General features: G+C 63.3%; 54 protein-coding genes, 1 other RNA gene and 2 pseudogenes (1 of these 57 running past the window's edge). 21 read left to right on the top strand and 36 right to left on the bottom strand.

Annotation, left to right across the window (positions count from 1 at the left end):
* From AC0L18_RS06810 to AC0L18_RS06795, 4 genes are all read left to right on the top strand, one after another.
* Positions 1 to 211 carry the 3' portion of an efflux RND transporter periplasmic adaptor subunit gene (locus AC0L18_RS06810; protein ID WP_473491214.1) on the top strand. 1,082 nt of this gene lie to the left of the window's left edge, so only the last 211 of its 1,293 coding nucleotides appear in the window; the start codon falls outside the window, past its left edge; the stop codon is at positions 209 to 211.
* A 4-nt stretch (positions 212 to 215) separates the two neighbouring features.
* Positions 216 to 920 carry an ABC transporter ATP-binding protein gene (locus tag AC0L18_RS06805; protein WP_287138178.1) on the top strand — a complete coding sequence of 235 codons (705 nt, stop codon included), beginning with the start codon at positions 216 to 218 and terminating at the stop codon, positions 918 to 920.
* 2 nt (positions 921 to 922) lie between these two features.
* On the top strand, positions 923 to 2,140 hold the full coding sequence (locus AC0L18_RS06800) for an ABC transporter permease (RefSeq protein WP_473491213.1): 1,218 nt from the start codon (positions 923 to 925) through the stop codon (positions 2,138 to 2,140).
* A gap of 123 nt (positions 2,141 to 2,263) precedes the next feature.
* Positions 2,264 to 2,506: a hypothetical protein gene (locus AC0L18_RS06795; protein WP_473491212.1), complete on the top strand. Its 243-nt coding sequence runs from the start codon at positions 2,264 to 2,266 to the stop codon at positions 2,504 to 2,506.
* Between the two features lie 28 nt (positions 2,507 to 2,534).
* On the opposite strand, the gene AC0L18_RS06790 is transcribed toward AC0L18_RS06795, so the two are convergent.
* Positions 2,535 to 3,251 carry a hypothetical protein gene (locus AC0L18_RS06790; RefSeq protein WP_473491211.1) on the bottom strand — a complete coding sequence of 239 codons (717 nt, stop codon included), beginning with the start codon at positions 3,249 to 3,251 and terminating at the stop codon, positions 2,535 to 2,537.
* A 12-nt stretch (positions 3,252 to 3,263) separates the two neighbouring features.
* On the bottom strand, positions 3,264 to 4,376 hold the full coding sequence (locus AC0L18_RS06785; protein WP_473491210.1) for an endonuclease/exonuclease/phosphatase family protein: 1,113 nt from the start codon (positions 4,374 to 4,376) through the stop codon (positions 3,264 to 3,266).
* 160 nt (positions 4,377 to 4,536) lie between these two features.
* Here AC0L18_RS06785 and AC0L18_RS06780 point away from each other — a divergent pair, with 160 nt between their 5' ends.
* Together AC0L18_RS06780 and AC0L18_RS06775 are read left to right on the top strand one after the other, a co-directional pair.
* A complete protein-coding gene (locus tag AC0L18_RS06780; RefSeq protein WP_473491209.1) occupies positions 4,537 to 5,103 on the top strand; it encodes a BA14K family protein in 567 nt (188 codons plus the stop codon).
* 164 nt (positions 5,104 to 5,267) lie between these two features.
* Complete coding sequence (locus tag AC0L18_RS06775) at positions 5,268 to 5,552, top strand: PilZ domain-containing protein (RefSeq protein ID WP_473491208.1); 285 nt, start codon at positions 5,268 to 5,270, stop codon at positions 5,550 to 5,552.
* Positions 5,553 to 5,750: 198 nt separating this feature from the next.
* Here the strand turns inward: AC0L18_RS06775 and ilvC are convergent, their stop codons facing one another.
* Positions 5,751 to 6,770: a ketol-acid reductoisomerase gene (ilvC, locus tag AC0L18_RS06770; RefSeq protein WP_473491206.1), complete on the bottom strand. Its 1,020-nt coding sequence runs from the start codon at positions 6,768 to 6,770 to the stop codon at positions 5,751 to 5,753.
* 127 nt (positions 6,771 to 6,897) lie between these two features.
* Entirely contained in the window at positions 6,898 to 7,560 is a 663-nt protein-coding gene (locus AC0L18_RS06765) for a TetR/AcrR family transcriptional regulator (protein WP_473491204.1), read from the bottom strand.
* Between the two features lie 132 nt (positions 7,561 to 7,692).
* Here AC0L18_RS06765 and AC0L18_RS06760 point away from each other — a divergent pair, with 132 nt between their 5' ends.
* Positions 7,693 to 8,121: an anthrone oxygenase family protein gene (locus tag AC0L18_RS06760; protein WP_473491203.1), complete on the top strand. Its 429-nt coding sequence runs from the start codon at positions 7,693 to 7,695 to the stop codon at positions 8,119 to 8,121.
* Between the two features lie 36 nt (positions 8,122 to 8,157).
* Here AC0L18_RS06760 and AC0L18_RS06755 read toward each other — a convergent pair whose 3' ends face one another.
* On the bottom strand, positions 8,158 to 8,610 hold the full coding sequence (locus AC0L18_RS06755; RefSeq protein WP_473491202.1) for a MarR family winged helix-turn-helix transcriptional regulator: 453 nt from the start codon (positions 8,608 to 8,610) through the stop codon (positions 8,158 to 8,160).
* Between the two features lie 98 nt (positions 8,611 to 8,708).
* On the opposite strand from AC0L18_RS06755, the gene AC0L18_RS06750 reads away from it, so the two are divergent.
* Positions 8,709 to 9,470: a glutathione S-transferase family protein gene (locus tag AC0L18_RS06750; RefSeq protein WP_473491200.1), complete on the top strand. Its 762-nt coding sequence runs from the start codon at positions 8,709 to 8,711 to the stop codon at positions 9,468 to 9,470.
* On the opposite strand, the pseudogene AC0L18_RS06745 reads toward AC0L18_RS06750, so the two are convergent.
* Both AC0L18_RS06745 and AC0L18_RS06740 read right to left on the bottom strand, forming a co-directional pair.
* Positions 9,433 to 10,661 (bottom strand): annotated as a pseudogene (locus AC0L18_RS06745) (FAD-dependent oxidoreductase). The gene AC0L18_RS06750 and the pseudogene AC0L18_RS06745 overlap by 38 nt on opposite strands.
* A gap of 80 nt (positions 10,662 to 10,741) precedes the next feature.
* Positions 10,742 to 11,152, bottom strand: coding sequence for a winged helix-turn-helix transcriptional regulator (locus AC0L18_RS06740; protein WP_473491198.1), 411 nt, complete (start codon positions 11,150 to 11,152; stop codon positions 10,742 to 10,744).
* 136 nt (positions 11,153 to 11,288) lie between these two features.
* Between AC0L18_RS06740 and AC0L18_RS06735 the strand changes: the two genes are divergently transcribed.
* Complete coding sequence (locus AC0L18_RS06735) at positions 11,289 to 12,179, top strand: SDR family oxidoreductase (protein ID WP_473491196.1); 891 nt, start codon at positions 11,289 to 11,291, stop codon at positions 12,177 to 12,179.
* A gap of 232 nt (positions 12,180 to 12,411) precedes the next feature.
* On the opposite strand, the gene AC0L18_RS06730 is transcribed toward AC0L18_RS06735, so the two are convergent.
* Entirely contained in the window at positions 12,412 to 14,325 is a 1,914-nt protein-coding gene (locus tag AC0L18_RS06730) for a potassium transporter Kup (protein ID WP_091594259.1), read from the bottom strand.
* A 103-nt stretch (positions 14,326 to 14,428) separates the two neighbouring features.
* A complete protein-coding gene (locus AC0L18_RS06725; protein ID WP_236377034.1) occupies positions 14,429 to 15,169 on the bottom strand; it encodes a pyridoxine 5'-phosphate synthase in 741 nt (246 codons plus the stop codon).
* A 112-nt stretch (positions 15,170 to 15,281) separates the two neighbouring features.
* Between AC0L18_RS06725 and AC0L18_RS06720 the strand changes: the two genes are divergently transcribed.
* Positions 15,282 to 15,686, top strand: a complete 405-nt coding sequence (locus tag AC0L18_RS06720; RefSeq protein ID WP_473491195.1) for a SpoIIAA family protein — start codon at positions 15,282 to 15,284, stop codon at positions 15,684 to 15,686.
* Between the two features lie 58 nt (positions 15,687 to 15,744).
* Here the strand turns inward: AC0L18_RS06720 and AC0L18_RS06715 are convergent, their stop codons facing one another.
* From AC0L18_RS06715 to AC0L18_RS06675, 9 genes are all read right to left on the bottom strand, one after another.
* Positions 15,745 to 16,872 carry an ATP-dependent DNA helicase gene (locus AC0L18_RS06715; protein WP_473491388.1) on the bottom strand — a complete coding sequence of 376 codons (1,128 nt, stop codon included), beginning with the start codon at positions 16,870 to 16,872 and terminating at the stop codon, positions 15,745 to 15,747.
* Between the two features lie 126 nt (positions 16,873 to 16,998).
* Positions 16,999 to 17,400: a nitrile hydratase accessory protein gene (locus AC0L18_RS06710; protein WP_473491194.1), complete on the bottom strand. Its 402-nt coding sequence runs from the start codon at positions 17,398 to 17,400 to the stop codon at positions 16,999 to 17,001.
* Positions 17,387 to 18,046: a nitrile hydratase subunit beta gene (gene nthB, locus AC0L18_RS06705; protein ID WP_473491193.1), complete on the bottom strand. Its 660-nt coding sequence runs from the start codon at positions 18,044 to 18,046 to the stop codon at positions 17,387 to 17,389. The genes AC0L18_RS06710 and nthB overlap by 14 nt, the downstream gene beginning before the upstream one ends.
* Positions 18,043 to 18,648 (bottom strand): nitrile hydratase subunit alpha, encoded by a 606-nt coding sequence (gene nthA, locus AC0L18_RS06700; protein WP_473491191.1) that lies wholly within the window; start codon positions 18,646 to 18,648, stop codon positions 18,043 to 18,045. Before nthA ends, nthB begins: the two co-directional genes overlap by 4 nt.
* A 65-nt stretch (positions 18,649 to 18,713) precedes the next feature.
* Positions 18,714 to 21,875, bottom strand: coding sequence for an efflux RND transporter permease subunit (locus tag AC0L18_RS06695; RefSeq protein WP_473491190.1), 3,162 nt, complete (start codon positions 21,873 to 21,875; stop codon positions 18,714 to 18,716).
* The gene (locus tag AC0L18_RS06690; protein ID WP_473491189.1) at positions 21,872 to 23,104 is read right to left on the bottom strand and encodes an efflux RND transporter periplasmic adaptor subunit; all 1,233 of its coding nucleotides are present in this window, start codon (positions 23,102 to 23,104) and stop codon (positions 21,872 to 21,874) included. Before AC0L18_RS06690 ends, AC0L18_RS06695 begins: the two co-directional genes overlap by 4 nt.
* 166 nt (positions 23,105 to 23,270) lie before the next feature.
* Positions 23,271 to 23,867, bottom strand: a complete 597-nt coding sequence (locus tag AC0L18_RS06685) for a LysE family translocator (protein ID WP_473491188.1) — start codon at positions 23,865 to 23,867, stop codon at positions 23,271 to 23,273.
* 83 nt (positions 23,868 to 23,950) lie between these two features.
* Positions 23,951 to 24,526: an acetolactate synthase small subunit gene (ilvN, locus tag AC0L18_RS06680; RefSeq protein ID WP_091594244.1), complete on the bottom strand. Its 576-nt coding sequence runs from the start codon at positions 24,524 to 24,526 to the stop codon at positions 23,951 to 23,953.
* An 89-nt stretch (positions 24,527 to 24,615) separates the two neighbouring features.
* Positions 24,616 to 26,397, bottom strand: a complete 1,782-nt coding sequence (locus AC0L18_RS06675; protein WP_287290879.1) for an acetolactate synthase 3 large subunit — start codon at positions 26,395 to 26,397, stop codon at positions 24,616 to 24,618.
* 471 nt (positions 26,398 to 26,868) lie between these two features.
* Here AC0L18_RS06675 and AC0L18_RS06670 point away from each other — a divergent pair, with 471 nt between their 5' ends.
* Together AC0L18_RS06670 and AC0L18_RS06665 are read left to right on the top strand one after the other, a co-directional pair.
* Positions 26,869 to 28,671, top strand: coding sequence for an NAD(P)-binding domain-containing protein (locus tag AC0L18_RS06670; protein ID WP_473491187.1), 1,803 nt, complete (start codon positions 26,869 to 26,871; stop codon positions 28,669 to 28,671).
* Between the two features lie 160 nt (positions 28,672 to 28,831).
* Positions 28,832 to 30,670 carry an ATP-binding protein gene (locus AC0L18_RS06665; RefSeq protein WP_473491386.1) on the top strand — a complete coding sequence of 613 codons (1,839 nt, stop codon included), beginning with the start codon at positions 28,832 to 28,834 and terminating at the stop codon, positions 30,668 to 30,670.
* Positions 30,671 to 30,886: 216 nt separating this feature from the next.
* On the opposite strand, the gene AC0L18_RS06660 is transcribed toward AC0L18_RS06665, so the two are convergent.
* Both AC0L18_RS06660 and miaA read right to left on the bottom strand, forming a co-directional pair.
* Positions 30,887 to 31,678 (bottom strand): GGDEF domain-containing protein, encoded by a 792-nt coding sequence (locus AC0L18_RS06660; RefSeq protein WP_027154966.1) that lies wholly within the window; start codon positions 31,676 to 31,678, stop codon positions 30,887 to 30,889.
* A 103-nt stretch (positions 31,679 to 31,781) separates the two neighbouring features.
* Complete coding sequence (miaA, locus tag AC0L18_RS06655) at positions 31,782 to 32,774, bottom strand: tRNA (adenosine(37)-N6)-dimethylallyltransferase MiaA (RefSeq protein WP_473491385.1); 993 nt, start codon at positions 32,772 to 32,774, stop codon at positions 31,782 to 31,784.
* Here miaA and serB point away from each other — a divergent pair.
* Together serB and AC0L18_RS06645 are read left to right on the top strand one after the other, a co-directional pair.
* Positions 32,764 to 33,651, top strand: a complete 888-nt coding sequence (gene serB, locus AC0L18_RS06650; RefSeq protein WP_473491186.1) for a phosphoserine phosphatase SerB — start codon at positions 32,764 to 32,766, stop codon at positions 33,649 to 33,651. The genes miaA and serB overlap by 11 nt on opposite strands.
* Complete coding sequence (locus AC0L18_RS06645; protein WP_473491185.1) at positions 33,648 to 34,211, top strand: GNAT family N-acetyltransferase; 564 nt, start codon at positions 33,648 to 33,650, stop codon at positions 34,209 to 34,211. The genes serB and AC0L18_RS06645 overlap by 4 nt, the downstream gene beginning before the upstream one ends.
* Positions 34,212 to 34,227: 16 nt before the next feature.
* Here the strand turns inward: AC0L18_RS06645 and AC0L18_RS06640 are convergent, their stop codons facing one another.
* The 7 genes from AC0L18_RS06640 to AC0L18_RS06610 all read right to left on the bottom strand — a co-directional run bounded on the left by AC0L18_RS06640 (position 34,228) and on the right by AC0L18_RS06610 (position 40,130).
* Positions 34,228 to 34,404: a hypothetical protein gene (locus tag AC0L18_RS06640; protein ID WP_473491184.1), complete on the bottom strand. Its 177-nt coding sequence runs from the start codon at positions 34,402 to 34,404 to the stop codon at positions 34,228 to 34,230.
* A 24-nt stretch (positions 34,405 to 34,428) separates the two neighbouring features.
* Positions 34,429 to 35,943 carry a DegQ family serine endoprotease gene (locus AC0L18_RS06635; protein WP_473491182.1) on the bottom strand — a complete coding sequence of 505 codons (1,515 nt, stop codon included), beginning with the start codon at positions 35,941 to 35,943 and terminating at the stop codon, positions 34,429 to 34,431.
* Between the two features lie 138 nt (positions 35,944 to 36,081).
* Positions 36,082 to 36,294 carry a DUF2065 domain-containing protein gene (locus tag AC0L18_RS06630; protein WP_287056277.1) on the bottom strand — a complete coding sequence of 71 codons (213 nt, stop codon included), beginning with the start codon at positions 36,292 to 36,294 and terminating at the stop codon, positions 36,082 to 36,084.
* 84 nt (positions 36,295 to 36,378) lie between these two features.
* Entirely contained in the window at positions 36,379 to 37,356 is a 978-nt protein-coding gene (gene hflC / locus AC0L18_RS06625) for a protease modulator HflC (protein ID WP_473491180.1), read from the bottom strand.
* On the bottom strand, positions 37,356 to 38,462 hold the full coding sequence (gene hflK, locus AC0L18_RS06620) for an FtsH protease activity modulator HflK (protein ID WP_473491179.1): 1,107 nt from the start codon (positions 38,460 to 38,462) through the stop codon (positions 37,356 to 37,358). Before hflK ends, hflC begins: the two co-directional genes overlap by 1 nt.
* A gap of 142 nt (positions 38,463 to 38,604) precedes the next feature.
* Positions 38,605 to 39,123, bottom strand: coding sequence for a dihydrofolate reductase (locus AC0L18_RS06615; RefSeq protein WP_473491177.1), 519 nt, complete (start codon positions 39,121 to 39,123; stop codon positions 38,605 to 38,607).
* On the bottom strand, positions 39,123 to 40,130 hold the full coding sequence (locus tag AC0L18_RS06610) for a DUF4424 domain-containing protein (protein ID WP_473491176.1): 1,008 nt from the start codon (positions 40,128 to 40,130) through the stop codon (positions 39,123 to 39,125). Before AC0L18_RS06610 ends, AC0L18_RS06615 begins: the two co-directional genes overlap by 1 nt.
* Positions 40,131 to 40,476: 346 nt before the next feature.
* Here AC0L18_RS06610 and cobF point away from each other — a divergent pair, with 346 nt between their 5' ends.
* A complete protein-coding gene (gene cobF / locus AC0L18_RS06605; RefSeq protein WP_473491174.1) occupies positions 40,477 to 41,250 on the top strand; it encodes a precorrin-6A synthase (deacetylating) in 774 nt (257 codons plus the stop codon).
* Between the two features lie 27 nt (positions 41,251 to 41,277).
* Here cobF and AC0L18_RS06600 read toward each other — a convergent pair whose 3' ends face one another.
* The 6 genes from AC0L18_RS06600 to AC0L18_RS06575 form a co-directional block, all read right to left on the bottom strand.
* Positions 41,278 to 41,619 (bottom strand): winged helix-turn-helix domain-containing protein, encoded by a 342-nt coding sequence (locus tag AC0L18_RS06600; protein ID WP_023798788.1) that lies wholly within the window; start codon positions 41,617 to 41,619, stop codon positions 41,278 to 41,280.
* An 87-nt stretch (positions 41,620 to 41,706) separates the two neighbouring features.
* Complete coding sequence (gene modC / locus AC0L18_RS06595) at positions 41,707 to 42,819, bottom strand: molybdenum ABC transporter ATP-binding protein (RefSeq protein WP_473491173.1); 1,113 nt, start codon at positions 42,817 to 42,819, stop codon at positions 41,707 to 41,709.
* A complete protein-coding gene (gene modB / locus AC0L18_RS06590) occupies positions 42,816 to 43,520 on the bottom strand; it encodes a molybdate ABC transporter permease subunit (RefSeq protein ID WP_027153742.1) in 705 nt (234 codons plus the stop codon). Before modB ends, modC begins: the two co-directional genes overlap by 4 nt.
* Before the next feature lie 13 nt (positions 43,521 to 43,533).
* Positions 43,534 to 44,328: a molybdate ABC transporter substrate-binding protein gene (gene modA / locus AC0L18_RS06585; RefSeq protein WP_287071464.1), complete on the bottom strand. Its 795-nt coding sequence runs from the start codon at positions 44,326 to 44,328 to the stop codon at positions 43,534 to 43,536.
* 203 nt (positions 44,329 to 44,531) lie between these two features.
* A complete protein-coding gene (locus AC0L18_RS06580) occupies positions 44,532 to 45,326 on the bottom strand; it encodes a thymidylate synthase (protein WP_077383273.1) in 795 nt (264 codons plus the stop codon).
* A 199-nt stretch (positions 45,327 to 45,525) separates the two neighbouring features.
* Positions 45,526 to 45,837, bottom strand: a complete 312-nt coding sequence (locus tag AC0L18_RS06575; RefSeq protein WP_473491172.1) for a DUF2853 family protein — start codon at positions 45,835 to 45,837, stop codon at positions 45,526 to 45,528.
* Between the two features lie 171 nt (positions 45,838 to 46,008).
* Here AC0L18_RS06575 and ssrA point away from each other — a divergent pair.
* Positions 46,009 to 46,365: a transfer-messenger RNA gene (ssrA, locus tag AC0L18_RS06570) on the top strand.
* A 148-nt stretch (positions 46,366 to 46,513) separates the two neighbouring features.
* Here ssrA and AC0L18_RS06565 read toward each other — a convergent pair.
* Complete coding sequence (locus AC0L18_RS06565) at positions 46,514 to 47,719, bottom strand: multidrug effflux MFS transporter (protein ID WP_473491171.1); 1,206 nt, start codon at positions 47,717 to 47,719, stop codon at positions 46,514 to 46,516.
* Between the two features lie 153 nt (positions 47,720 to 47,872).
* Between AC0L18_RS06565 and AC0L18_RS06560 the strand changes: the two genes are divergently transcribed.
* From AC0L18_RS06560 to AC0L18_RS06545, 4 genes are all read left to right on the top strand, one after another.
* Positions 47,873 to 48,562, top strand: coding sequence for a TetR/AcrR family transcriptional regulator (locus AC0L18_RS06560; RefSeq protein WP_023798781.1), 690 nt, complete (start codon positions 47,873 to 47,875; stop codon positions 48,560 to 48,562).
* A gap of 118 nt (positions 48,563 to 48,680) precedes the next feature.
* Positions 48,681 to 49,214: an SspB family protein gene (locus AC0L18_RS06555; protein ID WP_023798780.1), complete on the top strand. Its 534-nt coding sequence runs from the start codon at positions 48,681 to 48,683 to the stop codon at positions 49,212 to 49,214.
* Positions 49,215 to 49,232: 18 nt separating this feature from the next.
* Positions 49,233 to 49,478 carry a DUF4169 family protein gene (locus AC0L18_RS06550; RefSeq protein ID WP_473491170.1) on the top strand — a complete coding sequence of 82 codons (246 nt, stop codon included), beginning with the start codon at positions 49,233 to 49,235 and terminating at the stop codon, positions 49,476 to 49,478.
* A 20-nt stretch (positions 49,479 to 49,498) separates the two neighbouring features.
* Positions 49,499 to 49,726, top strand: coding sequence for a ribbon-helix-helix domain-containing protein (locus AC0L18_RS06545; protein ID WP_023798778.1), 228 nt, complete (start codon positions 49,499 to 49,501; stop codon positions 49,724 to 49,726).
* Positions 49,727 to 49,746: 20 nt separating this feature from the next.
* Here AC0L18_RS06545 and AC0L18_RS06540 read toward each other — a convergent pair whose 3' ends face one another.
* The gene (locus tag AC0L18_RS06540; RefSeq protein ID WP_473491169.1) at positions 49,747 to 53,775 is read right to left on the bottom strand and encodes an AsmA family protein; all 4,029 of its coding nucleotides are present in this window, start codon (positions 53,773 to 53,775) and stop codon (positions 49,747 to 49,749) included.
* A gap of 94 nt (positions 53,776 to 53,869) precedes the next feature.
* Positions 53,870 to 55,282, bottom strand: a complete 1,413-nt coding sequence (locus tag AC0L18_RS06535) for an FAD-binding oxidoreductase (protein WP_473491168.1) — start codon at positions 55,280 to 55,282, stop codon at positions 53,870 to 53,872.
* Between the two features lie 98 nt (positions 55,283 to 55,380).
* Here AC0L18_RS06535 and AC0L18_RS06530 point away from each other — a divergent pair.
* Positions 55,381 to 55,828 (top strand): annotated as a pseudogene (locus AC0L18_RS06530) (thioesterase family protein); the annotation flags it as partial.
* Positions 55,829 to 56,081 lie beyond the last annotated feature (253 nt).

Genomic DNA, 56,081 nt, shown 5'->3' with positions numbered 1-56,081 from the left:
CACGGGCCGTATGGGCCGTCCACGCGGCAACCGCCAGCGCCAGGCGACGGCGCAGCCCACCGACGGTTCGCGCACGCTCTACGTGCTGGAGAACGGCCGGCCCCGGCCGGTCAACGTCAAGGTCGGCTCCACCGATGGCGAGCTGACCGAGATCACCTCCGGTCTCGCAGAAGGTGCGCAAGTCATCACCGCAGCGCAGCAGCGGAGCTGAAATCATGTCAGGCTCGCTGCTCATCACCTTCGACAAGGTCTGGAAAAGCTATGGCCAGGGCGAGGCCACGGTGCATGCGCTGGCTGGCGTCGATCTTGCCATCCGCAGCGGTGAATTCGTCGCCATCATGGGTCCGTCCGGCTCGGGCAAGTCGACGGCGATGAACATCATCGGCTGCCTCGACACACCGACGGCCGGAACCTACAGCTTCATGGGCATCGATGCTGGCCGCCTCGACCGCAACCGCCGCGCCATGCTGCGCAATCTCTATGTCGGCTTCGTTTTCCAGGGCTACAATCTCCTGCCGCGCACCACCGCGGTGGAGAATGTCGAACTGCCGCTGATCTATCGCGGCGTCGCCGCCCGCGAGCGTCACGACCTCGCCATGAAGGCGCTGGCCGAGGTCGGGCTTGTCGGCCGCGAGCACCACACGCCGGCCGAGCTCTCCGGCGGCCAGCAGCAGCGCGTGGCGATCGCACGCGCCATCGTCACCAGGCCGACGCTGCTCGTCGCCGACGAGCCGACCGGCAATCTCGACACCGCACGTACGCACGAGATCATGGAGCTGCTGACGCGGCTGAACACCGAGCTTGGCCTGACCATCGCCATGGTCACCCACGAGGCCGATGTCGCTGCTTATGCCGAGCGCACAATTCGCTTCCTCGACGGCCACGTCGCCTCCGATGCCATGAACCTCGAGGTGGTGTAACCATGATCTGGGAAACCGTCCGCCTCTCGCTGCTTTCGGTGCGCCGCAATGTGCTGCGCTCGTTTCTGACGCTGCTCGGCATCGTCATCGGCGTTGCCGCCGTCATCGCCATGCTCACCATCGGCTCGGGCACCACCGAAAAGGTAAAGGCCGACATTTCCAAGCTCGGCAGCAATTTGCTGGTTGTCCGCCCCGGCCGCCCGGCCGGGCCCGGCGGACCGGGAGGGCTCGACCAGGCCACACGTCCGCTCGGCAGCAAGGAACTTGCCGCGCTTGTCGCACATTTGAGCGGCGCCCGCGCCATCTCGCCCGCCTCGCAAAAGCAGGTCCGCGTCATATCAGGCACCGAAAGCCTGACGTCGGGTGTCACCGGCACCGACAGCGCCTATCTCGATGCGCGCGACTGGAAGCTGATCTCGGGCCGACCGTTCAGCGATTCGGAAATCCGCTCGGGCACCGGCGTCTGCCTGATCGGCGAAACCGTGCGCCAGCAGTTCTTCGGCGCCGGCGACCCCGAAGGCGAGATCATTCGCGTCAACCGCACCTCGTGCAAGATCATCGGCCTGCTCGAGCCAAAAGGCTATACCGGCTTCGGCCAGGACCAGGACAATGTCGTGCTGATGCCGCTCGCCGCCTACCAGCGCCGCATCGCCGGCAACCGCGACATCGACTCGATCTACGTCGCCGCCGACGACGGGACGGCGACCACCGAGCTGCTGCCGCGCGTCGAGGACATCTTGCGCGATGCACGCCGCATCCCGCCGGACCGCGAAGACGACTTCTCGATACGCGACATGACCCAGATCGCCGACGCCATGGCGAGCGCCACCACGACGATGACCGGCATGCTGGGAGCGGTCGCCGGCGTCAGCCTGTTGGTCGGCGGCATCGGCATCATGAACATCATGCTGGTGTCGGTGACCGAGCGTACCCGCGAGATCGGCATAAGGCTGGCCATCGGCGCGCATGAAAAGCACATCCTCATCCAGTTCCTGGTCGAGGCCACCGTGCTGTCGCTGCTCGGCGGCATCATCGGCATCCTGATCGGCCTGGCGCTGGCCGGCCTCGCCTCGCTGACGCTGGCGATCCCGTTTGCGCCAAGCCCGGCGGTGATCCTGCTCGCCGTCGGCTTCTCGGCGCTGATCGGCATGGTGTTCGGCTTCTTCCCGGCGCTGCGCGGCGCGCGGCTCGATCCGATCGACGCGCTGAGGCATGAATAGCGCGGCGCAGCGTGCGTCGCCTTCAGATGTCCCCAAAATTTTGGCGCGGCCGTCGCCCTGCCCCTGTCGCGGAACAGCCCGCGGTGCTAGCAATCGCCTTGGGGATATGGGGGGAATAGTGGGATGAGCAAGAAAGAGCGAGTGGCTTTGGTGACGGTGATCATCGAGGCCGCATTGGCGGGGCTTTGGTGGTACTTGGCCAGCTATGGCATGGCCAACCCCGATCATGTCACCGCCGATTTCCAGCAGGTTGTCGGTCAGACGATGGGAACGACGATGGGTGCGCTGCTGGGTATCGGCGTCATCCTGTTTTTCGTCGCCGCCCGCAACGACCGCAAAACCATCGAGAACAAAATGCGTCGTTAACCCCTGTCGGCAAACTCCTGTCGACAAACTATCCCTCGCCGGCAAAATGCCACTCGATCAGTGGCTTCATGTGCGACATCAGCCCGTCCGGCAGGTCATCGGCACTGCGGATGATGACAGGCCCGTCGATCTCCGGCTCTGCCTCGGTGGCGACAAAGGCGCTGATGCGCTGCGCGACCTCGTCGGCGGATGCAATCTCGCGATAGCGGCGAAAGATCACCGTGCCGGTTGCCGTCGACAGGGCATAGTAGCGCCTGCCGCGCGCCGCGCCGGCAAGGTCGAGGCCGGTTTCTTCCCGCACCTCGCGGATCATGTTGAAGTCGACATCGACAAGGCCGTCGCGGAAATCGGTTGGCTCGAACGAGCCGGCGGCGAAGTAGACGCGACCGGCATTGACGGTGTGCGACGCCATGCGGATCGCCACCAGCGCATTGTCGCCGGCGACCAGCATGGCATGGGCATAGGCGTGCTCGGCCCCCGCCACCTGGCGATTGCCGCGCCAAAGCATGAAGGTCGAGTAGCGCACCGCATGACAGCGGCCGACGAGGCTGCTGTCGCGATAGCGGAGCGCCGAAAGCAGCACCACGGTGCCGTCGAACAGCGCCGGGTTGGCTGCGGTCTCGCGCCGCCAATTCTCGGCGATCGCTTGCGCATTGTCGCGTTCGAACGGATGCGGGCCGGGGTCGAGCCTGACGTCGACGGCGTCGACCGGAAGGATGATGTTGCGCGGCAGGTCGAAGCTCAACGAAAACGATCCTCAGGTCATTTCAAGGGTGATCGCCACAGGACAGTGGTCCGACGCCTTCGGCCGGTCCCAGCCGCAACGCGGAAACCGGTCCACCTCCTGGCCTGCCGGAAAGATCGTGCGCCAGGGCTGGCCGTTGCGGATGATGTCGGGAACGGCGGTCGCGTTCCTGGCTGCCAGTGCCTTCGACAACAGGATGTAGTCGAGCTGGCACAGATGCCGCTCCTGCGGCCCGCGCGTATGGTACAAGGTCCAGCGGTCCATTTCCGGGCGCCGCTCGACCGCATTCTCGCAAAAGCCGCCGGCGGTGAGCACGTTGAGGCAGGACTGGCTCTCGTCGATCACCTCGAAGCGGTAGCCGTCAAAGGCGTCGCCGGAGATCTTCACGCGCTGCCGATAGTCGTTCATGTCGCCGCAGATCGCCCAATATTTGTCGGCGGCGTGATCCCCACCGAAACGCTCCTCGATGATCCGGCGCACCGCTTGCGCCTCGGCGATGCGCAGCGGCATTGTCGCCTGGCGCCCATCGAGGCCGTTGCGGGGCGAGCCCATCGACTTGAAATGCACCAGATAGAGCGTCAGCGGCACGCCGCCGACGGTCAGGTCGATTTCCAGGCAGTCGCGCCGGAAGATGCGCTGGTTGGCCTGATGCCCGAACGCTGCCAGTTCCGGCGTGTGCAGGCCGAACTGCTCGAACGTGACATAGGCGTGGCTTGTCATGCGCACGAATTCGATCGGCTGGGCCTGCGCGGTCTCGTTGCGCATCATCACGGCGACGTCGATGCCGCGCGAATCATTGCCGGCGGTGGTGTATTTCTGGCGGTAGCCATGCCCGACCATCCTGAACAGATAGCCGTGTTCGAAAGCCTTCAGCGCCTCGATATTGTCGACCTCCTGCATGCAGATGATGTCGGCGCGGGTGGCGGCGATGGCCAATGCCGTCAGCTGGCGCGTATCGTCGGATTGCGCGATCGCCCGCGCCTGCTCCAGCATCTTGTATTCGGCCTCGCTCTGGATGTCGAAGAGCGCCAGCGTGCGATCCTCGTTGAGCTGGTTGCGGTATCCGGAAAAATCGAACCTGTTCATCAGGTTTTCGACATTGAAGGTGGCGAGGCGCAGCGACATGGCGGTGACCTTTGCCCACAAGCGCGGCCGAAAACAAGGGCCCGCCCCTGCCGGTCATGGTTGACGAAACCTTTCCGTTCATCCTCCGTTCAGGCGCGAAGCTGCATGAATGACATTCTTCATCGCCGGGCGTGGGGCCTGAGATCTCTTGGAGAGTGCAATGAACCCGCTCTTTTCTTTTTCTGTCAGATCCGGGCTGCTGGCTCTGGGTCTGATGGCCGGCCTGTCGGCCCCCGCGTTCGCCGGGCCAATTGCCAAACCCGTGCTGCCGATGCCGGCCAACGCCGTCGCCCCCGAGATTGTGCCTGTCCGCGAAAGCTGGGCCGGCGGCAACGACAGGCGGAGCGAATGGCGCTGGCGCAATCGGCAGGGCGGCCGGGAGTGGCGCGGTGGCAATGATCGGAGATGGCGCGGTCGCGACGAAGCCTGGAGATGGCGTGACCACGACGACCGGCGCTGGCGCCACCGTCGTCATCACCGCCGTCACTTCAATGATTCCGCGATCTATTTCGGCCTGGGTCTCGGGCTGCCCGCCTACAACTATTATAGCGGGCCGAGCTATTATGAGCCGCGCTACTACCCGCCTCGGCGTCAGTATCGCACGGAGCGGCTTTCCAGCGCCCATGTCCGCTGGTGCTACGATCGCTACCGGTCCTATCGCGCCTGGGACAACACGTTCCAGCCCTATGGCGGTCCGCGCCAGCAGTGCTGGTCGCCCTATAGCTGAGTGGTGCGACTGATGAACTCCAACGGCGCCGCTCCCTCGCGGCGCCGTTTTTCATCTGACCCACCTTCTTCTGAAGCCCTTTGCGTCCTTTTCTGCGCGACGATAACGCTATGTTTATCAGGCGGGCCTAATTATCCTGCCGATCGCACCAGGGATTATGCGCGATGGCTGAAGACGAAAACAGGGACAAACGCAGGCAGCGCGTCTTCAAGGGCGCGACGATCCTGACCGGCATCACCAGGTCCGAGGTCACCTGCACGGTGCGCAACATGCATGACGGCGGCGCCGAATTGATGGTCTCGATCGACGCTCGCGTGCCCGACGAGTTCCTGCTCTATGTGCCGACCGACGGCATCGCCTACAAGGCAGTGGTCCGCTGGCGCCGCGAGGACCGCATCGGCGTGATGTTCACCGGCACCGAGCCAAAGCCCTCCTGGCACTACGGCTAAATCCCCTGAACCGCATTCTCCAACCAGCCAACCACACGGCCTTCATGTAAAAAGCCGGCGGAGCGCTCCGCCGGCTTTTTCCTGAATTGCGGATTTCGATCAGTTCTTGGCCTTGTCGACCAGCTTGTTCTTCGAAATCTCCCGCGCGCCCGCAGGGCGAAGCCCGAGGACGCGCAAGGAAACGAACGTGGATTTCGATCAGTTCTTGGCCTTGTCGACCAGCTTGTTCTTCGAAATCCACGGCATCATCGCGCGCAGCTTGGCGCCGACTTCCTCGATCTGATGGCTGTCGTTGTTGCGGCGGATGCCCTTGAAGCGCGACATGCCGGCACGATACTCCTGCATCCATTCCGAGGTGAACTTGCCGGTCTGGATATCCTTCAGCACGCGCTTCATCTCGGCCTTGGTCTCGGCGGTGATGATGCGCGGGCCCGAAACATATTCGCCCCATTCGGCGGTGTTCGAGATCGAGTAGTTCATGTTGGCGATGCCGCCTTCGTAGATCAGGTCGACGATCAGCTTGACCTCGTGCAGGCACTCGAAATAGGCCATTTCCGGCGCGTAGCCGGCTTCCACCAGCGTCTCGAAACCGGCGCGGATCAGCTCGACCAGGCCGCCGCACAGGACAACCTGCTCGCCGAACAGATCGGTTTCGCATTCCTCGCGGAAATTGGTCTCGATGATGCCCGAACGGCCGCCGCCGACGCCGCAGGCATAGGACAGAGCGAGATCAAGTGCATTGCCCGAAGCATCCTGGTTGACCGCGACCAGGCACGGCACGCCGCCGCCCTTCTGGTATTCGCCGCGCACCGTGTGGCCAGGCCCCTTCGGCGCGATCATGACGACGTCGACCGAGGCCTTTGGCTCGATCAGGCCAAAGTGCACGTTGAGGCCGTGGGCAAAGGCGATCGCCGCGCCATCGCGGATGTTCGGCGCGATTTCGGATTTGTAGATGTCGGCCTGCAGCTCGTCCGGCGTCGCCATCATCATCAGGTCGGCCCATTTGGCGGCTTCCGCCACGCTCATCACCTTGAGCCCGTCGGCCTCGACTTTTTGGGCGGTCGCCGAGCCGGCCTTGAGGCCGATGGCGATTTCCCCAACGCCAGAATCCTTGAGATTGAGCGCATGCGCCCGGCCCTGGCTGCCATAGCCGATGATGGCGACCTTTTTGCCCTTGATCAGGTTGAGATCGGCGTCGCGATCGTAATAGACACGCATTTTTCTTCCTTCCCGTTTTTGAATTCAGAGCATGATGCCGAAAAGTGTGAAGCGGTTTCGGACGACATCATGGTCTATCTCTTTGATTTAGAGCCGGATTCAGATTTCAGGTCGACTTGACCTGAAATCATCCGGCTCTAGAGGCCTTGCGGCCCGGTTTTGCTCCGTGAAGAGCGAGAAACTGCTGCGTCGCCCGGACGGCATCGCCGCCAATCGCCGCATCAGTCAATTTTAGCCGGTCGCCGAGCAGCAGGCGGATCTGCACGTCGCGGGCGACCAGCCCGAAAAAGGTGCGGAATGCCGCTTCGGCATCCGAGAACTCGAGAAGCCCGGCCTGCCGGCCGGCCTCCAGCACCGGCTTCAGGCGCCGGGCCAGCGCGAATCGCCCGTTCTCCAGCACGATGGCGCCAAGATCGTCGTTCCCCGACCCGGCACGGCCAATGGCGACGCGGTTCAGCGCGATCGATGTGTCGCTCGAAATCACCTTGAGCCAGTCCGAAGCGAAACGTGCGAGGCTCACCGTCAGCGAAGCAAGGGTAAGCCCCTTGCCGTCGACCGGCACCACCCGCACCTTGGAGGCCTGCCATTGAACAATTGCCGTCAACAGCCCGTCGCGATCGCCGAACCATTTGTAGAGCGTTTCCTTGGAACAGCTTGCCCGCCGCGCCACCGCGGTCATGGTCAACTGATCGCCCTCCTCGACCAGCAGCCGAAGTGCGGCGTCGAGCACGGCTTTCTGCCGCTCGGTCAGCGCTTCGCTGGTGTCGATGTCGACGCTTGCTTGCAACAAACTCTTTTCCTGCTCGATAAAAGCGGCGGCCAGGGCCGTACCGTACGTTACGGTTCGGCGTGTCTATGACGTATTGCCGGACCCGAGGCAAGCCCTATCTCCGCTTTTTGACCGGCTGTCGCGGAGAGAAAAATGCTCGCCGGCCTGCTTGCGTTGACTGTTGCCGCCGCTTTCGCGGGCGCCGCCATCTATATCAGCGTTGCCGAGCAGCCGGCGCGGCTTCGCCTCGACGACCGTGCACTGCTGCAGGAATGGCAGCCTTCCTACAAGCGCGGCGCCGCCATGCAGGCGTCGATTGCCGTCGTCGCCTGTGTTCTTGGTGTCGTTGCCTGGTGGCAGACCGGCAGTCTCGCCTATCTCACGGGGGCGGTGCTGATCATCCTGCCATGGCCATGGACGCTGATCGCAATGATGCCGACAAACCGGTTGCTGGAGGCGATGGACGCGGCCGCCGTCAATCCGCAGGCGCGGGCGCTGATCGTCAAATGGGGCAATCTGCATCTGGTTCGCGTCATGCTTGGCGTGCTGGCGGCACTGGCATTCCTCTGGGGCAGTGCCTGACGGCTGCAAGCGACCTTCAGCGCCAGCCGGACCACATCACTCCGGCATCGCCGGATGACGCAGCCGTCCGAGCAGAGCCGACAAGGTTTCCAGATCATCATTGGAGAGCCTGGCGCCGACCAGCTCGGCGATCGATTGTCCGTAGACGGCCCACATCCGGCGGCGCATCTCGCGCCCCTTGCCGGTGATGCGGACCGTCTGTCCGCGACCGTCATCGGCAACCCTGAGCTTCTCGACCAGCCCGTCCGCTTCGAGCCGCGCCAGCAGCCGCGAGACGTTGTACTGCGCAAACAGGGTGCGCTCGATCAGCTGGAACGGCCGCAAGCCGCCCTCGCCGGCTTCGGCAAGCTCATGCAGCACGTCGTACCAGGCAAGCGGCGGCAAGCCGGCGTCCTTCAGCGCGTCTTCGGCTCGTTCCAGCAGCTGGCGCGAAACGCGCATCAGGCGCGCCCAGGCTTTGATGGCCGCCGGCGAGGGATTCTCCGTCATGATGCAGCATAGGCGATAGATGCAATTGCATCAAGCTTGCCAATGGATGCAAATGCATCTATATAGATGCAACTGCATTTATATCGGAAGGCACTGCCATGAAACATGAAATCTGCGAGATCGTCGACATTCCGGAGACGGGCGGTCTGGTGACCGACAAGCTCGTTCTCGTCAGCCACCACCTTTGTCCCTATGTACAGCGCGCGGCGATCTCGCTCTGCGAAAAGGACGTGCCGTTCGAACGCCTCACCATCGATCTCGCCAAAAAACCGGCCTGGTTCAAGGCGATATCGCCGCTCGGCAAGGTACCGCTGCTGCGCGTGCAGCAGGACGGCGAGGAAACTGTGATATTCGAATCGGCGGTCATCCTCGAATTTCTCGAGGAAACGCTGGCCAACCCACTGCATCCTGCCGACCCGCTGGTCCGCGCCCGGCATCGCGCCTGGATCGAGTTCGGCTCGGCCATTCTCAACGCCATTGGTCGGTTCTATTCCGCTCCGACCGAGGCCGCCTTTCTTGCCGAAAGCGAAGCTCTGTCGGCAATGTTCGATCGTCTCGAAATAGAACTGGCGGCTGGCCGGGCTGGGCCATGGTTTGCCGGCGAGCGCTTTTCACTGGTCGATGCAGTCTATGGGCCAGTCTTCCGCTATTTCGACGCCTTCGATCGGATCGGCGCGTTCGGCATCCTGAGCGGAAAGCCGCGTGTCGAGGCCTGGCGAAAGCGATTGCACGAACGCAAGTCGGTGAAGGACGCCGTCACCCCGGACTATCCACAGCGCCTTCATGCATTCCTGCAAGCGAAGGGTTCGCACCTTTCGAAACTCATCCGCCGCAGCGAGGCGGCCACCGCGCTTCCTTGATACCGATCCGCCTGAACGGATCGACCACGGTTCCAGCCACCATCGAGGCAAGGATGTTTGGCGCCGGCGGGATTTTTGCCACCGACGCCACCAGCCTGTCGCGGACGAACGGCATCACGGTCGAGTCCGACTGGTAGAACGGCGTCAGCATCAGCGACAGCGCCTGAAAGACCCGGACATGCCATCGCCGCGCCCGGACATAGACCTCCAGCGCCGTATCGACACGATCCGTTCCTATGAGCGCATAGTTGAGCGCCGCCGCGTCGAGCAGCGCCATGTTCGCCCCTTGCCCGAGCTGCGGGCTGGTCGAATGCGCCGCGTCGCCGATGATCGCCCATCGCCGTCCGGCCGGCACCTTGAGCGTGTGATGGCCGTAGCGCGCCAGCGAAAGCTGATCGAAACTGTCGATCTGGCGCGTGAACGCCTCGCATTCGGGCCACAGCCGAACCACCCTCGCCTTCCAGGCGTCGAGGCCTGTCGCCCTGACCTGCTCTGCGTCCGCTCCAGAAGAACGCCGCCATCTTCTCGGCGCCCGGTTCCGGCGCGCCGATCGGCAGCACGCCGATCATCACGCTCGCTCCGTCGTAGCGCTGCAGCAGCGCGTGTTCGTCGAAACCGTCGCCGCGCCAGCCGAGCGACGCCCAGAACGCGCCATAGGCGAGCGGCCGCGGCTCCCCCGAATTCCCTACGCGCTGCCGCAATCTGGAGCGCGAACCGCTGGCATCGACGACCAGATCGAACGGCCCTATCCTTCGCCCGTTGCCGCAGATCAGCGTTGCCCGTTCGCCGGTTTCCAGCGTCTCGAGCTCGACGCCGGTTTCGATGGCGATCGCCTCGCGCCGGACGGCGCGGAAAAGCACGCCGAACAAGGCCGCCCCGGTGCACCGCCAGCCCGAAACGACTGCGGCGCTGCGCAGCATAGCGGACGTCGAGCGCGGTGCGGCCGGTTTTCGCGTCGGCGCCATGCAGGCGGTCGATGCGGCTGCCCAGCGCCAGGATGTCGGCGAGCACACCAAGAACGGCAAGCACCGTCAGCCCGGTCGGCTGCAGGATCAGCCCGGACCCGACCGGCTTTGGCTCGTCGAAGCGCTCGAAGATAGTGACCCGATGCCCGGCACGCTTCAGATAGAGCGCCGCGGCCAGCCCGGCCGGGCCGGCGCCGGCAATCGCGATGTCCAGAGAATTGCCCATTGCCGCCGAATCGTCTCGCCCAGGCCGGACAATCCTTCAGCGCTATCGGCAAATCAAGCCATCGCTCCTGGTATCGATAGTTAGGTCTCGGCGGCGTCGAAAGCGTTCCGCGCAGCGCGCACCGCGCCATGATTGAGCTCGGCCCATTGGAGCAGCTGATGCAGGGGCCCGAACATCGAGCGTCCGAGATCGGTCAGACTGTATTCGACGCTCGGCGGCTTGGTCGGGAAGACCTCGCGATGGACATAACCGTCGCGCTGCAAATCGTGCAGCGTCTGGGTGAGCATGCGCTGGGAAATGTCGGGCACCAGCCGCCGCAATTCGCCGAACCGGTACGGCTTTTCGGCCAGCGCCATCATCAGCAGCGAACTCCATTTGTTGCTGATGCCCTGGATCACGTCGCGCACCGGACAGTCGGCAATGTTGCCCCCGCCGCTGCACGCTTTGTAAATCTCGAGCTTCGACTTCAGACTGATGACTTTGCTGTCCATCGCTGGTTCCCTGCGCCTGCCTACCTCCCGCAAAACTGCCTTCTTTACGAGGGTCGGTCAATTCCTATTTTAGTGCTGGTCTCTTTTTGAGACTTATACAAGCACCCGCCGCTCCGGCGCAACGACAGGACTTCCCATGACCGATACCCTTCTCGTCACCGGCGCCTCCGGCCAGCTTGGCCGCGGCGTCGTCGATCATCTGCTGGACACGCTCAAGGTTCCGCCCTCACGGATCATCGCCGCCACCCGCAATCCGGAAAACCTCGCCGAGCTGGCAGCGTGCGGCGTCATCATCAGGCAAGCCGATTTCGATGACACGGCATCGCTTGTCGAAGCATTCAAGGGCGCCGACAGGATCCTGATCGTCTCGACCGGCGAGCTCGACCTTGGGGGCAAGCGCCTCAAGCAGCACGAAAATGCCGTCGCAGCCGCGCGGCAGGCTGGCGTTTCGCATCTGCTCTACACCTCGATGCCCAATCCTGAGCCGGGATCGCCGGTGCTGTTTGCGGGCGATCATTACGGGACCGAGCAGGCGATCAAGGCGAGCGGCATCCCCTACACGATTTTCCGCAACGGCTGGTATCAGGAGAACCTGTTCATGTCGCTGCCGCACGCCATTGCCTCGGGACACTGGTATACATCCGCGGCCGACGGCCGCATCGCCCATGGCGCCCGCGACGACATGGCCGCGGCGATCGCTGCCGGCCTTGCCTCGGGCTCCAGCGAAAGCACGACATACACGCTGACCGGTCCGCAGGCCCATACCGTCGCCGAGATCGCGGCCCTGGTGACCGACGTCACCGGCAAGCCGATCGAGGTCGTCCAGCTTTCGGACGAGGCGTTGACCGAGGGCCTGAAGGCTGCCGGCGTTCCCGAGGGCTTTGCCCCAATCGTCACGTCCTTCGACACCAACACGCGCTCCGGCCGCATCGGCATGGTGACCGACGCGATCGAGACACTGTCGGGCAGGAAGCCGCAATCGCTGAAGCAGTTTCTTGAAGCGAACAAGGCAGCGCTGGCCGGCTGAAGTCGGAATAGAGTGCCGGACTGCCAAGGCCGGCGGGACAGCACCCCCCTCTGTCCTGCCGGACATCTCCCCCACACGGGGGGAGATTGGCCGTCACGAGGTTTTCGCCAATCTTCAGCGTCGCAGGAAGGCTGTAAGGCCGAAGCTGCCGATCTCCCCCCTTGTGGGGGAGATGTCCGGCAGGACAGAGGGGGGCGCGAAGGATCGCAACGGCTCAGTATTCGCGCCGCCCCTAAATCGCCACCTGCGTTCCGATCTCGACCACACGTCCAGTCGGGATCTGGAAATACTCCGTCGCATCGGCTGCCGTGCGCGCCAAGCCGATGAACAGCTTGTCCTGCCACACCGGCATGCCGGAATTGGGTGACGCCTTGAGCGAGCGCCGCGACAGGAAGAAGGAGGTCGTCATGATGTCGAACTTCCAGCCCTGCTTGCGGCAGATCGCCAGCGCACGCGGAATGTTGGGCTGTTCCATGTAGCCGAAGGTCAGTGTCACCCGCATGAACAGATCGTTGATCGTTTCCATCTTGACCCGGTCACTGTCGGGCACGACAGGCTGCTGCGCCGTCACCACCGAGAGGATGACGTTCTGTTCGTGCAGCACCTTGTAGTGCTTCAGACTGTGCATCAGCGCGGTCGGCGCGCTGACCGGATCGCTGGTCAGGAACACGGCCGTACCGGACACCAGCTGCGGTTTCTTCTTCAACAAATTGGCGGCAAGGAAATCGAGCGGAATCTCGTTCCTGCGCGTCTTGTCGAACAGATAGCGGCTGCCGCGTATCCAGGTCCCCATGATCAACCCCATGATGCAGGCCACGGCGATTGAAACCCATCCGCCTTCCAAGAATTTCACGATGTTTGCCAAGAAGAAGCCGGTGTCTATCGTGCCAAACAGCAGCGCCAGCGCCGCAGCCAACGCGGTCTGCCATTTCCATTGCCACCGCATCACCACGAACAGCAAAATCGTCGTCATCAGCATCTCGCCTGTCACCGAAATTCCATAGGCGGAAGCGAGCGAACTCGAACTGCCAAAGCCGACGACCAGCAGCATGACGCCGAGCGCGAGAAGGAGGTTCACGCGCGGCATGTAAATCTGGCCGAGTTGCATCTCGGAAGTATGCTGAACTTCGATTCTGGGCAGAAGATTGAGCTGCACCGCTTGCCGGGTCAGCGAAAACGCCCCGGAGATAACGGCTTGACTGGCGATGACAGTCGCTGCTGTTGCGAGCCCGACCATCGGTATCAGTGCCCAATCCGGCAGCATCTGGAAAAACGGATTGTCGGGCACGCCGCCATGGGCAAGAACGAACGCGCCTTGCCCAAAATAGCTGAGCAGCAGGCAGGGAAAGACGATCCAGAACCACGCCAGCACGATTGGACGGCGACCGAAATGTCCGAGATCGACGTAAAGCGCTTCGGCACCGGTAACCGCCAGAAAAACCGCGCCGACGGTGAGAAACGCGCCCGCTTTGGCCTCGGCAAGGTAGGCGACGGCATAGTAGGGGTTGATTGCCAAAAGCACCGACGGATCGTCGCTAATGTGCACCAATCCGGCAATGCCGATCGCCAGAAACCAGAGCGCTGTCACCGGCCCGAAAACCGAGGCCACTCTGCCGGTCCCGAAGCGCTGCACGGCAAACAGGACGGCAAGAATCACCAATGTAATGGGAACCACATATGGATCGAACGCCGGGGTCACGACGCTCAGCCCTTCCACCGCTGACAGCACCGAAATGGCCGGCGTTATGATCGCGTCGCCGAAAAACAGTGCGGCTCCGCACAGACCGATGACAAGAATGATGCCGGAGCCAGCCGGATAGGCTTTCCGGGCCAGCGCCATAAGCGACAGGGTACCGCCCTCACCCTTGTTATCCGCCCGAAGCACGAAGGCGACATACTTTATGGTCACGATAATCGTCAGTGCCCAGACGATCAGCGACAGAATGCCCAGAACGGCACTGCGCGGATCGGTGCCCGACGAAGCATGCAGTGCTTCGCGAAGCGCATAAATAGGGCTGGTGCCGATATCGCCATAGACCACGCCGAGAGCGCCCAGCATCAGGACCTTGGTGCTGTGCTTTTCGACCTCAGGATGGCTGGATTGTTCGACTGGTTCTGCCTCACTACCACTGTTGGTAAGGGCCATGGACGACACTCCGATAAGCGCGCGGTGCTCTACGCTTGCTGCGATGCAATATCAAGTGCCCCAACGTGATGGCTGCCATGTCCGCAAAGCGAGGCTTCCATCTCTACCACCCACAAGCCTTCAGAAATCTTTTGACCGTACCGGCCATGCCATACTCCAACGCATCGGCTGTCAACCCATGTCCGATCGACACTTCGGCCAATGTCGGGATGCGTTTTGCCAATGCCGGCAGGTTGTTCACCACCAGATCGTGGCCCGCATTGACCTGAAGCCCGGCGGCAAGTGCTGCATCCGCGGTTTTTCCCAATCTTTCCAGCTCATTCGCCGCTTTTGCCGAATCGGAATGAAAGCTGCCATACGGCCCCGTGTAGAGCTCGATCCGGTCGGCGCCGGTGTCGCGCGCGGCGTTCATGCCTGACGGATCCGGGTCGGAAAACAACGACACGCGAAAGCCCCCTTTCTTCAGCCGTTTGACGATCGGTGTCAGGAACGCCGCCTCGGCGGCAAAGTTCCAGCCATGGTCGGAGGTGGCCTGGGCAGGGTCGTCGGGCACCAGCGTCACCTGCTCCGGCTGGTGCTTTTCCACGAGCGCCAGGAAATCCTCGCTCGGGTAGCCCTCGATGTTGAACTCTGCCTTGGGGAATTCGTCGTCGATCAGCGCCCTGATCTCCGGCAGGTCGGAATGCCTGGTGTGCCGCTCGTCGGGCCGCGGATGCACGGTCAGGCCATGCGCGCCCGCGGCCAGCGCCAGGCGCCCGAGCCCGATGAGGCTTGGCCACGGCAGGTCGCGCCGGTTGCGCAGCATGGCGATGGCATTGAGATTGACGGAGAGTTTTGCAGGCATGGCTTCTCGGGTCCGGACATAATCGCGGCCATCTATACCGCCTTTGGCGGGAACAGACAGGGGGTTTTCGGTGTTCCAGAGGGACGTGTAATATCCAGCAAGAGGAAGACCCGTGAATTATCTTGAAGACGTGCCGGCGGTTCGCCGCATCGACACCGACCGCGACGACCTGTTCGCCATCGACGTCGTCGGCCATGTCACGGCGGCCGATGCGGAAAACCTGTTCGGATTGCTGGAGGCGGCCTACGCGCTGCACCCGAAAATCGATGTGCTGGTGCGCCTGATCGACCATGAAGGCGTCGATTGGGCCGATGTGTCGGACGAAACGCTTGAACAGGGCACGGCCCATGCCGTGGAGCATGTCGGCCGCTGCGCTGCGCTCGGCGAGCCTAACTGGGTACCCAGCGCACAGAGCGTGCTGCCTGCTTCCTCAGCCGTCGAGCTCAGGCATTTCGAGGCAAAGGACGAAGCATCCGCCTGGGAATGGCTCAACGCCACACCGCTGGCCCCACGCTGACGCAGGTCGACCCCGTGCCAGTCCCGGATTCCTGGTCCATGGGGGCTGCTCGACCGGGCTATCTGACGATCGTCAGCCGTTCCGCCGCGCGCGTGATTGCCGTGTAGAGCCAGCGCTGGCGGGTTTCCTTGAACGCCCAACTTTCGTCGAACAGCACGATCTCGTTCCACTGCGAGCCTTGCGCCTTGTGCACGGTCAGCGCGTAGCCATAGTCGAAATCGTCGAAGCGTTTTTTCTGCTGCCAGGGAATGTCGGCGTCCGGGTCCTCGAACGCCGCCTTGAGCAGCTTGATCTTGGCGACGCCGCGGTCCGGATCGTCCTCCTCCGGGGAGACCAGCAGATTGATGCCGGGTTTCACCGTCTCGCGCGACGAGGTCATCACCTTCCACAGCGAGCCGTTGAGCAGTCCCTTGGCCGGGTCGTTGCGCAGGCAGACGAGCTTGTCGCCGGCCTGTGGATAGTCGGCATTGAACCCCTTCAGCTCGCGCAACCGCTGATTGTAGCGGCGCCGCGTCCTGTTGGTGCCGACCAGCACCTGGTCCGCCTTCAGCACCAGCTCCTGGGTGACGTCTTCCTTGCCGATCACCTGCGCCGCGCCATAGTCGCCGCGCATGAATTCGCGACCCTCGCGCACGTCGAGCGCCAGCCGGATGATCGGGTTGTCGCGCGCCTGCCGGTGGATCTCGGTGAGCAGAATATCCGGTTCATGCTCGGTGAAGAAGCCGCCGCCCGAGATCGGCGGCAACTGGCCGGGATCGCCGAGAACCAGGATTGGCGTGCCGAAACTCAACAGGTCGCGGCCAAGCTGCTCGTCGACCATCGAGCATTCGTCGATGACGACGAGCTTGGCCCGCGAGATCGGGCTTTGCCGGTTGAGCGAAAAGGTCGGCGACATCGACGTCTTGCCGGTCACCTCGTCCGAAACCGTCTCCTCGCCCTTCGGCCGATAGATCAGCGAATGGATAGTGCGGGCATTGACCGCGCCCTTGGAACGCAGCACCTGCGCCGCCTTGCCGGTGAAGGCAGCGAACTGCACCTGGCCGTCGACATGCTCGGCGAAATAGCGCGCCAGCGTCGTCTTGCCGGTGCCGGCATAGCCGAACAACCGGAACAGCTGCGGCTTTCCGGTCTTGAGCCAGGTGGCGACCGCTTTTAGCGCATCGTCCTGTTGAGGAGAGAATTCCATCAGCGCGAGAGACCGGATTCGCGAGGGAAAGACAAGGCCGCCAACGATCATCGGCGGCCGGCCGCACCGCGCAATTTAACAGGCAAGGATCAGAACGTAAAGAGAACAAGCATGATTCGAGACGGTTTAGCCGGCCGTTCCGCCACGACCTTCGGTCGGGCCGCCACGACCTTCGGCCGGGCTGGGATCGTTCTCGAGCAGGATCGGCTTGCCGTGCGGCGTTGCATGCGCGGCGCGTTCCCAGGCGGCAGCGAGCGCATCGACGTCGCCCTTGCCGGCAACGCCTTTTGCCGACAGCAAATTTTCCAGCGCCGCCAGCCAGTGCTCGTAATAATCGTGGCCATCGCTTGCGGCACCAGGCTGCTTGACCTCGGCGGACAAGGCGTCCGCCCATTCGCTCCAGGAAAACAGGCCCTTGTCGTGCAGCGCAACCGTCATGGCGAAGGCTTCCGCCTGCCACGGCTCGGCGAATACCGGCGCATCCGCCGGCAGCGTGGCGGTGGCTGACTTCGCCTCACGCCGGCTCAAGATAGCTCTCCCAGGCATCGATCGACACGGTCAGCGTCGGGTCGGCGCCCTCGCCCCAAATCTCGGCGCCCTCAAAAACCACCGTATAGACCCATTGCGGGTTTTCGCCTTGGCCATGTGCATTGGTGTCAGGGAAGACAAAACCAGCGCGCACCGCCTCGATCGTTCCCTGCTTGCCGCGTGCGTAGCGTGGCAACCTTGTGTGGCCGGTCGGATGGAAATTCTTCGTCCGCACCATATCGCCTGCCTTGAACCGGGCCGGCGCGGCGATCGGCCGGTCGCATGGGCCGCCCTTGGCCAACACTGCCGGCACGTTTTCGGCCTTCAGCACCCGCTTTGGCGTCGCGGCAGGGTCGACCGCCTTGCCCGCGGCCAGATCGCGGTCGCTGACAAAACCATGTCGCTTCAGCAAGGTTTCGAGCGCCTTGATCCAGATCTCATAATAGCTCGAGCCATAATAGTCGGCGGGATGCAGCAATTCCCGCGCATGCCGGCTCTCGTCGATGGTCCAGGCGCCCATGGCGCCCGCGCACAAGGTCACGCCAAGCGCCCGCCTTTCCCAGGCGGCATGGAAACAGGGCTCGTCCTTTTCGGGTGCGACCGGCCCGAACCCCATCTGCCCGCCGAGATCCTGCGGCCCGTTCATGCCGGCTCCCGCGCCAGTCCGGTGCCGATCATCGCGTCGCGCGTCACCAGATCCGCCAGCCGCTCCTCGCTCCAGCTGTCGGTGCCCTTCGGCCGCATCGGCACGACCAGGTAACGCAGCTCGGCGGTAGAATCCCACACCCGGATCTTTGTCGTTGCCGGCAAGGTCAGCCCGAATTCCTCGAGCACGCCGCGCGGATCGATGACCGCGCGCGAACGATAGGGCGGCGCCTTGTACCAGACCGGCGGCAGGCCGAGCACCGACCACGGGTAGCAGGAGCACAGCGTGCAGACGACGAGGTTGTGCGTGTCCGGCGTGTTGAACACGGCCTGCATGTGCTCGCCCTGCCGGCCGGTGTAGCCGAGCGAGCCGATCGCCGCCGTCGCGTCGCGTTTCAGCAAAACGGCAAAGTCCGGCTCGACCCACGCCTTCGCCACCACCTTGGCGCCGTTGCGCGGACCGATCTTTGTCTCATAGGTGTCGACGATCACGTCGATCGCGGCCGGATCGATCAGCCCCTTCTGGGTGAGGATCGTCTCCAGTGCGCGCACCCGGGCGGCAAAAGGATCAAGCTCGTTGTCGTGATTATGATCGTGGGACATGGCCGTAAATTACGGCTGCAAGCGTTCCACCGCAAGCGCCGCGGTTTGGGCCAGCCCGTCGGCTTCTATTCGGCCGCCGCCTTGTGCGGCTCGCCCTGCAACGCTTCTCCGTTCTCGAACAGCGACGGCTGGTCGACGGCCTCGACAGGTGGCTGCTCGTGCCGGCGCTTCGGCCACAGCCCGACAAGCCAGCCCGAAAAATGCTCCATGTAGACATAGATGACCGGCGTGACGAACAGCGTCAGCGCTTGCGAAGCGACGAGGCCGCCGACCACCGCCACGCCGAGCGGCTGGCGCAGTTCGGCGCTGGCGCCGGTGCCGAGCGCGATCGGGATCGTGCCCATCAGTGCCGCCAGCGTCGTCATCATGATCGGCCGGAAGCGCATCAAGCAGGCCTTGTGAATTGACTCGAGCGGCGACATCCCCTCGCGCCTGAGTTCGAGCGCGACGTCGATCATCATGATGCCGTTCTTCTTGACGATGCCGATCAGCATCAGGATACCGATGACCGCGATCACCGACAGGTCCATCCCCGCAAGCCGCAGTGCAACAAGCGCGCCGAGCACCGCCGACGGCAGTCCGGTCAGGATGGTGAGCGGATGGATAAAACTCTCGTAGAGGATGCCGAGGACGATATAGATGGTCAGGATCGCGCCGGCGATCAGCAGGCCCTGGTTCGCAAGCGAATCCTGAAAAGTTTTCGCCGTGCCCGAAAAATTGGTCGAGATCGTCGCCGGCATGCCGATCTTTTCCTTCAGCGCATCGATACGGGTCACGCTGTCGCCGAGCGCGACGCCCTGCGGCAGGTTGTAGGAGATGGTCACTGCCGGAAGCTGGCCGAGCTGATTGACGGTCAGGGCGCCGGCGGTCCGATCGACGCGGGCAAAGGCGCCGAGCGGCACCAGGCTGCCGCTGGCCGTCCTCACCTTGATCGCCAGCATCCTTTCCGGCGACCACTCGATCCTCGGGTCGAGCTCCATGATCACCTCATAGCTGTCGGCCGAACCGAAGATGGTCGACACCTGCTCGGTGCCGAAACCGCCATAGAGGCTGGAGCGCAACGTATCGGTGTCGACGCCGAGCGTCGCTGCCTTGTCGCGGTCGACCACCAGTGACGCCTGCAGGGCGTTGTTCTGCAAATCATTGGTGACGTCGGTGAAGGCGCTACGGTCCGCGGCCATCGCGTCGGTGAGCTTCTGCGCCCAGCTGTCCGCCGCGCCGATGTCGAGGCTCTGCACGACGAGCTGATAGGCGCTGGCCGAAGCGCGCGCGCCTAGCCGCAGGTTCTGCACTGGCTGCATGAAGGTTTCGATGCCGGGGACATTGGCCAGCTGCCGCCGCAGATCCGAGAGCACCTTGTCGATATCGGGGCGCTGGTCCTTGTCCTTCAACTGCACATAGAGCCGGCCCTGGTTGAGTGCGTTGTCTCCGCTGCCCACCGACCACCCGACATGCGAGACATAGGGTGAATGGGTAAAGACATCAGCCACTTGCCCCTGCAGCTTCACCATGGCGTCGAACGAGATGTCCCGGCGCGCGGTGGTCGTCACCGAAATCTGGCCGATATCCTCCTGCGGGAAGAAGCCCTTCGGCGAGGTCTGGATCAGCCAGGCCGACAGTGCGGCCGTCCCAACGAAGACGAGAAAAACCAGGAAACTGTGCCGCAGGCAAAAGGTCAGCAGCTGGTCATAACCCCGCATGAAGAAATTATGCCTGTGACATTCGCCCTGCGCCGCTTCGCGCTCGGCCTTCACCGACAAAAGCCGCGAGCACAGCATCGGCGTCAGCGTCAGCGACACGAACATCGAGGCCAGGATGGCGACCGTCACCACCACCGCGAATTCGTTGAAGATGCGGCCGATCACTCCGCCCATTAAAAGCACGGGGATGAACACAGCGACCAGCGAGATCGAGATCGAAATAATGGTGAAGCCGATTTCGCGCCCTCCCTTGAGGGCCGCGTCGAAGGCCGAGAGTCCCTCCTCCTCCATGTGGCGAAAAATGTTCTCCAGCATGACGATCGCGTCGTCGACGACAAGGCCGACCGCCAGCGTCAGCCCCATCAGCGAGATGTTGTCGATGGAAAAGCCGAACAGGAACATGGCGCCGAGCGTGGCGATCAGCGAGATCGGCACCGCCACCGCCGGGATGATCGTCGCCGTTACCCGGCGCAGGAACAGGAAGATCACCATCACCACCAGCGCAACGGTCAGCAGCAGCGTGAACTGCACGTCGTCGACCGCCTCGCGGATCAACGTCGAGCGGTCGTTGAGCAACTGGATGCTGGCCGCCGCCGGCATTTGATCCTGGAAGGACGGCAGCATTGCCTTGACGCGGTCGACGACGTCGACGGTGTTGGCATCGGGCTGACGCTGCACCGCCATGATGATCGCGCGGGTGCCGTCGTACCAGCTTGCCGTCGTCGTGGTCTCGACGGAATCGATGACGCGGGTCACCTCGCCGAGCCGCACCGGACGGCCGTTCCTGGTGGCTATGATGATGTTGGAAAATCCCGCCGCGTTGTTCAGCTGCGTATTGGCGGTGATCGTCAGCTGCTGCTTGTCGTTCTGCAGCACGCCGAGCGGCGTGTTGCTGTTGGCCGAGGCGATCGCCGTCTGCAGCTGGTCGATCGAAATACCGCGTGCGGCGAGCGCCGTCGGATCGATCTGGACGCGCACCGCGTATTTCTGCTGGCCGAAGATCGAGACCTGCGCCACGCCTTCGATCGTCGACAGCGACGGCGACATCACATTCTCGGCAAAAGCATCGAGATCGGTTAGCGGAACCGTGTCGCTGACCAGCGACATCAGCAGGATCGGCGCATCGGCCGGATTGACCTTGCGGTAGCTCGGCGGGCTGGTCATCTCGGGCGGCAATTGCCGCTGCGTTCGCGCGATCGCCGCCTGCACGTCGGCGGCGGCCGCATCGATATCGCGGTTAAGCACGAACTGGATGGCGATCGAGGTCGAGCCGAGCGAGTTGGTGGTCGAGATCGAATCGATGCCGGCGATGGTGGTGAAATGCTTGATCAGCGGCGTTGCCACCGAGGTCGCCATGGTTTCCGGCGAGGCGCCGGGCAGCGAGGCCGAGACGTTGACCAACGGAAACTCGGCGCTCGGCAGAGCGGCCACCGGCAGGAACTTGTAAGCGAACAGCCCGCCCAGCACGAGCGCAAACGACATGAGCAGGGTGGCGACAGGCCTGCGGATGCAGAATTCGGAGATCATGGCCGCGTCCCATCCGCCTCGCCAGCCTCGGCAACCTTGGGAGACGCCTGATCTCCGGCCTCGCCTACGCGGACCGGCGCGCCGTCCTTCAGCCTTGCCTGGCCTTCGACGACGACATTTTCGCCGCTTTTCAGCCCCTCGCCGATGGCGCTGTTATCGCCTTCGGTCAGTGCGACCTGGACGGGCCGCACCTCCACCGTGTTGTCGGGCTTGATCACATAGACGAACGGCCCCTTCTGGCTAGGCTGCACCGCTACCGTGGGAACCGACGTCATTTGCGGCATGATGCCGGCGTCGAGCACGACATTGACATATTGGCCCGGCCACAGCGAAAGATCGGGGTTGGGCACGCTGGCCCGCGCTGCGATCGTGCCGGAGGCGGTGTCGACGCTGGAATCGACGAAATCGAGGGTCCCCTTGCCGATCGGGGTCGGGTCGCCGTCCCTGGTCAGCGTGACTGCGGCCTGCCTTGGCGCCGCCAGCGCTGTGTGCAAAAGGGCAAGATCGCTTTCCGGAAGATTGAAGTCCACCCGCAACGGGTCCATCTGGGTGATGGTCACCAGCGGGGCCGACGTGCTGCTGCCGCTGTTGGTGGTGACGAGATCGCCGATCGCGACGCTGATCGTACCCAGCCTGCCGGAAATCGGCGCCGTGATCGTGGCAAAGCTGAGTTGGACCTCGTCCGCATCGATCGTTGCTCTGTCGGCATCGACCGTGGCCGCGGCGGACTTCTGCGCGGCGATCGCCTGGTCATAGGTCTGCTGCGTGCCGGCCTGCCTGGCGACAAGAGCCTTGGCACGCTCAAGATCGGCCGTCGCACTGGCAAGCAGCGCCTGGTCCTTGGCGAGCGTCGCCTGGTCACGGGCCAATTGCGCCTTCAGCGCGCGGTCGTCCAGCGAGAACAGAGGGTCGCCGGCCTTCACCATCTGCCCGTCCTTGACGGCGATCGATGTGATCTGGCTCGAGATCCGCGCATTCACGCTGACCACGGCGGGCGAGGATACAAAGCCGATGGCGTAGCGCCGGATCGGGAAATCGGCCGTCGAAGCGGCGGCGGCAACCACCGCGGTCGCACGTGCGGCATTCGCGGCGGCCGCCGGTTTGTCAGGCGCCGCCTGACCCGCTGACAGTATCTGCCGGACCTTGTCCGTTGCCGCGGGCGAAAGATAGAGCCCAGCCGTGACAAGGCAGGCGACCGCAAGCATCGCAAGCACGATCTTTCCCCGCATCGTCAAAGACCTTCCATCCGACACGCCGTGGTTCGGTGGTCATGTCTGGGTATAACTCGCAGCCTCGTGCCGCGGTTTCACCAATAGATAGAGGGCGCCGAGGGCAAAAAAGAGCCAAAACCCGGGATTACGAAGATTTAATGTGCAGTGCACAATAAAACGGCAGCTACCGCAGCATCGGCCACAGTGTCGCTGCCAGCAGCACGCCCATGGCGATGTTGAACCATTTCAGCCGCACCGGGTCCGACAGAAAACCGCGCAGCGCCGTGCCGAAACCTGCCCACACCGAAACGCTCGGCAGGTTGACGACGGTGAAGGCTATCGAAACCAGCGCCACCGACAGAAATGGATGCTCCGGAACGGCATAGACGGCCATGGCGGTGATCGCCATCACCCACGCCTTGGGGTTGACCCACTGGAACGCTGCCGCATCGATGAAGCGCATCGGTCGCGCCTTGGCCTCGCCCTTGCTGCTGAGCGAACGCGACATGGCGATCTTCCAGGCGAGATAGAGCAGATAGACGCCGCCAGCGATCTTCAATGCAGTGTCGAGAACCGGCAACGCAATCAGAACCGCGCCAAGACCGAAGCCGACGGCAAGCAACAGCACGAGGAAGCCGATGCTGATGCCCAGCATGTGCGGAATGGTTTTGGCAAAACCGAAATTCACGCCGGAAGCCAGAAGCATGAAGTTGTTCGGACCCGGCGTGATCGAAGTCACGAAGGCATAGACCAGCAGGGCAAGGAATGCATCGAAAGACATTGGCTTCCTTCCAGTCGACTCAACACGTTCCGGCATGAGGCTGACGATCAGGATCGCCAGCAACGCGACACGTTTGACGCTGCCTACATCCCTTGCGGGCCGCGATTCATCGCCGCCACGCCGGTGCGGCAGATCTCGACGAGGCCGAGCGGCTTCATGATGGCGATGAACTGGTCGATCTTGGAGCCCTTGCCGGTGATCTCGAAAATGAAATGCTCGGTGTTGGCGTCGATGACGCTGGCGCGGAAGGCATCGGCCAGCCTCAGCGCCTCGACGCGGCCCTCGCCGGTGCCGGCCACTTTCACCAGCGCGAGTTCCCGCTCCAGCGGCCGTTCCTGGCCGAGTTCATGCGAGCGCACGGTGAGGTCGACGACACGGTGCACCGGCACGATGCGCTCGAGCTGGTGCTTGATCTGCTCCAGCACATGCGGCGTGCCGCGCGTCACGATGGTGATGCGCGACAGATGCTTCTCGTGCTCGGTTTCGGACACGGTCAGGCTCTCGATATTGTAGCCGCGGCCGGAAAACAGGCCGATGACCCGGGCAAGCACGCCCGGCTCATTGTCGACCAGCACGGAAAGCGTGTGGATTTCCGGTCTTTCCGTCTCCTTGGCGATGAAGTAGGCGGAACCCGTGGGTTGAAGGTGCTGTGCGTTCATGACATGAATCTCGTTTTCAAACTTTGAGCTGTTTTTCTGTTTCCGCACGGCTTCTTCCGACAGCCCTGCCTCGGCTCGGGCGTTAGGGGTTACACCAGTTCCCTGCCCTTGGCGTCGATGGCGTTGGCCACCGCCTCGTCGGTCGCCTCGTCCGGCAGCAGCATCTCGTTATGCGCCTTGCCCGACGGGATCATCGGGAAGCAGTTGGCAAGCGTGGCGACCCGGCAGTCGAAGATCACCGGCTTCTTCACCGAGATCATCTCCTTGATGGCGTCGTCCAGCTCGTCCGGCTTCTCGCAGCGGATGCCGTGGCCGCCATAGGCTTCGGCAAGCTTGACGAAATCCGGCATCGCCTCGGTGTAGGAATGCGACAGCCGGTTGCCGTGCAGAAGCTGCTGCCACTGCCGCACCATGCCCATATACTGATTGTTGAGGATGAAGATCTTGATCGGCGCCTCGTGCTGCACCGCGGCGCTCATCTCCTGCATCGTCATCTGCACCGAGGCGTCGCCGGCAATGTCGATGACCAGCGCATCCGGGTGCGCAATCTGCACGCCGAGCGCCGCCGGCAGGCCGTAGCCCATCGTGCCGAGCCCGCCGGAGGTCATCCAGCGGTTCGGCTTCTCGAAATGATAGTGTTGCGCCGCCCACATCTGGTGCTGGCCGACCTCGGTGGTGATGTAGGTGTCCATGTCCTTGGTCAGCGCATAGAGCCGCTGCACGGCATATTGCGGCATGATGACGTCGTGGTTCATCTTGTAGGCAAGCGAATCCCGCGCCCGCCATTTCGCGATCTGCTCCCACCATGGGTGCAGCGCCTTCTTGTCGGCCCTGGCGGTGGCCCGCCACAGCCGCACCAGATCCTCCAGAACCCGGCCGACATCGCCGATAATGGGCACATCGGTGTGGACGTTCTTGTTGATCGACGACGGATCGATGTCGATATGGATCTTTTTCGAATTCGGCGAGAACGCGCTGAGCCGGCCGGTGATGCGGTCGTCGAAGCGCGCGCCGATGCAGACCATGACGTCGCAATCATGCATCGCCATGTTGGCTTCATAGGTGCCGTGCATGCCGAGCATGCCCATCCAGTTCTTGCCCGAAGCCGGATAGGCGCCAAGCCCCATCAGCGTCGAGGTTATCGGGAAGCCGGTCAGGTCGACCAGTTCGCGCAGCAAATGGCTGGCTTCCGGGCCGGAATTGATGACACCGCCGCCGGTATAGAGGATCGGCCTTTTCGCGTTGGCCATCAGCTCGACCGCCGCCTTGATCTTGTCCAGATCGCCCTGGACCTTGGGCTGATAGCTGGTGCGCGGCGCCGTCTGCGGCGGCACATAGGTGCCCTTGGCGAACTGCACGTCCTTCGGGATATCGACGACGACCGGACCGGGGCGTCCTGTCGTCGCGACGTGAAAGGCCTCATGGATGATCGCCGCGAGCTCGTTGACATCCTTCACCAGCCAATTGTGCTTGGTGCAGGGCCGCGTGATGCCGATCGTGTCGCACTCCTGGAACGCATCCGAGCCGATCAGCGAGGTCGGCACCTGACCGGTCAGGCAGACCAGCGGGATCGAATCCATCAGCGCATCCTGCAGCGGCGTGACCGCGTTGGTGGCGCCCGGCCCCGATGTCACCAGCATGACGCCGGCCTTGCCGGTCGACCGCGCATAGCCCTCCGCCGCATGACCGGCACCCTGCTCGTGACGGACGAGGATGTGCTCGACCTCGTCCTGTTGGAAGATTTCATCATAGATCGGGAGAACTGCGCCGCCCGGATAGCCGAAGACATGCTTGACGCCATTGTCCTTCAGCGCCTGCACCACCATTTCGGCTCCGGTCATTTCGCGCCGTTCGTTCTGTCCACTGCTCATCGGTCTGGTCCCGTATTGTCCGCCATCGGGCGATTGCTGGTCGTTTAGTCGTGTTTCGGGCAATAAAAAAGGCCCCCGAGGGAGCCTGTGTCTGCGCATGGGGGGGTTCGCCCGGCGGTTACACCGCCTTGCCCATACGCTTTCCTACTACGAGAATGAGTGCCGTTTTCATGGTGGCGGACAATAGAATTGGTTTTGCGCCGCTGTCAACGGCGAATATGCACGATGCCGGGCGGTTCGAGCCAATTGACCGTATCCGGCAGGCCCGGTTGCACCCATCGCCTCGAACCACCGTTCCGTACGACCACCGGCAGGATCAGTGTCCGCGATCATCGCGATAAGCCATTGAAACCGCGCCAAACTATTTGACGACGTGACGCGGCACGCAGTTTGCCGCGATACTCCGGTCGACCGGCCTGGGAGGGTCCGGCACGCCGCGACGACGACCAGCACTTCACGGGAGGAAATTCGATGCTCGACAAGGCCCCAGCCAAGAAACTATCCGACCTGCTCGACCAATTCACCGCAGCGCTCGCCGCCGGCGACATCGACGGAGCGGTCGGGTGCTTTCAGGAAGACTGCTACTGGCGCGACCTGGTGACCTTCACCTGGAACATCAAGACCATGGAAGGTCGCGACCAGGTGCGCGATATGCTGATGAGCCAGTTGGCGACGATAAAGCCATCGAACTGGGCGCTTGCGAAAGGCGAAGACGCCACGGAGAGCGACGGGCTGCTCGAAGGCTGGATCAGTTTCGAAACGGAGGTTGCGCGCGGCTTCGGCCATATCCGGCTGAGGAACGGCAAGATCTGGACGCTGCTCACCACTATGGTCGAGCTGAAGGGCCATGAGGAACCCGCGGGCTTCGCCCGGCCGATGGGTGCCAAGCACGGTCACGGCAAAAACCGGCCGACCTGGAAGGAAGAGCGCGAAAAGGAGGCGACCGAACTCGGCTTTGTCAATCAACCCAACACGCTGATCATCGGCGGCGGCCAGGGCGGCATCGCGCTCGGTGCCCGGTTGAGGCAGCTCGGCGTGCCGACCATCATCGTCGAGAAGAACGAGCGTGCCGGCGATTCATGGCGCAAGCGTTACAAGTCGCTCTGCCTGCACGATCCGGTCTGGTACGACCATCTGCCCTATATCGACTTTCCTCGGAACTGGCCGGTCTTCTCGCCCAAGGACAAGATCGGCGACTGGCTGGAAATGTACACCAAGGTCATGGAGCTGAACTATTGGTCCTCCACGCCGGCCAAGAGCGCCACCTATGACGATCAGAAGAAGGAATGGACGGTCGTCGTCCATCGCGACGGCAAGGACATCACGCTGAAGCCGAAGCAGCTGGTGCTGGCCACCGGCATGTCGGGCCGGCCCAACATCCCGCAGTTCAAAGGCATGGAGAATTTCAAGGGCGATCAGCACCATTCCTCGAAACATCCCGGTCCAGACAGCTGCTTTGGCAAGAAAGTCGTCGTCATCGGGTCGAACAATTCCGCGCATGATATCTGCGCCGCACTCTGGGAAGCCGGCGTCGACGTCACCATGGTGCAGCGATCGACCACGCACATCGTCAGATCCGACACGCTGATGGATATCGGGCTCGGAGCCCTTTATTCGGAGCAGGCCGTGCAAAACGGCATGACCACCGCCAAGGCCGATCTCATCTTCGCCTCGCTGCCCTACAAGATCCTGCACGAATTCCAGATCCCGCTCTACGAGAAGATGAAGGAGCGTGATGCCGCCTTCTACGAGGGCCTGGAAAGAGCTGGCTTCATGCTCGACTGGGGCGACGACGGTTCGGGCCTGTTCATGAAATATCTCAGGCGCGGTTCCGGCTACTATATTGATATCGGCGCCTCCCAGCTGATCATCGACGGCGCCATCAAGCTGAAGAGCGGCGTCGACGTGACCGAGATCAAGCAACATTCGGTCCTGCTCAGCGACGGCACCGAGCTGCCGGCCGATGTCGTCGTCTATGCCACCGGCTACGGTTCGATGAACGGCTGGGCGGCGGAGCTGATCTCGAAAGAGGTCGCCGACAAAGTCGGGAAATGCTGGGGGCTCGGCTCGAACACCACCAAGGATCCCGGTCCCTGGGAGGGCGAGCAGCGCAACATGTGGAAGCCGACGCAACAGGAAGCGCTGTGGTTCCACGGCGGCAATCTGCACCAGTCACGCCACTACTCGCAGTTCCTGTCGCTGCAGTTGAAAGCACGGCACGAGGGCATCGCGACGCCGGTCTACGGCCTGCAGCAGGTCCATCACGCGGGATAGAAGTTCAAGGCTGTCGCCGGGACTCGCCGCCGGTCGGTTCAATTTTCGCGACCGGCTTAATCGTCCCTACACCATCCGACCTCACCCCCCCTTAACCGCGTCGGCGTAAGGTCGATCGCCTTGGGGAAAATTGGGAAGGGAAATGGGGAACAGCCTGTCCATGTTCGTCGACCGCGACGCCTCCGTTGGAGAGCCGACATTGCAGGAGCGCCGCAAGGCGGAGCAGAGCGACAAGCGCGTTCTGGGCAATGTCGTCCAGTGCGACGGCGCGCGCGCCACCATCAGCGCCCATGCCGCCGATATCGTAGGCACGGTCACCGGCCATTGGAGCGTCGGCAAGATGATCTCCATCAACCTTGGCAACACGCGGACCGTCGGGCTGGTCTACGCGGTCGGCAAGTCGGATCGCGCCTGGCACGATGAGGGCCAGAACCCGATCGAGGTCAGTATCGAGCTCATCGGCGAGGTGCGCGACGGCGCCGAGCCCGGCGCCAAACCGGTTTTCGACCGCGGTATCACCACCTATCCGCATATCGGCGCCATTGCCCACCGCATCCGCAGCCGCGACCTGCAGGCGGTCTATGACCTGGCCGGGCGTCACTCGATCACCATCGGCACGCTGTCACAGGATGAGGCGATCGACGCCAACATCGCTATCGACGACACGCTGGCGCGCCATTTCGCCATTGTCGGCACCACCGGCGTCGGCAAATCCACCGCCGTCTCGCTGCTTTTGCGCAAGTCGATCGCCGCTCGACCCGACCTGCGCGTTCTCATCCTCGATCCGCACAACGAGTTCGCCGCGTCCTTGCCAGAGCACTGCGTCAGGGTCGATTCGGCGACGCTGGACCTGCCCTTCTGGATGTTCAAGCTCGAGGAGTTTGCCGAAGTGCTGTTTCGCGGTCGAGAGATCGTGCCGGAAGAGGTGGACGCCTTGCGCGATCTTATTCCCGCGGCCAAAAACCTTTATCGCAACCCGAATTCGGGCACGTATCTCAGGCGCGGCAGCGATGCGCTGACCGCGGACACGCCGGTGCCCTATCGCATTGTCGATCTCATCAAGCAGGTCGACGAGCGCATGGGACTGCTGGAAAGCAAGAACGACCGCCCCACCCTCAAATCGCTGAAGACGCGCATCGAATCGGCAGCCTCCGATCCGCGCTACCGCTTCATGTTCAACTCGCGGCTGATCGAGGACACCATCCACGAGACGATCGGCAACATCTTCCGCGTGCCGCATCACGGCCGCCCGGTGACCTGCTTCGAGATGGCAGGCATGCCGTCGGAAGTGGTCAATTCCGTCTGCTCGGTGCTGGCGCGTCTGGCCTTCGACCTGGCGCTGTGGAGCGAAGGCCGGCTGCGGCTGCTTTTGCTGTGCGAGGAAGCGCACCGCTACATGCCGGCCGATCCGCGCCTTGGTTTCGCGCCGACCCGGCACGCGCTGTCGCGCATCGCCAAGGAAGGCCGCAAATATGGTTGTTATCTCGGCATCGTCACCCAGCGCCCGGGCGAACTCGATCCCACCATCCTGTCGCAGTGCTCGACCTTTTTTGCGATGCGGCTCGCCAACGAGCAGGACCAGGCGATCATCCGCTCGGCGATCGCCGATTCCTCGGCCTCGACACTGGCATTCCTGTCTTCGATGGGCCAGCGCGAAGCTATCGCCTTTGGTGAAGGCGTGGCGACGACCATGCGAATGAAATTCGAAAAACTGTCCGAGGGCCTGATCCCGGGCACGGCCAAGCGCGAGGAAGCCTTGCCGTCCAAGCTTGGCAATGATGTCGATCTGGTGGCGATCGTCGAAAGGCTTCGCAACGTGCCAAAACCGCAGCAGGCGATGGCCTTCGCCGAAGTCGTGGATTCAAGCCGGCAGGCCGGCGATCCCGACTATCGCAAGCCGCCCGCCCCGACTGTCGCACGCGCCCAGCCGGACGACGATTTCGACATGCGTTATGGCCTGAAACCCGCAACCTTCGGCCTGCGCTCGCAGAACGATTGAGCCGGGCGGCTTTAGCCTGTGAGACTAAGGCGCTTCCAAAGTTAAAACTATGTCACCCTAGGAAACCAGTGCAAATCCCGGAAGGGAATTCATCAGGCCGGATCGAATGACGTGGCTTTCGAGAACCCGGCGCGGAGTGGACATTTGAGTCCATGAGCACCGGAAGTCGAGAAAGCTGCGTCAGTCGGCCGGCCTCATGAATTCTTCTCCGGGATTTCAGGCGCAGACGCGGTTGCGGCCTTGCCTCTTGGCCTCATACAGTTGACGGTCGGCGCGGCGATAGAACTCTTCGGCGGTTTCCTTGCGATCCCAGATGGCAAGACCGACGCTGGTGGTGATCTTCAGCCGGACATTGCCCGATAGTATCGACATGTTGGCGATCGCCTTGCGGATGCGTTCGGCGAACCTGGACAGCAGTTCGGCGTCCATGTTGGGCGTGACCACCGCGAACTCCTCGCCACCCAGGCGCGCCACCACGTCGTGATAGCGCGTCATGTCCTTGAGACAATTGGCGACCGCCCGCAACACCTGGTCGCCGACGTCATGACCGTGGGTATCGTTGACCTGCTTGAAATGGTCGAGATCAAGGATCATCAGCCCGACCGGCTTGTCGATGCGACGGAATTCCTCGAGATATTCCTTCAGTGCATCGTCGAAATAACGCCGGTTCTGCATGCCGGTCAGGCCGTCGGTCAGCGCCGCATGCTCCAGCGTTTCCGAACGGGCGCTGAGCGAAACCGTCATGGCGCGCAGCTTGCCTTCTTCCGTCGCCTGCTTGCGGATCAGCGGGTAGATGAAGAAAATGCCAAAGAACAGGGCAGTCGCCAAAAGGACGCCGGTCCCAAACAACAGCTTGTTGAGATAAGTGGTCTTCTCGATCGCGGCAGGCGTAGTGATCTCCGCCGCGAGCGCCTGCAGAAGCCCATAGGCGTGAAGCGTCACCAGGCCGGCGGCCAGGATCACGAAGATGAAGACGAAAAAGGCTGATTCCGCCTTGTGAAAACGCATCTGCTCCCCGTTGCAAAACCCCAAAGACGTTATGGCATTGACGGCCTTACGGAGGGTTAATTGGGACAACTTCAACGGGAGGTCCTCCCTTAAAGTCAACTTTTCAGGTTGCACTCGAAAAGGTATCCAAGATCGTGGATTCCACACGATCACCAGGGCGCAATCTCAGCCATTCCGGACCCAACTGATGCCTGAACCAGGTCGCCTGGCGCTTGGCATACTGTCGCGTCGCGATCTTCGCGCGCTCGATCGCTTCGGGAAAACTCAGCTCGCCGGCCATTGCGGCCTGGAGTTCGCGAACGCCGATGGCTTTCATCGCAGGCAAGTCAGGATCGAGACCAAGATCGGTGATCTGCCTGACCTCGTCGAGGGCGCCCTTCTCCAGCATGCGGTCGAACCGCGCCTCGATCCGCTCCACCAGCTCCGCTCGGTCCGGCTCGATCACAAGGAAGCGCGTGCCGGCCCTGTCGATCAGTGGACGGCCGCGCGCCGCCTGCCATTCCAGGATGGAACGGCCCGATGCGTCGAGCACCTCCAGCGCCCGCACGATGCGCTGGCCGTCGGTCGGCTTCAGCATCATGCCGGCTGCAGAATCCCTGCGCAGCAGGATACGGTGCAGTTTGGCTGCGCCCTGCTCCTGGAGTTCGTAGCGCCAGCGATCACGGATCGACTGCGGAATGTCGGGCATTTCCGAAATGCCCTCCGCAAGCGCCCGGAAATAAAGCCCGGTGCCGCCGACGAAAATCACCGGCCGTTCGAAGAACGTGCCGACCGGCCGTTCGACGAACGCGCCGTCGTCGATGAGCTTCATCACGTCGCGCAGCCAGGCGCCAGTGGAATAGGCGGTGGAGGGATGGACATGTCCGTAGAGGAAATGCGGGACGCGAGCGAGTTCGGCAGCAGTCGGCCGCGCCGTCAGCACGTCGAGCACCGAATAGACCTGCATCGAATCGGTGTTGACGATGACGCCGCCGTTGCGCTCGGCGAGAGCGAGCGCAAGGGCGGACTTGCCGCTGGCGGTCGGCCCGGCTATCAGGATCGCGTTCTTAACGCGGCTCTCGCCCGCCTGCCCGCCGGAATTTTTTATGCCGCTGATCGCCACGCTTGTATCCCATCCCGCCGGTCTCGCATTGTCGCCGGCGCTTGCGAATATGGCGTCGCGGTCGGTCGGCGCAAGCACTGTTCACTGGCTGGCCGAAGGCATCGCCTGTGAATTCGCCCTGCCCGAGACGGCCGAAGCCGCTGAAACGACCGCCAGCCTGCTCGCCGTGCTTGCACCCGAACCGGTTGACGTGATCGTTCAGCGGCCCGAGGGCAGGCGAAAGAAAATCCTTATCGCCGATATGGATTCGACTGTTATCGACCAGGAGTGCATCGACGAACTCGCCGACGAGATCGGCGTCAAGGATTACGTCGCCGCCATCACGGCGCGATCGATGAATGGCGAGATCGCTTTCGAGCCGGCCTTGCGCGAGCGGGTGGCGCTGCTGAAAGGCCTCGACACTGCCGTGGTCGACCGCATCATCGCCAATCGCCTGACGCTGGCTTCCGGTGGCCGCGCGCTTGTCCAGACCATGCGGGCCAACGGCGCTTGGACTGCACTCGTGTCGGGTGGCTTCAACGTCTTCACCTCACGCATCGGCGCCATGCTTGGCTTTCAGGAGAATCGCGCCAACCGCCTGATCGAGCAGGATGGCCGCTTCACCGGGCTGGTCGCCGAGCCGATCCTGGGGCGCGCCGCCAAGGCCGATGCGCTGCTCGAGATTTCGGCGCGCCTCGGGCTGACGACCGCCGACGCCATTGCTGTCGGCGATGGCGCCAACGACCTCGACATGATCCGCCTTGCCGGCACCGGTGTGGCGCTTCATGCCAAGCATGTCGTGGCGGCGGAGGCAAAATTCCGCATCGACCATGGCGACCTCACCGCGCTTCTCTATCTGCAGGGCTACCGGCGGGAGGAATTTGCAGAGTGACGCCAATCCGCACCGAGCGCCTGATCCTGCGCAACTGGGAGGATCGCGACCGCGACCTCTTCCACCGCATCAACTCCGATGAGCGCGTCATGGAGTTCTTTCCGTTTCGCCGCGACCGCGCGCAGGCCGACGCCAAGATGGACGAGTTCCGCGCCTGGATTGCCGAGGATGGCTACGGTTTCGCTGCCGCCGAGATAGTTGAAACGCGCCAATGCATCGGCTTCGTCGGCCTCCTCGACACCGATGATTTGCCGTTCCTGCCGGCCGGCACCGTCGAGATCGGCTGGCGGCTGGCGCCCGAATTCTGGGGCCATGGCTATGTCACCGAGGCAGCCGAAGCCTGGCTCGCCTATGGCTTCGAAACGCTTGGCCTCGAGGAAATCGTTTCTTTCGCCGTCAGGGATAACAGCCGGTCCACTGCCGTCATGGAACGCCTGGGCATGACCGCCGACCCGACCAGCGATTTCGACCACCCCGGCATTCCGGACAGCCACGCCATGCTCAAGCGGCATGTGTTCTACAGACTGACAGCCACGGATTGGCGAGCAAATCGGCGCTGATCAGCGCCGGCCCTGATCAGCGCTTTTCAAACGGAAGCTCGTCGCCAGGTTGCGGCGGTTTGACGCCGACGCGATCGAGCACTTTCGCGAAATCATCGCCCGATGCGTTACCAGCCCGTCGACGCAGGAAATCGGCCGCTGTCTCCACGGCTCCAACCTTTTGCGCCACCGCGATCCACTGGTTCAGCGACACACCATCAGCACGCGCCTCCGGGACTCAGTCCATTCGGATCGTCACAAACCGCAATTCGCCGCTCTTCGACGCCAGCATCAGCAGCGCATTCTTGCGTCCCTGCTCCTTCAGCGCAGCAATCCGGTCCATGACATCCTTGGGCGTGGCGACCGATTCCTGCGCGATCTCGGTGATCACCTCGCCGGCCTGGATGCCGCGTTCGGCAGCGGCCGAATCCTTGGCGACTTCAGTGATAACGACGCCGGAGACTTCGGCGGCAATGCCGAATTTCGTCCGCGTCTCGTCGTTGAGGTCGCCAACGGTCATGCCGAGCACGGACGCCGTCGGGACGGCAGGCGCCTCGTCGCCAGTGTCCTTGTCGGTATTGCCGTTCTCGCCGCTGGCAAGCTTTTCGCCATCTTCGAGCCGGCCAAGCGTCACCTTCACGGTCTGCTCGACGCCCTTGCGCACGATGACCACGTCGACAGCCTTGCCGACCGTGCTCTCGGCGACGACGCGCGGCAGGTCGCGCATTTCATTGACGTCCCTGCCGTCGAACTTGATGATGACGTCGCCCGCCAGGATAGTGCCGTTGTCGACAGGCCCGCCCTTGATGACGCCGGCGACCAGTGCGCCCTTGGCGGTCGCCATGCCGAGGCTCTCGGCAATGTCGTCCGTCACCGGCTGGATACGCACACCGAGCCAGCCGCGCCGCGTCTCGCCGAACTGGCGGAGCTGGTCGACGACGCCCAACGCCAGCTGCGAGGGAATGGAAAAGCCGATGCCGATCGAGCCGCCGGACGGCGAGATGATCGCCGTGTTGATGCCGATCACCTCGCCGGCGCTGTTGAACAGCGGCCCGCCGGAATTGCCGCGGTTGATCGCGGCATCGGTCTGGATGAAATCGTCATAGGGGCCGGAATTGATGTCGCGGTTGCGGGCCGAGACGATGCCGACCGTCACGGTGCCGCCGAGCCCGAACGGATTGCCGATCGCCATCACCCAGTCACCGACGCGCATCTTGCTGGAATCGCCGAATCTCACCGCCGTCAGCTTGTGCCCTTTCGGATCGACCTTCAGCACCGCCACGTCGGTCTTGGTGTCGGTACCGACCAGCGTCGCCTTCAGCGTCACGCCGTCGGAGAAATTCACCTCGATGTCGTCGGCATCGGCGATCACGTGGTTATTCGTCACCACGATGCCTTGCTCGGCGTCGACCACGAAGCCTGAGCCCAGCGACTGCACCTTTTGCGAGGGATTGCCCTGTTCGCCGGGACGGTTCTTGAAGAAATCGTCGAAGAAGTCCTGGAAGGGCGAGCCCTCTGGAAGCTGCGGCATCGGCACCGCGCCCGGGCCCTCCGTGCCCTTCACCCTCTGCGAGGTCGATATATTGACCACGGCGCCGAGCAGGCCCTGCGCCAGATCGGCGACCGAAGCCGGGCCGTCGTCGGCGGCCGCGGGCATCACCAGCGACGGGACGGTAGCGGCGCCGATAAAAAGTGCTGCAGCACCCGCGGTGAATGTCCGCCTCGCCGCGCGCAAAAAGCTGTTGGATGTCATCGAGAAGTCTCCCGGTGTCTCTGAGAAGAAAAGCGCTCGCCGAAAACGCTGCGTCGAGCCATGTTGGCAAGAAATACGGCACGTTTGCGGCTATGGCTATCGGCGGAGGATAAATCCTCCGTTATCCCGAAATCATCGTCATCCACCACGCACCAGCCAGACGAGCCCGACACCAACGGCGATTGCAATCAGCCCGGCGACCCGCAGCGTATTTTCCGGCATCGACAGAACCTCGCCGGCAAGTTTCTTGGCGAGACCGGGAAAGCCGCCATAGACCAGGCCCTCGACACTACAGCGCCGCGCGTCCTTTTGGACGCGCAAAGGACGCTGTAGCACTTTGATTTGGCGCATGATCCTTTCCGAAAATCGATTCCGATTTTCGGGGTCATGCGCGAGAACCAGGCCTATTGCCGCCAGAAAGTCCTGCACCGGCCGTTACTGGCCGGTGCCTGGCTGCGCTGTCGGTGCAGCGGGTGCACGGGGCACAGCGGCTGCACCAGGCGCTCCTGGTGCAGCCGGCGCTGCCGGCGTGTCCGCGCCGGCGGGATTGCGGAAGAAACGGAAGAAGTCCGAATTCGGCGACAGCACCATCGTCGTCCCGGTACTGTTCAGCGCCGTGCCGTAGGCATTCATCGACCGGTAAAAGTCGAAGAAGGCCGGATCGCGCTGATAGGCGTTCGCGAAGGTGGCGCTGCGTTGAGCTTCACCTTCACCGCGCAGGATTTCAGACTCTCTGCGTGCCTCGGCGACGATCTCCACCACTTCGCGGTCGGCACGCGCCCTGATGCGCTGCGCCGCCTCGTTGCCGCGCGCCCGCAGCCGCTCGGCTTCGGCCAGACGCTCAGCCTTCATGCGGTCATATGTCTGTTGCGAGACTTCCGCCGTCAAATCGGTCCGGCGAATGCGGACATCCTCGATCTGCAGGCCGAGCGACGTGGCGTCGGGCCTCAGCTGATCGCGCACTTCGCGCATCATCACGGCTCGCTCTTCCGAGAGCGCCGCCTCGAAGTCGCGCAGACCGTAGACACGGCGCAAGGCGGCGTCGAGACGCGTCCTCAAGCGTGCCTCGGCCAGCTCGATCTGGCCGGACACCGCGGAGCGAAACACGCGCGGATCCGAGATCCGATAGGCGATGAAGGCGTCGACCTCATAAAACTTGCCGCCCGAAACCTGGACGCGGATGTTGTCGAGGTCGAAGCGCAGCACCCTGTTTTCGATCAACTGCACGCTATCGGCATCGAAGAAGGCGAACGGCGCCTTGAAATAGATGCCCGGCTGGCTCTTGACGTCGACGATCTCGCCGAACCTGAGCACCAGTGCCTGCTGGCGCGCATTGACAACGAAGACCGACGAATAGAGCAGGAACAGGACGACCGCGGCGATGACGGCGATGATGGGAAGACGGTTGGCCATCACTGGTTTCCTCCCAGCACCGGCGCCGGCGCCGGCGCCTTCTGCTGCAATGCCGGCAGCGGCAGATAGGGAACGACCCCTGGTCCGCTGCCTTGCTCGATAATGACCTTGCTGGAATCCTTCAGAACCCTCTCCATCGTTTCCAGATAAAGCCGCTGGCGCGTCACATCCGGCGCCTTGGCGTATTCGTCATAGACCGAGATGAAGCGCTGCGCCTCGCCTTCGGCCTCCTGCACGACCCGGTTCTTGTAGCCGGCCGCCTCCTCGCGGATCTGTGCGGCCTCGCCGCGCGCCTGGCCGAGCTTCTGGTTGGAATACTGGTTGGCCTGCTCGACGAACTTGTCCTCGTCCTGTTCGGCGCGCTGCACCTCGTCAAAGGCGTCGGCCACTTCGCGCGGCGGTGCGGCATCCTCGATCGAAATCGCGTTGACGTTCAGGCCGGCCTTGTAGCCGTCCAGCGTCGTCTGGATGATTTCGCGCACGGACGCTGCAATGCCCTCGCGATCGTCGCGGAAGATGTCCTGCGCCGGCCGCCGACCGACCGCTTCGCGCATGGCGCTTTCGGCGACCTGGCGCAGCATGCCGTCGGGATCGGACACGTCGAACAGATAGGCCCTCGGATCGGAGACCTGATAGGCCACCGAGAACTGGACGTTGACGATGTTCTGGTCGCCCGAAAGCATCAGCCCTGAACCGTTGCCGGAGGCCGTGCCGCCGCCGATGTTGACGAGTTGTTCGGCAATGACGGCCGTCTCGACCGTCTCGATGGGCCACCAATGGAAATGCAGGCCGGGCTGGGAGAACTCTGCCTTTGGCACGCCGAATCTGAGTTCGACCGCAACCTCGTCGGGCTGCACGGTATAGACCGCCTTGAACGCCCACAGCGCTAAAAGCGCCGCCGCGATCAATCCGAACACGGCTGGGCTGGCGCCAGCGCCACCCGGCAAAGCACGCCGCAACCTGTCCTGGCCGCGCCGGATGATGTCTTCGAGATCGGGAGGCGAGCCCTGCGGACCGCTAGGCCCCTTTGGTCCCTGCCCCCAGGGTCCTGGATTGTTGCCGCCGCCCCATGGGCCGCCGCCGCCGCTTTTGTCATTCCAGGGCATAAATGTCCTTTCGCTCCCTCATGCGCCGGCCTGACGACGCAAAATCCGGTGTTGTTCTTCTATAGGGATGCGACGGCGCGCTTTCAACGCGATCGGTCGTCGTCACCGCCCGTTTTGGACCGTCGCGACCCTTTACCGTCTCTCAATGCACGTCGCGGCGTCGCTCGTAAACCGAATAGCGTGTCGCATGACTATCCTTTTCACCGGCCGGAACGTCCTGCGACCGGCCGATGCGCCACAAATCCGGGTCGATCGGCGGGAAATGCGCGTCGCCGTCGACCGCGGCAAGGACATGGGTGACATGCAAGCGGTCGGCCAGCGGCAGCGCCTGGGCATAGATCTCGCCGCCGCCGATGACGCAGATTTCGTCGGCGCCGGCCATGCGGCGCCCGCGCACCTTCGCCAGGCGGATCGCCTCGTCGAGCGAATGCACGGTTTCGACGCCCTCGGCGCGCCAGGCCTTGTCGCGGGTCACCACGATATTGAGCCTGCCAGGCAGAGGCCGGCCGATGCCTTCATAGGTCTTGCGACCCATGACGACAGGCTTGCCCATCGTGTCGGCCTTGAACCGCTTGAGATCGCTGGAAAGCCGCCACGGCAAACCGCCATCGCGCCCGATCACACCGTTTTCGGCGATGGCGACATAGATCGCGACGTCCATCAGCCGCCGCTCCCGCCCGAAGGTGCCAGCAGCAATATGTCGATGTCGTGCTCAGGGTAGAAATTCTCTGCCGTCATCTCGAAACGCGTCGGCCCGACTTTCCTGACGTTTTCGCCACAGAACGAGACCAGGTTCTTCGGATCGCCCTTGTCGACGGTCAGCTTGAACTTGCCGATCAAGCCCGTCGCCCAGTTGCCGCCAGTGGTCAGGACATAGGCGATGCGGTTTTCGAAATATCTCGGAGTGCCGTCGGGATTGCCCTTCGCCGCCTTGCGAATCGCATTCTCGAACGTGCCGTCCATGCAGTAACGGGTCTTGTAGGCGGCGTATTGGCCCTGGAACTGGCCGTCATAGAAGAAGCTGACCGAGGAGGTGCCGCCGACGCTGGGTTTGTAGCGATGGGCGACGCGAACTGCCTTGTTGGCTGGAAAGGTCGAGCGCCACCAATAGGTCGAGCGCAATTGCCAGAACGGCACATAGACGGTTTTCATGCCCGACCCGTCGTCGGCGGTATCCTCGATGATGAGGCCGCGGTCGACCCAGTCGTCGGCAACCGCTTGCGGCAGCTTCGCCAATGCCGCCCTGGCCGCATCGCCGAACGGGTAGAACGGCACGTTCTGCGACTCGAGATCGGCACTGATGTCGATGCCGAGCGCAAATGCCTTCTGCTCGAGCTGCGGCTTTGCCGCCACGCCGTCGATCGTCACCTCGAAGCCGAGGAAATTGTCGCTCTGGCCGTCGGGAATTGCCGGCATCTCGTTCGGATCGCCTTCGATGTCAGGCATCGGAAAGGCGACGATCGCATCGACATCCTTGTCGGTGTTGTTGCGGAAGACATAGTCGACCGTCACCTTTTCCGGCGAAATGTAGAGGTCCTCGCTTTCCATGGCGACCGCGTCGCTGCGCGACAGGATCAGGCCGCCCGTCCCCAATTCGGCGATCGAATCATTGGCGAACACGGGCGTGGCCGAAAGCGCCAGCGCGGCGGTCAGGACATAACGGATCATGGAAGCTCCCTGGGCGAGATGCCGCTATGACTCTATCGCATCGGCCCGAAAATCGGAATCGATTTTCGGAAAGCACGATGCGACGATTAAAGGTGCTAGAGCGTACTTTGCGCGTCCAAGTGGACGCGCGTCGCTCTATCGCATCGGCGCGAAAATCGGAATCGATTTCGGAAAGCACGATGCGACGACTAAAGGTGCTAGAGCGTACTTTGCGCGTCCAAGTGGACGCGCGTCGCTCTAGACGTTTCAATGTGGAGTTTCAAAGCCCTTCCGCGCTTGCCCACATGCCATGCCGACCTGCCGACCAGTCTGGACAGCGACGCTCCGATCGGGCAGGAGATCGCCCATGCGCAAGCTTCTCGTCATCGGCATCGGCGCCGGCAACCCCGACCACATGACCGTGCAGGCGGTCGACGGCTTGAACCGCGCCGACGTGCTGTTCATTCCCGACAAGGGCACAAAAAAGAACGATCTCGCAGAACTGCGCCGCCAGATCTGCGATCGATTCGTCACCAATCCAAACTCGCGCCGGGTCGAATTCGACATGCCGGTGCGGGCCGAGCCAGCGCCCTCCTATCGCTCGGCCGTCGATGACTGGCACGAGGCGATCGCCGCGATCTATGAAAGCCTGATCCGCGACGAGCTTTCGCAAGATGGCTGCGGTGCGTTCCTAATCTGGGGCGATCCCTCGCTCTACGACAGCGCGCTGCGCATCCTGGAGCGGGTGCGCATGAGAGGCAATGTCGCGTTCGAGCTCGAGGTGATCCCCGGCATCACTGCCGTCCAGGCGCTCGCCGCCAGCCACAAGATGACGCTGAACCGCATCGGCGATGCGGTTCAGATCACCACCGGCCGCCGGCTCACCGAGGAAGGTTTGCCCGACAATGCCGGCAGCACCGTCGTCATGCTGGACGGCAAATGCGCCTTCAACACGCTGGACGACAACGACCTCCTTATCCACTGGGGCGCTTATCTCGGCACGCCCGACGAGATCCTCATTTCCGGCCGCCTTGGCGACGTCGGCGACGAGATCGTCAGGACCCGCGACGAGGCGCGTCGGAAAAAAGGCTGGATCATGGACACTTATCTGCTGCGCAAGCCCGGCGAGCCGGAGGAGTAGGCTCTGCCGATACAGGTTCCACCGACCTCACCCGGCATCGATCTCCGCCTGTAAAGCTTCCAGATGCGCCGCCGCCGCGGAAGCCGCAGCCCGTTCGATGGCGCGAAAGCGGCTGACCACCGCAAGCCCCGCCGGCGTCAACTGGGCGCCGCCGCCCTTTTTCCCACCGGTCTGCGCCGCGACCAGCGGCTTGCCGAACACCCGGTTCATGTCCTCGACCAGATCCCAGGCGTGTTTGTAGGACATTTCCATGCCGCGCGCCGCCGCCGAGATCGAGCCGAAGGCGGCGATCTGCTCCAGAAGCTCGATCTTGCCCGGCCCGATGCGCCCTTCTGGATCGAGGTTTATCCGCAAGCTCAGCGACGGCATTCTCTCCTCCGCAGTCCCGCCATCCATCCTAGAAGCTCTCCGGCGCTACCGCTATTCCAAAATGATATAGCGACGATCATCCGCGGGTCATCCATCCGCCTCGACTGGCAGGCCGACGCTCATATTCGCCGGGTCGAAGCTAACCGTCTTGACCACCGCGTAGACCTCTCGACCAAGCCGGAGTTTCAGCGTCTGTCGCGATTGCTCGGTGATCCGGGCAAGCACGGTTGCGCCATGACAGTCGATGCCGATCTCGACTGCGGGACCCTCGCCCGGCGCCATCGTCACGATCGTGCCCTGCAGGATGTTGAGCGCGCTGAGACCCGTCGGCTGTTCGGTGGCGATCATCACATCGCGGGCACGGATGCGAATGCGCATCGGCACACCGACCGGCACCGCCAGAAGCGGCACGCGGATCTCGCCCGCCACCGAGCCGAGCACGGTCATGCCAAAGACATCGTCGTGGCGCAGCACCGCGGTATCCAGCACGGCGCCGCCCTCGCCGCGCTCCTCCGCCGGCAACAGGTCGAGCCGCTGCATGATCGCCCCGGTCGGGCCGCAAGCAGCGACTTTGCCTTGCGCCAGCACAACGACGTTGCTTGCCAGCCGCGCGACCTCTGAAATCGAATGGCTGACATAGACGATCGGGATTTTCGTCTCGTCGCGCAGCCGCTCGATATAAGGCAGGATTTCTGCCTTGCGGGCCTCGTCGAGCGAAGCCAGCGGCTCGTCCATCAGCAACAGTTTCGGGCTGGCGAGCAGCGCCCGGCCGATCGCCACGCGCTGTTTCTCGCCGCCGGAAAGCTTTGCCGGCCGCCGGTCGAGCAAAGCACCGATGCCGAGAAGGTCGACCACCGCATTGATGTCCGCATAGCGTTCGGCCGTCGGCGTGAACCAGCGGCCGTAGCGCAGATTGCTGGCCACGCTCATATGCGGAAATAGCCGCGCGTCCTGGAACACCATGCCGATGCGGCGCTCGTGCTTCGGCACGAACCGACCCGCATCCGTATCGACCAGCACGCGGCCGTCGGCCTCGATCCGCCCCTTGTCCGGCCGGATCAGGCCGGCAATCATGTTGATCAGCGTCGTCTTGCCGGAGCCCGAGGGCCCGAACAGCGCGGTCAGCCGCCCGGCGCTCTCGAAGCGGGCGTCGACCTCGAAGTCGCCGAGCCGATGGCTGATGTCGACCACGACCGTCATTCGATATCCATCCGCCTGCCGACGCGCCGCGCCAGCACCTCCGATGCGACAAGTGCTGCCATCGAGATGACGATCGAGATCAGCGTCAGCCTGAGCGCGCCGGCATCGCCGCCCGGCACCTGCGTGAACGTGTAGATCGCCGACGGCAGCGTCTGCGTCTGGTTGGGGATGTTGGAAACGAAAGTGATCGTTGCGCCGAATTCGCCCATCGCCTTGGCGAAAGACAAGATCGCGCCGGTAATCAGGCCGGGCAGGATCAGCGGCAGCGTGATCGTTCCGAACACCCACAATGGATTGGCGCCAAGCGTCCCGGCCGCCGCCTCGATTCTGCGGTCGACCGCCTCGATCGACAGCCGGATCGCCCGCACCATCAGGGGAAAGCCCATGACAGCGCAGGCCAATGCGGCACCCGTCCAGCGAAAGGAGAAGACAATGCCGAAATGCTCGGCCAGAAACGCCCCGACCGGGCCGCGCCTGCCGAAGGAGAGCAGCAGCAGATAGCCGATAACCACCGGCGGCAGGATCAACGGCAGATGCACCAGCCCGTTGAGCAGCGTCTTGCCCCAGAATTGGCCACGGGCAAGCACAAGCGCGATCAATATGCCGGGCGGCAGGCTGGCGACCATCGCCACTGTCGCCACCTTGATCGACAGCCGGACCGCGTTCCATTCGTCGGGAGTGAGGTCCAGCAACCAATCCATCTTTTGGCGTGCCTCAGTTGCTCGGCGTGAGGACCGTAAAACCTTGCGCCTTGAAGAGGTCGCCCGCCTTGGCGGATTGCAGGCACTTTAGGAATGCCGACGCATGCTTGTCCTTCGAATCCGCGATCTGGGCAACCGGGTAGACGATCGGCGGGTGCGAATCCTGCGGGAAGGTGCCGATCACCTCGACGCCGGGCTCGGCATGCGCGTCGGTGGCGTAGACGATGCCGAGCGCTGCCTCGCCTGTGGAGACCAGCTTGAGCGCGGCACGCACGTTCTCGGCCTGCGCCAACTTGTCTTCGACCGAGGACCAGACGCCGAGCGATTCAAGCGCCGCCTTGCCATATTTGCCGGCCGGCACCGCCTTGAAATCGCCCATGGCAAGCCTGCCGTCACCGATCAGCCCGGCAAGATCAAAACCCTTTTCGATCCTGGTTTCGACCGTCGAACCCTCCGGCGCCACCAGCACGATCTGGTTGCCGAGCAACTTCACTTCGGTATCCGGCTTGGTCAGCTTCTTGTCGGACAGATAGTTCATCCAGTCGCGATCGGCCGAGATGAAGACATCGGCCGGCGCGCCGCCCTCGATCTGCTTGGCCAATGCGGAGCTTGCCGCATAGGAAATGGTCGCCGCCTCGCCGACATCGGCGGCGCAGGCGGTGTTCACTGCATCCAGTGCGTTCTTCATGCTTGCGGCGGCAAAGACGATCAGCCTGTCATCGGCATGGGCAACCGGCATGGCGGCGATCAATATCGCAAGGCCGCCAATGGCGGCCGCCTTCAATCCAAAACCCTTGCGCACCAGCATGAAACTCTCCCTTGGCTTGAAATCCGATCGGCGCGACCCTGCCAGTCGATATATCCGCCTGAATATAACAAGGGAAGGTTTTTTGCCAGACTTTGGCCCAATGGCCCGCCGACGGCATTGCATGGCACCGCCACCGCTCGCGGGCGGACGACACAGCACCGGCGAGCAATTTGAGACAAAGCAAAAAGCCCGATGTTTGCGGCTCACACCGCGATGGGCGCCTTGATCGTCGCATCGGCGAGGTAGTTTTCCAGCCGGAAATCTTCGAAGCGGAAGGCAAAAAGGTCCTTCACCTCCGGATTGATCCATAGCGTCGGCAGCGCCTTGGGCGTGCGCTGCAACTGTTCGCGCGCCTGCTCGAAATGGTTTGCATAAAGATGCGCATCGCCCAGCGTATGGACGAAATCGCCGGGCTTCAGCCCCGTGACCTGCGCCACCATCAACGTGAGCAGCGCATAGGAAGCGATGTTGAACGGCACGCCGAGGAAGATATCGGCGGAACGCTGGTAGAGCTGGCAGGAGAGCCTGCCTTCCGAGACATAGAACTGGAACAGGCAATGACAGGGCGGCAGCGCCATGGCTTCCACTTCGGCCGGGTTCCACGCCGAAACGATCAGCCGTCGGGAATTAGGATTCTTGCGTATCTCCTTCAAGAGATTGGCAATCTGGTCGATGGTGCCGCCATGGCCGTCCGGCCAGGAGCGCCATTGCTTGCCGTAGACCGGGCCGAGGTCGCCATTCTCGTCGGCCCATTCGTCCCAGATCGAGACGCCGTGGTCGTTGAGATATTTGATATTGGTGTCGCCGGCCAGGAACCACAGAAGTTCATGCACGATCGACTTCAGGTGAAGCTTCTTGGTGGTGGTGACCGGAAAGCCGCGCGCGAGGTCGAAGCGCATCTGGTAGCCGAACACCGAGCGCGTTCCGGTGCCGGTGCGGTCACCACGATCGGCGCCGTTTTCCAGAACGTGCTTCAGGAGGTCGAGATATTGGCGCATCGGCGATTCGGGGGCTCGATTCGGATTAGGCAATCATAGCCGACTGGCTGCCGGCCGAATATGTCAAAACGGCACCAGAGTCGCTTTCTCTTACCGGTCGTTTGCGCCGCCCCTCATTGCCCTGCCGGGCATTTCTCCCCGTATAGTGACGGGGAGAAAGAGCTGCCCGCGTCAGCATCCGCAAATTGACATGCGATGCTCAGAGGCTGGCGAGCTTGCCCAGCTCCTTGGCGACCAGGTAATAAAAGGTCACCCGGCTCTTGGTGTTGTCGGCCTCCATCGCCTTGCAGGTCTTTTCGATGGCGGCGTCCGCCTTGCCGCCGTCGTCGACGCCGAGCTTTTTGGCAACCCAGCTGGCCTTGACGCGACCGAGTTCGTCGGGATCCGTGCAGGAGACCAGCGAGGAATCCCGATTCCTGAGCGCAATGCCCAAATGCTTCACGACCTTGGCGACCGCGTCGGCATCCGCCGCGGCGTCGTACTTCTTCACGTCTACGAGATAATCGGCCATCAAATTCTCCCCTCGTCGGCGCCACGGGATCCAGTCGATGAGGGTTGTGGCGCGCTGCCGCAAAATGTGCGCTAGTCGGTAACTCCTCACCGCCGCAAAGCTTCGGTTGAGAGCGTTGACAAGTCAAGCCTTTGGCGATGCTGTTTGAGACAGCGGACAAAGCATCATTGAGGCCTTTCATTTTTCACGATCGGTCCCTATATCTGTTTCGTCGGCTCGACCGACTATGGCGATAAACAGGCGATGAAATAAGCCGTTCGGACCCGGGGGCGGTACCCGGCGCCTCCACCAAAAACCGCTCTGCGAAGAGCGGCTTTTGCTGGGGGCGAAATAGGATCGACGAAGGTGTAAAGATCGTACTTTTGCCCGGCATTGTACCACCGTTATCGGGCTGAACTTATAGTTGCCAACGACAACTATGCGGAAGCACGTCTCGCCGCGTAAGCGGTGCGATAGCTTCAAATCAAGCCCTAGTGGTTCGCACTTCTAGGCGGGGTTCGGAGGTACCTGGCAACAGAAACCTCCACTTCTCCTGCTTCGATTCCAACTTTCCCTCCGATCCCCATCTCACCTCGATACTGTGACGGCAGCAGGCTTGCTGGCCGCGCCGCCGCGCCCAGACGTGAAAAAGGGCGGGACTGACCCGGCCTTTTTCATTGCTCTCACTGGAAAGCATCTATTCTGCCGGCGCTTCGACAACCTGCCGCCCGCGGCCGAGCGTCACCTTGGCCAGCGTGAACGAGATCACCGCGCAAAGCATGATGCCGGCCATCATAGGCAGCGGCGTGCCGTCGAAGAACACCCCGGCGATGCCCATGGCGACCGCGCCGATGGCGAAGTGCAGGGTGCCCATCAGTGCCGAGGCCGTGCCGGCGATCGCGCCATGCTCCTCCATGGCCAGCACCGAAGTCGCAGGGATCACCAGGCCGAGGAACCCGTAGCCGACGAACAGCAGCGCCGCCATGACGTCGAGCCGATCGACGCCGGATGCCATCACCGCGAACAGCACCACCATCGTCGTCGCATAGCCGACCACCGCGACCCGCACCACCGGCCTCAGCCCGAACCTTTCGGACAGCGTTCCCGTCAATTGCGACATGCCGATGAAGGCGACCGCGTTGATCGAGAAGAACACGCTGTAGACCGACGGCGACAGCCCGTAGTGTTCTATCAGGATGAAGGAGGAGCTCGACAGATAGACGAAGAAGCTCGCCAGCCCGAAGCCGCCGATGGCCGCCAGGCCAAGGAAGTTGCGGTCGCCGATCAGGAAGCGATAGGCCGACAGCGCGGTGCCGAACGAACTGCCTGCACGCGCCTCGACCGGCCGCGTCTCCTTCAGCGAGGTCGCCAGCAGGATGGTGGCGAGCACCGCCCCACCGGTCACCGTCCAGAACACGGCACGCCAGCCGAAATTCTCGATAATGACGCTGCCGGTCAGCGGCGCCAGGATCGGCGACACCGAAAACACCAGCATCAGGAGCGACATCAGCTTGGCAGCTTCGGTGCCGGTGTGCAGGTCACGCACGATGGCGCGCGGCACCGCCATGCCTGCACTGGCGCCGAGCCCTTGCAGGAAACGGAAGGCAATCAGCCATTCGACCGAGGGCGCCAGCGCCGAGCCGATGCCGCCGACCATGAACAGGGCGAGGCCGCCATAGAGCGGCAGCTTGCGCCCGACCATGTCGGAGATCGGTCCGACGACGATCTGGCCAAAACCCATGGACAGAAAGAAGATCAGCAAGCTCATCTGCACGGCAGCGGTGCTGGCCTGCAGATCTGCGCCGATCGAAGGCAGCGCCGGAAGATACATGTCGATGGCGAACGGACCGATGGCCGACAACAGGCCGAGCACAACCGCGATGCGGAGGAATTGGGGATTCATGATAGCGGGCTTCTTTCAATCTGGTTTGCCGACCGGCGTGTAATCCTGGGACGTCCCATCCCGTGGAATTCCTGCAGGGGGAATTCCTCTAAATCTAAGTCCATAAATTTAGACACTCTTGTCTAATTCGTCAATCACCTATATATAGTTTTCATGAAGCACGACGTTTCTCCTGACAGCATCCCGCCACGCGGCCATGAGGCAAAGCGCGCCTCGATCATGGACGCTGCCGGCGAGGTGTTCTGCCGCGAAAGCTTCGCCGGCGCCAATATCGACATGATTGCCGCCGAGGCCGGCGTGTCGCGCCAGACGATCTACAATCACCATGGCGACAAGGAGAAACTCTTCGTCGCCATCGTCCGCGACCTCACCGAGCGCTGCAATGCCGGCATCTTCGCCACCATTTCAACCTTTCCCGACCAGCCGAAGGATCTCGAGGCCGATCTGATCGCCTTCGCCGTGCGCATGACCCGCAACTGTATCTGCAGCCGCGACGGAAAGTTCCTGCGCAAGCTGATCCAGACCGAGGGCGAGCGCTATCCCGAGCTGTTTGCCGAATGGCGCGAACTGGGACCGGGCAGGACATGGCCGGCGATCGCCGCCCGTTTCGCCCGCCTCGCCCATGCCGGTTTCCTCGACATCGAGGACCCCGATGTCGCGGCGCGCCAGTTCCAGGCCCTCGCCAATGCCGAATTGCAGACGACGTTCATGCTCGGCGGCACGCCGACCGATGATGAGGTGCTGCAATCCGCGACACATGGCGTGCGCACCTTCCTGCGCGCCTTCGCCAAGCGGCAGCCGGCCGCCGATGCGCAAAAGCACAGCGCGCTCGCTGGCGCCTGAGCGATAAAATCTGAGGCATGCCCTCTCGCATCTGTGCTGCCGGCATCTATATCCGGTTTACGCCGCGCTCAAGCTTGATTACAGCTATGCGGACGATTCAACGGAACCCGACAGCGACATGGCCGACGACCACATTCGCTACGACATTCTGGCCCAGGAGGCACTGCGCGGGGTCATGCGCAAGGTCCTGGCCGAAGTCGCGCGCACCGGCCTCCCCGGCAACCATCATTTCTTCATCACTTTCCTGACCGGCGCCCCCGGCGTGCGCGTGTCTTCCCGCCTGCGCGAGCGCTATCCCGAACAGATGACCATCGTCATCCAGTTCCAGTATTGGGACCTGAAGGTGACCGACACCGGCTTCGAGGTCGGGCTGTCTTTCTCCGACGTGCCGGAAAAGCTGGAAATCCCGTTCTCGGCCGTGCGCGGCTTTTACGACCCGTCCGTCAATTTCGAGCTCGAATTCGACGTGAAGACGGAAACCTCGGCAGAAGGGGAATTGACCGGCAAGCCCGCTTCCGAACCGCTGGCCGTCGTCGCCGAGAAAAAGCCTGAGAAGAAGAAGACCGCTGAGGCCGAAAAGAAGCCGGCCGCAGCCGACGCCGCCGCCAAGGGCGCCGAAGTGGTGTCGCTCGACGCCTTCCGCAAGAAGTGATCCGACGGGCCGCGCGACATGGCCGACATCGTCAACCTCCGCCAGGCCCGCAAGCAGAAGGCACGAGCCGAGCAGGAGCGCCTGGCCGAACAGAACCGGGCGCTGCACGGCCGCTCCAAGGCCGACCGGGAGCGTGACCATTCGATCGCCGACAAGGCAGAAAAATTTGTCGCCGGCCATCGCCGCGAAACCTCGGGCGATGCGGATTGCCCTGAAGTCAGACCGAAAAATGCGGCGGGGTTTTCGGACAAGTCCGATGCCTGAAGTGAAATGAGTCAGGTCCGGTGAGCCCGGTCGAGAAACGCTCGGTGACCATTCGCGGCCATCGCACCAGCTATTCGCTCGAAAAGCCGTTTTTCGACGATCTCGTCGCCATCGCCGCCGCGCGCAAACTGACTCTCGCCGCCCTCGTCGCCGAAATCGACGAGGCCCGGCCGCGCGATGCCAACCTGTCCTCGGCGCTCAGGCTCTACGTGCTGGATTGGGCGAAGCGAGGGATGAAACCGGTCTAGCCCGGATGGTTAGCTAGGGGCTATCCGCCGCCCAGCGACTTCAGCAGATTGTCGATCGACGAGGGTTCAAGCGTGGGTTTTGGCGCGGGTCCTGATGGCGGCAGGTTGTCATTGGCCGGCGGCTGACGCGCCCGCTCGATTTTCTGCGCCTGCTCGGCGGCGGCCCTGCGCTCGGCGTCGAGCCTTGCCTTTTGTTCCGCAGCGATCCGCCTCGCCTCTTCCGCCCGCCTCGCCTCTTCCGCTTTCCGACGTCGCTGTTCCTCGGCCTTCGCCGCCTCGTCCGCCGCTTTTTGCGCCGCCTTGGCTCTCGCTTCGGCATCCGCCTTAGCCTTGGCCTCGGCTTCAGCCTTGGCTTTAACCTCCTCTTCAGCCTTCGCCTGCGCCTCGGCTTTGGCTTTAGCCTCGGCTTCAGCCCTCGCCTGCGCATCCGCCTTGGCCTTGGCCTTTGCCTCCGCTTCGGCTTTAGCCTTTGCCTCGGCTTCGGCTTTCGCCCTGGCATCTGCCTCGGCTTTCAGCCGCGCCGCCTCCTGCTGCCTGCGCAATTCTTCGGCTGCCCTGTCGCGCTCGGCTTGCAGGGCCGCGTAGTAACGCACCTCGCGCCGCAACCGCTGTTTTTCAAGCAGCGCCGCCTGCATCGCCTCGACCCGCTGCTGCTCCTTTTCCAGCGCGCGCTGGGTCAGGAACTGCGCCAGCGGCTCACTGTCGAACCGCCGCTTCGCGGCGCCGAAGGGCCCGTCGACGCTGAAATTCACGGTCGGATCGGAGCCGACCAGCGCTTCGTCGCCCGGCCGATAAGTGATCGAACCAATGGCAGCGACCATGCTGGCCTTCAGGTCCGCCGTGATGTCGGCCGACAGCGTCGCCGCCGGATTTTCAAGATTGACCGGCGGCGCCCTCAGCGTGCCACCGGCGATTGTGAAGGCGATGTCGGCATCCCCAGCCGGAAAACTGCCATCCGCGGCGATCTGCGGCGCGAAGCCGGCGGTCTTGGCCGCATCGATATCGCGCCCAATGGCGTCGGCCTTGGCGATGACGGCGCCAAAGGCGTCGGGATTGACGCCGGCAATGGTCAGGCCTTTCAGCGCCGCCGTGCCGGAACCGGACAGCGCCGCAACCATCGCATCGACCGATTTGCCACTGGTCGAGAGCGCCGCCGAGAAATCGCCGGTTCCACTGATGCCGGTCTCTGGCAGCACGGTGGCCAGATCGGCGCCGGCAAGTTTCAGCTGGCCGGAGACAAACCCGGTGCCGTCATTGTTCTTCAGCTCGAACAGTCCGGAAAGCGCGCCGCCGGCGAACTTTGCCTTGAGGTCCGAAACGCGGATGCCTTCGTGGTCGAGCTTCAGCGAAAGCGCCGCGTCATAGGCCGTGGCCAACGGGCCGGCGACCAGCGACGCCGTGGTCAGGTCGAGTTCAGCGGTGAACGGCAGGATGGGTTTCTGGCTGAATGGGGCGGCCGGCCAAGCCTTGCCGGAGCCCAGAAAGGCCTGGTCGCCAAACAGTGCCACCGCCATCGGGTCGAGATCCAGATCATCGAGCGCCAGCGCGCCGGCAAGATGCGGCAGCCCGTCGGTGACGCCGACATTGAGGTCACCGGAAACCGCAGCCTCGTTGATGGCGCCGCTGAGGCTGGACAGCACCAGACGGCCGTTGCCGAAGTCGGCGTCGGCCGCAAGCCAAGTCGACATGCCTGTCCCCAGGCCCGGCAGTCCGACGCCTGTCGTCATCAGCCACGGCTCGATGTCGGCGGCTTCCAGGCTGATCTTGCCCTTGGCGGTGGCGCCTTGTGGCGCGCTGACGATCGTCCCGTCGAAACCGGCTTTGAAATCGTCGCCGGTCAGGTTGAAGCTCGTCGCCATGCCGCCGCCAAGCGTGCCTTTCGCCGAAACATCAGTGGTCGCCTCGCCAAGCATGCCGAGCGGCAGCGCCGGCAGGCCGTAAAGCGCCAGAAGCGCGGTGGCGTCGGTATTCCTGGCGTTGAAGGTCACCGACACCGGCGCCTCGAGAAGCCGATCGGCCAGTCCTTTGCCGGACAGCGATGCTGAAAACGCCGAGCCGCCTGCCCTGCCTTGCGCGCTGACCGCCAGTCCCGTCGTGCCGTCGCCATTGGCGGCGGCACTTGTCACCAGATCGATGCGCGCATTCTGCAACAGCTCGGGATAGGCGGCGACACGCCCCGCCAGCCCTTTCAGCACGGCATTGTCGGGATAGTGCTTCGCCGCGACATCGACCAACGGCTTGAGATCGACGGCGACCACAGAGGCATCGAGCTTGCCGGTCGGGCTCGCTGGGAAATCCTTGATCCGGCCGGTGGCGCTGATCGAGGCGCCGGCAAGCCCGCCGACCGAGAGCCGGTCGATTTCAAGCAGCCCGTCGCGCAGCCTGAGCGCCGTATCGACCGTATCGGCGGTCAGTCCGCCGGCGCTGACCGGCCCGGCCTTGATCTGGAAATCGAGGTCGCGGTCCGAAAATCGGTTGGCGCCCTTGTCGCTGATGAAGATCGAGGCGAAGGCGGCGAGCCCGTCGACGTCGAGCTCGCCGCCTTCGAGCCGCATCAGCACCGACGGCCTGGCGTCTTCGCCCTGGCTGGAATCGATGCGGCCGGAAAATTTCGCCTTGCCGAGAACGAGTTCGAGGTCGCTGAAGGCCTGGCGGTTCCCGGACAGGTCGACCCTGGCCTTGAAGCCGGCGGCCGGAAGCCGGCGGATCGCCTCGTCGACATCCTTCGACAGCCAGGCGGCGAAGCCGGAAGGCTGCCCCACGGCCAGAAGCAGCGAACCGCTGAAGCCGAACTGATCCTCGAGACTGAGCATGCCGTTTGCTTCCAGCCTGGCGCGGCCCGGGAGCGTCGCGCCCAGCGACTTCACCGACCAGCCGGCATCGGCCGGCTCGGCCGAAAGGCGCACGTCACGAACCGTCGTGTCGCCGGCCACCACCGCCGGCAGCTTCACCTCGACGGTGCCCGGTATGGTCGGCTTGGGCAGGGCGAGCAGCGCCTGCTCCAACGCCGCGACGCGCTCTGACAGCGTCAGTCCGGTCGCGGCGCCGACGGCTTCATCGAACTGCACCTGAGCGCCATCGGCCTCGATCGAAAAGCGAGGGTTCGGCCCAAGGTCGACGGCAGCCTTGCCGTCGGCGGTGTAGGGATTGTCGAGTGGCCCGGTCTCGAAGCGGAATTCGTCGACGTCAAGCTTCCGGTGGTCGAGCGAGAACTTGCCGTTCAGCCTGAACCCCGGTTCCGGCTTGCCGGCGCTGGCCTTCTCACCGTCGGTGTCGTCAAGCTGTGGCAAACGCTTGTCGGCGCCATTCCTGTCAGAGCTTGTGACCCTGAACTGGCCCGAATAGATTGCGGCCCCGTCGACAATGCCGGCATTGCCATCCGCTTCGATGACCAGCGGATAGGCGTCTGGGTCGGCCTTGAGCCTGAGCCGCAATTGTCCGTCGCCACTGGCCTTGCCGGTGGAGACGACGACCGTGCTGCGCAGGCCGTCGAGCCGCAGCGAACCATCCATCCGCCAGGGTCCGGCCAGCGATCTGGCAGAGATTGTCGAATTGATCTCGGAAAGACGATGGCTGCGGCCGCCGGCGGCATGGCGCAGCGCGATCTCTCCGTCGGTCACCGTCAGCTTCTCGATCGAGATCTGGCTGGGATCGTAGGGCGAGGACGGGCGTATCGCCCAGTCGACCGTGCCGTCGGCGGCAATGTCGATCGTCGCCTTCGGCCGCACCAGCCGCATGTCGAAGATCAGCACCTCGCCGCTCAGGAAGGGCGCCAGTTCGGCATCCATCGAAAAGGTCTCGACGGTCATTGCCGGCCGGCCGCCGGGGCCGCCGGCGACAGTGACATTCGAGAAGGTCACCGAGGGAAACGGCAGCAATTTCGCCGTTGCATCGCCCTGAACGGTGACCTTGCGGCCCAGAATGGCGCTCGCCTCGCGCTCGAAATCGGCCCGGTAGCCCGTCCAGTCGATAAAATACGGCACCACCAGCGCCGCACACAGCACCAGCACGAAAAAGCCACCGAAGATCACGAACAAGCGTGCGAGCATCAACCCCCAAGCAGTTGATTGAAAATCAGCCGCACTCTACCCGCATCAGCGTGTCGATAAAGAGGCAAATCGATCGCCCCAAAAGCAAAAGACTTTAGTCGGCCGGCAGTATCTTCCCAGGGTTCATAATGTTCTGCGGATCGAGCGCCTGCTTGATCGTGCGCATGATATCGACGCTGTGGCCGAGTTCATGGCGCAGGAAGCCGATCTTGCCTTGTCCGATGCCGTGTTCGCCGGTGCAGGTTCCATCCATGCCGATCGCCCGCATGTTCAGCCGCGCGACAAACTCTTCCGTCTGCTTGATTTCCTTCGGATCGTCCGCGTCCATCAGCACCAGCACATGGAAATTGCCGTCACCGGCATGGCCGACGATCGGCGCGATCAGCCCCATGTCGGCGATGTCGGCCTCGGTTTGCGTAACGCATTCGGCAAAGCGCGAGATCGGCACGCAAACGTCGGTCGACAGCCCCTTGGCGCCCGGCCGCAGCGTCAGCGACGACCAATAGGCGTCGTGCCTGGCCTTCCACAGCTTCGTCCGTTCCTCGGCGACGCTGGTCCACAGGAATGGTCCGCCGCCATAGTCTTCGGCGATCGTGCCGAAGGTTTCGGCCTGCTCGTCAACGCCGGCGTCGCTGCCATGGAATTCGACGAACAGGCACGGGCTTTCGGGATAGTCGAGTTTCGAATAGCTCTTCATCGCCCGCATCTGCAGCGCATTGACCAGTTCGATGCGCGCCACCGGAATGCCCATCTGGATTGTCGCGATCACCGCATTGCAGGCCGCCTCGACGCTTGGAAACGGACAGACGCCGCCGGAAATCGCCTGCGGAATGCCCTGCAGCTTAAGCGTCAGCTCGGTGATGATGCCGAGCGTGCCTTCGGAGCCGATCAGGAGCCGCGTCAGATCGTAGCCGGCCGAGCTCTTTTTTGCGCGCTTGCCGGTCGTCACCGTCTCGCCGTCGGCCATCACCGCCGTCAGCGACAATACATTCTCGCGCATCGTGCCGTAACGCACGGCATTGGTGCCCGACGCCCGGGTCGCCGCCATGCCGCCGAGCGATGCATTGGCGCCCGGATCGATCGGAAAGAACAGGCCGGTGTCGCGCAGGTGCCGGTTGAGATCCTCGCGCGTCACACCGGGCTCGACCGTGCAGTCGAGATCCTGCGGGTTGACCGCTAGGATGCGGTTCATCCGCGACGTATCGACAGAAATGCCGCCGCCCGGCGCGTTGGTGTGGCCCTCCAGCGAAGAGCCGACGCCGAAGGCGATCACCGGCACGCGGTGCGCGGCGCAGGCCGACACGATCTCCTGCACCTCCGGTGTCGTCTCTGGAAACGCCACGCCATCCGGCGCCTGGGTTGGAATGTAGGTGGTGGTATGCGCGTGCTGGGTGCGGATCGCCTGGCCGGTCTGGAACCGTTCGCCGAGCCGCTGCTTGAGGATGCCGAGCACCGCGGCGATGCCTTCTTCGTTGCGCTCGACCGGATTGAGGTCGCTCAGAGCCATCTATTCCTCCGCGAATGGACCAGCGTCCACCCTTGTTATGGACTTATGGATGGGTAGTCTCACCAACCACGTCCTGTCCAGTGAGAAGGAAGTTTTCGATGTCCACCCCTGCCCCCTTCGTCTCTCGTGCCATGGCCATCGAGAAGGACTGGATCGACTACAACGGCCATCTCAATATGGCCTATACAATGTTCTGTTCGACCGCTGCTCCGACGAAGCGTTCGAGATGATGGGGATGGGGCCGGACTATGCTAGGGACCGCCGCCTCACCATCTACACGGCGGAAGTCCATGTCTGCTACGTGCAGGAGCTGCATCTCGACCACAAGGTCATGTCTCCTTCCAACTGCTCGACCATGACGACCAGCGGCTGAGAGCCTACCAGGAAATCCGCCATGTCGACGGCTGGCTCGCTGCCACGTCCGAATCGCTGTCGCTGCATGTCGACATGTCCGGTCCGAAAGTGGCGCCCTTCCCGGCCGATGTGCTGGCCGAGATCGAGGCCATGCGCGCCGTCCACGCGGCGCTGCCGATGCCCGAGCGCGCCGTGGGGGATCCGATCGCCGACCGCATCGGCCCCGTCTGGGGCTTCGACAACGAGGGTGAGCTTGCCGGCATGTGGCGGCCGACCGGTCAGCCCGACCTTTGGTTCCTGGGCGGCGGGCTGGCGCAATGCCGGATCTTTTCCAAAGTGCTGGCACTGCAGATCAAGGCGAGAGAGCTTAGAGCACGTCCCGTGATCGATGAATCGATTGTGATGTGACGACGAGCTTCTCCGGTGATTCAACATCCACCTTGAT

The organism is Mesorhizobium sp. WSM4819 (genome assembly GCF_055811215.1).
This window is presented reverse-complemented; position numbering and strand designations above follow the sequence as displayed.

Bases quoted from the DNA above. Each gene is read 5' to 3' on its own strand.
- AC0L18_RS06805 (WP_287138178.1), top strand. From the start codon at position 216: ATGTCAGGCTCGCTGCTCATCACCTTCGACAAGGTCTGGAAAAGCTAT.
- AC0L18_RS06800 (WP_473491213.1), top strand. From the start codon at position 923: ATGATCTGGGAAACCGTCCGCCTCTCGCTGCTTTCGGTGCGCCGCAAT.
- AC0L18_RS06795 (WP_473491212.1), top strand. From the start codon at position 2,264: ATGAGCAAGAAAGAGCGAGTGGCTTTGGTGACGGTGATCATCGAGGCC.
- AC0L18_RS06785 (WP_473491210.1), bottom strand. From the start codon at position 4,376: ATGTCGCTGCGCCTCGCCACCTTCAATGTCGAAAACCTGATGAACAGG.
- AC0L18_RS06780 (WP_473491209.1), top strand. From the start codon at position 4,537: ATGAACCCGCTCTTTTCTTTTTCTGTCAGATCCGGGCTGCTGGCTCTG.
- AC0L18_RS06775 (WP_473491208.1), top strand. From the start codon at position 5,268: ATGGCTGAAGACGAAAACAGGGACAAACGCAGGCAGCGCGTCTTCAAG.
- ilvC (WP_473491206.1), bottom strand. From the start codon at position 6,770: ATGCGTGTCTATTACGATCGCGACGCCGATCTCAACCTGATCAAGGGC.
- AC0L18_RS06760 (WP_473491203.1), top strand. From the start codon at position 7,693: ATGCTCGCCGGCCTGCTTGCGTTGACTGTTGCCGCCGCTTTCGCGGGC.
- AC0L18_RS06755 (WP_473491202.1), bottom strand. From the start codon at position 8,610: ATGACGGAGAATCCCTCGCCGGCGGCCATCAAAGCCTGGGCGCGCCTG.
- AC0L18_RS06750 (WP_473491200.1), top strand. From the start codon at position 8,709: ATGAAACATGAAATCTGCGAGATCGTCGACATTCCGGAGACGGGCGGT.
- AC0L18_RS06740 (WP_473491198.1), bottom strand. From the start codon at position 11,152: ATGGACAGCAAAGTCATCAGTCTGAAGTCGAAGCTCGAGATTTACAAA.
- AC0L18_RS06735 (WP_473491196.1), top strand. From the start codon at position 11,289: ATGACCGATACCCTTCTCGTCACCGGCGCCTCCGGCCAGCTTGGCCGC.
- AC0L18_RS06730 (WP_091594259.1), bottom strand. From the start codon at position 14,325: ATGGCCCTTACCAACAGTGGTAGTGAGGCAGAACCAGTCGAACAATCC.
- AC0L18_RS06725 (WP_236377034.1), bottom strand. From the start codon at position 15,169: ATGCCTGCAAAACTCTCCGTCAATCTCAATGCCATCGCCATGCTGCGC.
- AC0L18_RS06715 (WP_473491388.1), bottom strand. From the start codon at position 16,872: ATGGAATTCTCTCCTCAACAGGACGATGCGCTAAAAGCGGTCGCCACC.
- nthB (WP_473491193.1), bottom strand. From the start codon at position 18,046: ATGAACGGGCCGCAGGATCTCGGCGGGCAGATGGGGTTCGGGCCGGTC.
- nthA (WP_473491191.1), bottom strand. From the start codon at position 18,648: ATGTCCCACGATCATAATCACGACAACGAGCTTGATCCTTTTGCCGCC.
- AC0L18_RS06695 (WP_473491190.1), bottom strand. From the start codon at position 21,875: ATGATCTCCGAATTCTGCATCCGCAGGCCTGTCGCCACCCTGCTCATG.
- AC0L18_RS06690 (WP_473491189.1), bottom strand. From the start codon at position 23,104: ATGCGGGGAAAGATCGTGCTTGCGATGCTTGCGGTCGCCTGCCTTGTC.
- AC0L18_RS06685 (WP_473491188.1), bottom strand. From the start codon at position 23,867: ATGTCTTTCGATGCATTCCTTGCCCTGCTGGTCTATGCCTTCGTGACT.
- ilvN (WP_091594244.1), bottom strand. From the start codon at position 24,526: ATGAACGCACAGCACCTTCAACCCACGGGTTCCGCCTACTTCATCGCC.
- AC0L18_RS06675 (WP_287290879.1), bottom strand. From the start codon at position 26,397: ATGAGCAGTGGACAGAACGAACGGCGCGAAATGACCGGAGCCGAAATG.
- AC0L18_RS06670 (WP_473491187.1), top strand. From the start codon at position 26,869: ATGCTCGACAAGGCCCCAGCCAAGAAACTATCCGACCTGCTCGACCAA.
- AC0L18_RS06665 (WP_473491386.1), top strand. From the start codon at position 28,832: ATGTTCGTCGACCGCGACGCCTCCGTTGGAGAGCCGACATTGCAGGAG.
- AC0L18_RS06660 (WP_027154966.1), bottom strand. From the start codon at position 31,678: ATGCGTTTTCACAAGGCGGAATCAGCCTTTTTCGTCTTCATCTTCGTG.
- serB (WP_473491186.1), top strand. From the start codon at position 32,764: ATGCCGCTGATCGCCACGCTTGTATCCCATCCCGCCGGTCTCGCATTG.
- AC0L18_RS06635 (WP_473491182.1), bottom strand. From the start codon at position 35,943: ATGACATCCAACAGCTTTTTGCGCGCGGCGAGGCGGACATTCACCGCG.
- AC0L18_RS06630 (WP_287056277.1), bottom strand. From the start codon at position 36,294: ATGCGCCAAATCAAAGTGCTACAGCGTCCTTTGCGCGTCCAAAAGGAC.
- hflC (WP_473491180.1), bottom strand. From the start codon at position 37,356: ATGGCCAACCGTCTTCCCATCATCGCCGTCATCGCCGCGGTCGTCCTG.
- hflK (WP_473491179.1), bottom strand. From the start codon at position 38,462: ATGCCCTGGAATGACAAAAGCGGCGGCGGCGGCCCATGGGGCGGCGGC.
- AC0L18_RS06615 (WP_473491177.1), bottom strand. From the start codon at position 39,123: ATGGACGTCGCGATCTATGTCGCCATCGCCGAAAACGGTGTGATCGGG.
- AC0L18_RS06610 (WP_473491176.1), bottom strand. From the start codon at position 40,130: ATGATCCGTTATGTCCTGACCGCCGCGCTGGCGCTTTCGGCCACGCCC.
- cobF (WP_473491174.1), top strand. From the start codon at position 40,477: ATGCGCAAGCTTCTCGTCATCGGCATCGGCGCCGGCAACCCCGACCAC.
- AC0L18_RS06600 (WP_023798788.1), bottom strand. From the start codon at position 41,619: ATGCCGTCGCTGAGCTTGCGGATAAACCTCGATCCAGAAGGGCGCATC.
- modC (WP_473491173.1), bottom strand. From the start codon at position 42,819: ATGACGGTCGTGGTCGACATCAGCCATCGGCTCGGCGACTTCGAGGTC.
- modB (WP_027153742.1), bottom strand. From the start codon at position 43,520: ATGGATTGGTTGCTGGACCTCACTCCCGACGAATGGAACGCGGTCCGG.
- modA (WP_287071464.1), bottom strand. From the start codon at position 44,328: ATGCTGGTGCGCAAGGGTTTTGGATTGAAGGCGGCCGCCATTGGCGGC.
- AC0L18_RS06580 (WP_077383273.1), bottom strand. From the start codon at position 45,326: ATGCGCCAATATCTCGACCTCCTGAAGCACGTTCTGGAAAACGGCGCC.
- AC0L18_RS06575 (WP_473491172.1), bottom strand. From the start codon at position 45,837: ATGGCCGATTATCTCGTAGACGTGAAGAAGTACGACGCCGCGGCGGAT.
- AC0L18_RS06565 (WP_473491171.1), bottom strand. From the start codon at position 47,719: ATGAATCCCCAATTCCTCCGCATCGCGGTTGTGCTCGGCCTGTTGTCG.
- AC0L18_RS06560 (WP_023798781.1), top strand. From the start codon at position 47,873: ATGAAGCACGACGTTTCTCCTGACAGCATCCCGCCACGCGGCCATGAG.
- AC0L18_RS06555 (WP_023798780.1), top strand. From the start codon at position 48,681: ATGGCCGACGACCACATTCGCTACGACATTCTGGCCCAGGAGGCACTG.
- AC0L18_RS06550 (WP_473491170.1), top strand. From the start codon at position 49,233: ATGGCCGACATCGTCAACCTCCGCCAGGCCCGCAAGCAGAAGGCACGA.
- AC0L18_RS06540 (WP_473491169.1), bottom strand. From the start codon at position 53,775: ATGCTCGCACGCTTGTTCGTGATCTTCGGTGGCTTTTTCGTGCTGGTG.
- AC0L18_RS06535 (WP_473491168.1), bottom strand. From the start codon at position 55,282: ATGGCTCTGAGCGACCTCAATCCGGTCGAGCGCAACGAAGAAGGCATC.